This window comes from Sphingobium sp. BYY-5, from assembly GCF_022758885.1.
Classification (GTDB): Bacteria; Pseudomonadota; Alphaproteobacteria; order Sphingomonadales; family Sphingomonadaceae; genus Sphingobium.
On the sequence record NZ_JALEBH010000001.1, the window covers coordinates 2,445,172 to 2,499,831 of the forward strand.

The window sequence follows — 54,660 nt, forward strand, 5'->3', positions numbered from 1 at the left end:
CCCGCTCCCGCGCCGCCTGGCGCGCGATCGCCAGCAATTCGTGACGCACCATCAAGTCGCCCAGGCCCCTGCCCCCGCGGCTGGCACGCTCGGCCTCCAACAACCGTTGGATAACGCGCGCGATGCCGCCCGCCTCCCACAGCCGCACCTGGCGCGACACCAGTCCCTTTTCCTTCCAGAAGACCGCCTTGCCCGCCGATTCAACCGCCGCCTCCAGCCGACCGCTGGCGTCGAAGGCGTCTCGGATAGCAGCGATCAACATGGCGCGGGTCAACAATGGACGAATGACCGAAGCCATGGCCGCGCCGGTTTCGCTAAGGCTCATCAATTCGCGATGCATGGCTTTCAGATCGCCACCCAGCACAGCGTTGACGAGCGGGGCGACCTCCGTGTCGGGATGATCGGCGGACAGGGCGTCGAGCGCCTCTGCCGTCGCCTCGCGCGGCCGATCCGGCGCGGCGTCGAGATAGAGGATCAATTTCTCGATTTCTCCCGCCATCAGAGCGCGATCGCCATTGGCGAGATCGACGATCCGGCGCGCCAGTTCGGACGGCAAGCGCAGCCCGCCGTCACGCGCGATGCCGACCGCGATCTGTTCCGCCTCGCGCGCGTCAGGCTGATAGGAGATGAACGCCATCGCCGCCTTATGGTCGAGCGCCAGCTTAACCAGCTTCGATGTAGCTTTCAGCGCGCCTGCCACCGCAATCACCAGATTGCCCACCACCTCCGCTTCCAGCAACGCGGTGAGGGCAGGCGCGGATTCATCGCCCATGCCGGCAACGCGCACCCATCGCTTGTCGCCGAACATGGAGAAAGCAGCGGCCTCGTCGGCGAGCCGCGCTGGATCGTCGCGCAGGGTTGGGCCGTCCAGGTCGATTCGTTCGGCCTCCGGCCCCATCGCGCGTTCCAGCCGCTTGGCCAGTGCCTGGCTGCCTGCCTCGTCAGGGCCATACAGCAGAAAGAAGCGGATATCTGCCGGCGGCGAATCGAGCGCCTTTTCGATCTGGCCGCGGCTGGCCTTCAAGGATTGGCCGCCTTGCGCGAAAAGAGCGCCAGGCGAGTGACGATCTGGTCCGCCACGGTCTGCGACAGCCGCTCCAGCGCCGTGTCTTCGGCCGCGATGGTGGCATATTCGCTGGAGGTGACGTCGATGCCCGCGTCGGAACCGGCGGTATCGTCCAATATCTGCGCGCCGGTGGTTTCGTCGATCAGTTGGTAGCGCGCGCGCAGCGTCCGGCGCTCGCGAGTGATGGCGGCGTCGGCGCGCAGGCCGAAACCGCTGATATTATCGTCCAGCTTCACTACCAGCTTGTAGCGCGGACCACTGCCACTCTGCATCGCGGACAGGCGATCATTGAGCGCGTTGCGCATCAACCATCCGGCCTTACCCTCGATCGGTGCAACCTCGACATTGCCGAGCGCCTGCACCACCGCGCCATGCCCGCCTCCGCCATAGACCGGACGCAGCCCGCAGGCGGTGAGGAGCAAGGGAAGGGCGACAAGGAGGAGGATGCGCTTCATAATAATGAGCCTTACCCGCTCCGTCGTTCCCGCGAAAGCGGGAACCCATTTTTCGTCACGCGACTGGATTGCCGAAGGCGAGATGGGTTCCCGCCTTCGCGGGAACGACGAGATTATGCTTCAAACCACCAGGTTCACCAGACGGTCCGGCACCACGATGATCTTCTTGGGCGTCGCGCCGTCAAGGATGCGCGCCACATTGGGGGCGGCGAGCGCCAGTTTCTCCAGTTCGTCCCTGGGCGTCCCCTTCGCCACGGTGATGGTGTCGCGCAGCTTGCCCATCACCTGGCAGGCGATCGTCACCTCGTCATCGACCAGCAAGGCCGGGTCGACCGCCGGCCAGGCGGCGTCGGCGATCAGGCCCCAGTCTTCACTGGCGCCACCCATTTCCGCCCACCCCTCTTCTGCCAGATGCGGAGTCATCGGCGCTACCAGCAGGGCCAGCGTGCGGATCGCGGCGGTGCGCGAGGCGGACGGCTTGGCCTTCTCGATCGCGTTCACCAGTTCGTAGATCTTGGCAACGGCCTTGTTGAAGCCCAGCGCCTCGATATCCCTGGCGACGCCGTCGATGGTCTGGTGCAGCTTGCGGTCCAGTCCCTTGTCCTGGCCTTCCGCCGAAGCGTCCGCCTCACCAAACAGACGCCAGACGCGGTTGACGAAGCGCCACGATCCCTCGATCCCCGCCTCGGTCCAGGGCAGGTCGCGCTCCGGCGGGCTGTCGGACAGCATGAACCAGCGTACCGCATCCGCGCCATATTGGGCGATGATGTCGTCGGGATCGACGACATTCTTCTTGGACTTGGACATTTTCTCGACACGGCCGACCGCGACCGGCGCACCACCCTCGACCATCACCCAGCCGTCGCCCTGCTTCGCAACATCCTGCGGCGCAAGCCACGCGCCCTCGGGCGATTTGTACGTCTCATGCGTCACCATGCCCTGCGTGAACAGGCCGGTGAACGGCTCGGCAAAGCCCAGCTGCCCCATATGCTGGAGCGCGCGGGTCCAGAAGCGGGCGTAGAGAAGATGCAGGATCGCATGTTCGACGCCGCCAATATACTGGCCAACCGGCAGCCATTGCTCGACCGTGGCGCGATCGAACGGCTTGTCCTTGGGCTGGCTGGCGAAGCGGATGAAATACCAGCTCGAATCGGCGAAGGTGTCGAGCGTGTCGGTTTCGCGCACCGCCGGCTTGCCGCAGGACGGGCAATCGACATGCTTCCAGGTCGGATGACGGTCGAGCGGATTGCCGGGAATGTCGAAGCTGACATCTTCGGGCAGGACGACCGGCAGTTGATCCTTGGGGACGCCGACCGGACCGCAGTCTTCGCAATGGATGACCGGGATCGGCGTGCCCCAGTAACGCTGGCGCGACACGCCCCAGTCGCGCAGGCGGAACACGGTCTGCCCCTGCCCCCAGCCTTCGCTTTCGGCGCGCGAGATGACGGCGGCCTTGGCCTCTTCCACAGCCATGCCGTCGAGGAAACGGCTATTCACCAGCTTGCCGGGACCAGTATAGGCTTCGTCATGGATCGGCGCCTGCTCGTCGCCTTCCGCCGCGACCACGCGCTCCACCGGAAGCATATATTTGCGCGCAAAGTCGAGGTCGCGCTGGTCATGCGCGGGCACACCCATGACCGCGCCGGTGCCATAGTCCATCAGCACGAAATTGGCGATGAAGACGGGCAGGTGCCAGTCGGGATCGAATGGATGGGCGACCGTCAGGCCGGTGTCGAAGCCCAGCTTCTCCGCCGTTTCCAGCTCGGCGGCGGTAGTGCCGCCTTCCTTGCACTTCTCGATGAAGGCGACCGCGTCCGGGTTGTTCGCGGCAACGGCTTGCGCCACCGGATGGTCCGCCGCTACGGCCAAGAAGCTGGCGCCGAAAATAGTGTCGGGACGGGTCGAATAGACCTCGATCTCGCTGTCGAAGGGCGCGACCGGCTTGAAATGGAATTGCAGGCCAACCGACTTGCCGATCCAGTTTTCCTGCATCGTGCGCACCTTGTCGGGCCATTGGTCCAGCGTCCCCAGCCCTTCCAGCAGGTCGTCGGCGAACTGGGTGATCTTGAGGAACCATTGGCTCAGCTTACGCTTCTCGACCAGCGCGCCGGATCGCCAGCCACGCCCGTCGATCACCTGTTCGTTCGCCAGCACGGTCATGTCGACCGGGTCCCAGTTGACCGCGCTTTCCTTGCGATAGACAAGGCCCGCTTCCAGCATGTCCAGGAACAACGCCTGTTCATGGCCATAATAATCCGGCTCGCACGTGGCGAGTTCGCGGCTCCAATCGATCGCGAAGCCCAGTTTTTTGAGCTGCGCGCGCATGTTGGCGATATTGTCGCGGGTCCAGTTGCCGGGATGGACCTTCTTTTCCATCGCCGCATTTTCGGCCGGCATACCAAAGGCGTCCCAGCCCATCGGATGCAGCACCTCATGCCCCGTCATCCGGCGGAAACGCGCCAGCACGTCGCCCATCGAATAGTTGCGGACATGGCCGATATGGATGCGCCCCGACGGATAGGGAAACATCTCCAGAACGTAGCTGCGCGGCTTGGATGAAGCATCGTCGGCCTTGAAGCTCTGCTTCTCATCCCAGGTCGCCTGCCAGCGGGCGTCGGCCTCAAGCGGGTTGAAGCGCCTTTGCATGTCTTGTCCTTACAAATGCGAGCGGGCTGGGCCTTTGCGAAGCCCAGCCCCATGGGGTTTGGAAACGGGGCGCCAAAAAGCCCGTAAGCACGGCGCCCGGAGGGGTCAGGTCAGCCGATCGCCATGCGGCGCAGGTCGCGCGCCTTGGTGAGGATGATCTCCTCCAGCTTCTGGGTCGTTGCCGCTTTGACCGGGGCGTCGACCCACTGACCGTTCTGATTGACCTGACGGCTGGCCGCGACGCGCAGTGCGTCGGCCCGCAGATCCTGGTCCAAGATCGATACCGTCAGCTTCATCCGCTCATTGGGGCTGTTCGGATTGGCATACCAATCCGTGACGATCACACCGCCGTTCGAATCCGTCTGCACCATCGGCATAAAGGACAGCGTATCGAGGCTGGCGCGCCAGAGATAGGCGTTGACGCCGATCGTAGTCACCTTCGACGCGGCGATATCCGCCTTCGGGCGCGCCTTGGAGCCACCCCCGCAGGCGGCGAGCGGCAGGAGCGCGGCCAGCAGCAGGCCGGTGGAAAGGGAAGCAGGAAGGCGACGGGCCATCAGGCATGTCCTAGCTAGAAAGACGAAAATCAGCCCGCTTCTATAGTGTGCGGGCGGCAATGGGCAAGGGGGAGCAAGGACGCACGGCATCGTCCCGTCGCGATCCCCGCCCACCGTCCGCCGGAACCCGCCAACCCATCATGTGTATTCCGTGCAACAGCTCCGACAAAAAGGGAGTCCCCCTCTAGTCAGTGGCGGCTTTGCGGGTGTAGAGCGTTAACAAAGATGTACCGATGGGGATGAGATTCGGATCATGCGTATGAACAGGGGACATTTGGCGGTGGCAGGCGCGGCGGTGGCCGTGGCTGGCTTTCTGCTGTCTCCGGCGTTCGGCGCCGCGACCGACTTCGTCCGGCTGCGCGCGAATGCGCCCGTCTCGCTGGGCGCGCTGGGCAGCATCTCCTCCTTCACCCCGACCACCAAGGATCCGCAACTCGCGGCCGCCTATGCGAAGGTCGCCGCATCGGCCAGCCGTCAAGGCTTCCGTTTCACCCCGACCAGCGGTTCGTTGAGCGGTCAGCGCTCGATCACCATCATGGTCCGCGCCGCGGATCGGGTGACGAACCCGACGGCCGAACCCATCGATATCAAGCCGATGGCGTTCAGTCTGAACGGATCGCATAACTGGCGCAAATTTGCCCTGCCCGAAGCGGTAGGCCGCAAGGCGTTGGACCCGGTGCCGGTCGAAACGATGGTCGACGCCAAGAATTTCTCGCTGGATGAAGGCAAGAAGGAGCGCTTCAGCACCAAGGTGTTGATCGAAAGCCGCCGCGACCCCGCTGCGACCGTACGCAATCCATCGGCGGACAAGGATTATTCGCTGGATCTGGCCAGTTCCTATTCGCTGACCCGCAACCTCAATGTGACGGCCGGCTTGCGCTACAACAACAATGTCGCTGGCCGCCTGGCCCCGATGACCGACGACCGGCAGGACAGCCAGGCCGTCTACCTCGGCACCATCTTCAAATTCTGATCCGGTTGCACCGCCGGCAAGGCATTGTGCTGCGTCGGCGGGAACATTGCGCCTGACGGACTGACTTCCCGATCGAACGGCTGGCTTCGGCCAAAGGCGGACCTAACCTTCATCGTCACCCTGAACTTGTTTCAGGGTCCATTTCGCCGGATTGAGCGAAGGTTTGTTGGGCCTGATGGATGCTGAAACAAGTTCAGCATGACGAAAGGGAAATGGCAGGAAACCACCCCAACTTCGTCATCCCGCATAGGTGGGAATGACGGGGGTCCTCCTCCCACCCGCCACCGCTGCATCATTTCCCTGTCGGCGTGCGGTAGGGGATGAAATCACCCAGCGCGCAGGAGCCAGTGGTGATGCCGGTCTGCAGATTGGCGGTCGTGGTGAAATCACCACGGCATAGCTGCGACCCGAAACTGCGCACGATCATCGTATCGCCATAGGTCAGCCCGCTGCAACTGCCGATCAGCTCATTCTTGTAGACCAGCTTCCTGCTGACTCGGTACAGCAGCACATTGTTGCTGATGACCGTCAGGTTGGTCTGCGGCTCACGGTTGATGCAGCTCACTTTCTCGCCCGGCACCTTGCCGGCCAGCGCCTTGTCCAGTGCGACTGTCTGCTTTTCCGTCAGCGGTTTCGGTTCATAGCTGCCAGTGCAGCCCGCCAGCAGCAGCGGCGTCATCCATATCCACGCGCGCATCGCGACTCTCCATGTCTCAATCGACTATAGGACGCCAGTATAGGCCAAAATCCGTCAGGCCGCATCCTTTGCCGCGCGCCGTGCCGCCAGTTCCGCCACGTCCCGCGCACGCATGAAGATATTGGTTTCGCGCTCCTCACCGATACTTGTCGGCACCGTCGGCTCGCCCCGAGCGCGCGCAGCTTCGACCTTTGCGACGCGGCGGACCAGCGCGGCATTGCCTGGTTCCACCGTCAACGCGAACCGGCCGTTGGAGAGCGTATATTCATGCGCGCAATAAACGGTCGTGTCTTCGGGCAGAGCGGCCAGGCGCTGCATATTGTCGAACATCTGCGCCGCCGTCCCCTCAAACAGCCTGCCACAACCCATGGCGAAGAGCGTATCACCGACGAAGACAATATGATCGTCCGCCAGATGATAGGCGATATGCCCCGCCGTGTGCGCCGGCACCGCCATCACCGTTGCGACATGACCACCAATGCGAACCGTATCCCCCTCCCTCACCGTCCGGTCGAGCGTGCCGATCTTGTCGGCTTCCGCCGCCGGCCCGGTGATCGTGCAGCCTGTCGCCGCCTTGATCGCCGCATTGCCGCCGACATGATCGCCATGCCAGTGGGTGTTCCATATCTGATCGATGGTCCAGCCCCGCGCGGCGGCAGCCTCCAGCACCGATTCCGCCACGGCGGGATCAACCACCACCGTTTCGCCGCTGGCGCCGTCATGGAGCAGCCATACATAATTGTCGGTGAGGACCGGGATGCGGACGACCTCCAGCATAGCGCTACCAGACCCCGATATTGGGCATCGACGCCCAGGGTTCGGCTGGCTCCAACCGTCCATCCTGCAGCAGTTCGATCGAGATATTATCGGGGGTGCGGATGAACGCCATGTGCCCGTCGCGCGGCGGCCGGTTGATCGTCACGCCTGCGTCCATCAGCGCCTGGCAGGTCTCGTAGATATTCTCGACCCGATAGGCGATATGGCCGAAATTGCGCCCGCCATCATAAATCTCGGCCGGGCCGCCATCCTCGGCCGGCCAGTTGTAGGTCAGCTCGACCTGCGCATCCTCATCACCCGGCGCGGCCAGGTAGACCAGGGTGAAACGGCCCTGCTCGCTGTCGTAGCGCTTCACCTGTCGGAGGCCCAGCAGTTCGAAAAAAGCCTTGGTCTTGTCCAGATCGGTGACGCGGATCATGGTGTGCAGATATTTGGGCAAATTCTTCTCCGTTCGCCGCCATAAAGCAACGGTTCATCGGCGCAATGGCAGATAGACCCACAAGATAAGGGCGGGCATCATCGAACGGAAGAGGAAGGCGAAACATGGATATGCGGGACAGGATTCTTCTGGGCAGCGCGGCGCTGCTCGCCTTCGGCCTGATCGCCGGCGGCTATCTGCTGGGCGATGGGCTCAAGCGCGCCAAAGCGGCCGATCGATCCGTCACGGTGCGCGGCCTCGCCGAAAAGGATGTGACGGCCGACCTCGCCACCTGGTCGATCAGCTATTCGGCCACCGGCTTCGACCTGCCCACGGTCCGTACCGAAATCGACAATAATACCAAGGAATTGCAAGCCTATTTCAATAGCCTCGGTTTCAAGTCGGGGGATCTGACCCCGACCGGCGCGGGGGTGAATCAGTATCTCAACAATGGCGTCAACACCATCACCATCACCCAGCGGATGCTGCTGCGCACGACCGACATCGCCCGCGCGCAGAAAGCCGTAGCGCAACAGTTCGATCTGGTCCGCCGCGGCGTGACGCTGCAAGAAGGGTCGGGGATGCGCTACAGCTTCACCAGGTTGAACGACATCAAGCCGCAGATGGTGGCGGCCGCCACCAGGGATGCGCGCGCCGCCGCCGAACAGTTCGCCAAGGATTCAGGCGCGGGCGTGGGCGGGATCAAGAGCGCCACCCAAGGCTATTTCTCGATCGACGCGCGCGATGGCGAGAGTGGCGAGGGCGGAAGCGACACACCCTACAAGAAGGTGCGTGTTGTCACGACCGTCGACTTCTACCTGAGATGACCGGGGCCGCCGCCTCAGCATTGCTTGCGGCGGTGGCACTCCTGCTGTCCATTTCGCTGTCGCCTTTACTGCGCGAATGGGCCGCAGACTGTAAATACTCTGGGCCTACCCCACGGGCTTGTCTGCCGGCAGTCGCGTCAGATTGTCCGCCGCCGCCTTACCCGCAGGCGAGTCCGGCGAGAGCCTGACCGCCCGCTGCCAGGCGGATCGCGCCACATCCTCATGATTGGTGAGGATCGCCACATTGCCCTCCTCCAGCGCGACCGAGGCATCATCGGGCGACAATTGCACGGCGCGCGCAATATGTGCCTGCGCCAGGCTCATCTCGCCCGATCGCCGCGCCAGCGTCGCCGACAGCAGCCAGCCCAGCGGGTCCCTGGGCGCCTGGGTCAGTGCGACATCTAGTGAATCCCGCGCCGCCGCCATATCGCCCAGCGCCACCAATGCTCGCGCGCGGTCGAGATGCACCTCGCCCTTCTCGAATCCATCGGGCAGGCCGCGCGCCAGCGCCGCGTCGAAATCGGTACGCGCCTTGGCGGCATCCCCACCGGCCAACGCCGCATTGCCCGCCTGCGCCCAAAGCCGCGCGCCCTGCGCCATTTCACCGCCGCGTTCGGCCTCCTCCGCCGCCTGCTCGAACGCCACGATAGCGGGCGTCCAGCGCTCGGCGCGCGCATAGGCAAATCCCATACAATGTCGGGCGTAGAAGCTGCCACCTTCGATCCGCCATTTCTGCGCAAAGGCGACCCCGGCATCAGGCGATGCCATCGCCTGGTCGAGGCAGGCCTGGAAGGGCGCGGCAAATTTCTCGGGCACGGGAATCCTGCCGTCCTCCCGCGCCGGCACGCTTGCAGCAGCAGCAGGCGCCGTGGTGGCCGCCACTGCCGCCTGCGCCTCCTGCTTCTGCTTGCGGCTGCGGTTCATCACAGCCTCGATTTCGGGATCATAGGCCTGGAGCAGAAGCGGCAGCAGGAAGGGCATCAGAGGCTGTCCAACAGGGTAGCGACGGTACGGATCAACAGGGCTATGTCTCCGTCGCGGGAAAGGCGATGGTCGCCGTCCTTAACCAGCAGCGTCTGCACATCGGATGAACGCAACCGCCCGGCGGTTTGCAGCGCGATCTCCCACGGCACGTCGGGGTCCGCCTGACCATGGAGCAACCGCACCGGACAATCGATCGCGATCTCGCCATCCAGCAGCCGCAACGCCTGCCCCGACTCCCAAAAGGCCAGCGTCGTCACATAGGGCTGATCGCCATAGGGCGTCGGTTCCTCGATGCGGCCCTCCGTCCGCAGCAACGCCTTGTCCGCATCGGTGAAGCCCCATTCGGTGAAATCCGGCGCGGCGGCGATGCCGACAAGGCCCACCACCCGCTCCGGCCGCGCCAGCGCGACCAGCAGCGCCAGCCAGCCACCCATGGACGACCCGACCAGCAACACCGGCCCCCGCACCACTGCGTCGAGTAGCAGCAGCACGTCGTCGCGCCAGCTTTCCAGCGTGCCATCGGCGAAACGCCCGTCGCTCGCGCCATTGCCGGCATAGTCGAGCCGCAGCATCGCTCGCCCCTCACTCTCCGCCCAGCCATGCAGCGCCACCGCCTTCCCTCCCTCCATGTCGGACATATAGCCCGGCAGGAAGACCAGCGTCGGCCCCGTCCCTGCGCTATAGCGATAGGCCAGACGCAACCCGTCGGGGCGGGCGAAGAAGGCAGGCGGAACAGTATCGGCAGGCGTCATGGGCTTTTTCATATCCTGGAGGAGATATCGTGCTTCGCCCTTAAACCGGCTTTTCCGCGAAACCCAAAAAATAATGCGGACCATGCGTTGACAGCCCCCAAGGCACCAGTTAGAGGCGCGCTCCTACCCCGTGCCCAGATGGCGGAATTGGTAGACGCACCAGCTTCAGGTGCTGGCGATCGCAAGGTCGTGGAGGTTCGAGTCCTCTTCTGGGCACCAATACTGGCTCTGGATACGTCCAGGATCGTCCAGTAAGAGGCTGGTTTCACAGCATTTTTAGACAGAGAATCGCCAGACATCGTCCGGCGAAATCCGGCTAAGAGCACCAGCAGCGACCCCAAAATGTTGCTCTTTTTGGTGCCCTCGGATCGACCCGGCCTTGCTGGGAAAACGACCATGCTGACGTACATCCAGATCAATGCCGCCAAGCCAAGAACGAAGCCCTGGAGCCTTTCCGATTCCCAAGGCCTCTCCCTCGTCATTCAACCCAATGGCTCGAAGCTTTGGCGCTTCAAATACCGCTTTTTGGACAAGCAGAAGAATCTGCATCTCGGGGGGTGGCCAACGGTAAGCCTCGCGGACGCGCGTGTTCGGCGCGACGAAGCCAAGAAGAAGATTGCCGAGGGGATTGATCCGGCGCTGGAGAAAAAGCGCGCGCGGATCGCCGCCAAGTACGCTGCTGCCAACATCTTCGAGGCGGTTGCCGCGGAATGGCTCGTCAAATGCGAGCGGGACGGTCTGGTGCCGGTGACCGTCGACAAGATCCGCTGGCTTCTTGCCAAGGCCTATCCCTTGATCGGCACCATCCCGATCGCGCAGATCACGCCGCATGAGGTCCTCGCCGTCCTTCGCAAGATCGAGGCGACCGGCGCCTACGAGAGTGCGCGGCGCATGCGCAGCGTCCTCAGTCGCGTCTTCCGCTATGGAGTGGCGACGGTTCGCTGCGACAAGGATGTCGCCGCCGACCTTCGGGGCGCCATCGCCGTGCCCAAAGTGAAGCACTTCGCGGCCATCACGCGACCGTCCGAGGTCGGGGCGCTGCTGCGGGCGATCGACGGCTACAGCGGGCACAAGGTGACGGTGATGGCCATGCGCCTGTCGCCGCATGTGCTGCTGCGCCCCGGCGAGCTCAGGCAGGCGGAATGGACCGACATCGATTTCGACGAGGCCATCTGGTTCATTCCGGCCGAACGCATGAAGATGCGGCGTCCGCACCGCGTGCCCCTGTCACGGCAAGTGATCGCGATGCTCAAGGAACTGCACGAGCACACGCACCGGTGGAAATACCTGTTCCCGTGCCTCGGCAAGCCGCGCAAGGCGATGTCGGAGAACGCCGTCAACCAGGTCCGGCGTGCCTATGCGCGCGGCGAATATTGGGATGAACGGGTGCGCATGATGCAGCGCTGGTCGGATTATCTCGACCAATTGCGAGACGGCGGGAAGGTGCTGCGCCCCGACTTCAAAGCGGCACGCCCGACCGGTTGATATAGACGGCTCGTCGCAATGGCACCGGGATGTGGTAGAGGCTCGCTCTGTCACATCCTATCGCGGCCAGATCAACGTGCCAGCGCGCACCATTCCTGCTTGGACCTGCCACTGTTAAAGGCTATGGTCTTGGTATGTTCCTTTCGTCCGCTGGTCGTGCCCATACCTCCCTTGCCGTTTCCGCAGTAGATCCGGGGGCGGTCGATTTCGTGGCGGTGGATGTCGAGACCGCATGCGGCCGTGTGAGCAGCATCTGCCAGATCGGGATCGTCGGCTTTCGCGGCGGCGCGATCGCTTTCGAATATGAGACGCTGATCGACCCTAAGGATTATTTCAGCAGCTTCAACACACGCATCCATGGCATCACTGCCGATCATGTTGCGGGCAAGCCCTGCTTTGGTGCGCTTCATGAGATGATCGATAGCCATCTCTCCGGCCGGGTGACAGTCGCGCACAGCTATTTCGACAAGGGCGCGATCGGCGCCGCCTGCCGCATGCATGACCGCGCCACGATCGAAGCGACCTGGCTTGATAGCGTCCGCGTCGCCAAGCGCGTCTGGCCCGAGCTGCCCAGCCATCGCCTCAATGTCGTTTCGAAGCATCTCGGCATTCGTCTGAAGCATCATGACGCACGGAGTGACGCCCGGGCTGCCGGGCTCATTGTCGTAAAGGCAAGCGAGGCGACCGGCATTCCCCTTGAAGGCTGGCTCACATCCCCCAAACGTGCCTCGGCCCCGCCGGCGCCAAAGCCCGCGTCAGAGGGCGCGCTCATCGGCCAGCGCATCGCCATTCTCGGCGAGCCCCGGCATGGCGAACTCGCGCACCGTATCGCCGCGCAGGGCGGCCGCGTCGTGGCCGCGGTGGGCAAGACGACGACGATGCTCGCGGTCTGTGCCGAGGAGCCGTTCGGCTATATCCGCTATGATGCGCAGTTCCGCAGAGCGCGCGACCTGCAGGATCAGGGTAGCGGCCTAGAGATCTTGGGCGCCGCGGCGCTGGTCTCGCGCTGCGACGGCATCTGAGCCGTAAGCGACTTGGCTGTACGAACCCGGTGACCCTCACTCTCTCGCTAAAGCAGGCGCGGCGCATTGCGCTTGCGGCGCAAGGATTTGGCGGCGCGTTCGGCCAACGCCAGCTTCCACATGTCAGCGCCGCGCAGCTTCGGTGCACCCATGACCGGCTCGGCCTGTTCCAGATCGACAGCGTCAATGTCCTGACGCGCGCGCATTACGTGCCAGCCTTTTCGCGGCTCGGGCCTTACGATCCCGCTTTGCTCGAACGCGACGCCTGGGGACCTAAGCGCCAGCGCCACATGTTCGAATATTGGGCGCACGAGGCGTCGTTGCTGCCGCTCGACCTGCACCCGTACCTGCGCTGGCGGATGGCCAAGGCCGAACGCGGCGAAGCCGGCTATGTCGGCCTGCGCCGCTTCGCGACGGAGCGGCGCGCCGAAGCCGACGCCATTCTGGATCGCATCCGCATCGATGGACCGCTCACCGCCGCCGACTTCGAGGAAGGAAAGAGCAGGAGTGGTTGGTGGGAATGGAGCCATACCAAACATGCCCTCGAATGGCTGTTCTGGGCCGGGTTCATCACGACGGCGACGCGCCGCGGCAGCTTCGCGCGCGTCTATGATTTGCCCGAGCGGGTCATCCCGCAGATGATCCGAGAGCTTCCCACTCCGGATGCCGCGACCGCGCAGCGTCACCTGATCGAGCGCAGCGCCCGCGCGATGGGCGTCGCGACCGCTGCCGACCTGCGCGACTATTTTCGGCTGAAGCCCAACGAAGGCGATCACGCCATTGCCGCGCTCGCCGAACAAGGCATCCTCGTGCCCGTCAAAGTTCAAGGCTGGAGCCAGAAGGCTTGGATGCATCGCGACGCGAAGCTGCCGCGCCGCTGCCAGGGCGCTGCGCTGCTCGCGCCGTTCGATCCGCTGATCTGGGAACGCGGTCGCGCCGAACGGTTGTTCGCCTTCCACTACCGGATCGAAATCTACGTGCCGCAGGACAAGCGCACCCACGGCTACTATGTGCTGCCGTTTCTGCTCGACGAGGCCCTTGCCGGGCGCATTGACCTCAAAGCCGATCGCCAGGCGGGCGTGCTGCGCGCGCACCGCGTCACGCTCGAACCCCATGCACCGCCCGAAGCGATAGAGCGGCTGACGATCGAACTGGGCCGGATGGCCACCTGGCTCGGGTTGACTTCGGTCAGTCTCGGCGAGATCGCCGCGCCGATCTGACCCGCATGCCTCCCTGTCGCGACCCTCACTCGCGCTGCCGCACATGGAATTTGCGCCCGTGCCCGTATCGCAGAGACAGTTCCGCGGCGACAGACGAGACGACGCAAGGCCTACGCTAGCCTCGACAGATCATGAAAGAGTCGGAATGGGCAAGCGGTCGACGGCCGAAATCCCTGGCCATTGCAAACGAACCGTTGAAAATAAATCAATCGATTTGCCGCTTATTGTGAAACGGCATCCCGTCCATCTTCAGGGTGCGGCGCCAACATCGATCGCGTGACGGTCGACGAACATCGCCATGGCAGCGCGCACGTCGCGCAAACACTGAAGAAGGAATATTCGATGACCGAGTTGACTGGAAAACGCGCACTGGTGACCGGAGGGTCACGCGGGATTGGTGCGGCTATCGCAATTGCGCTGGCGGAGAAAGGCGCAGACGTTGCCATCACCTACGCGCATTCCGCCGATCGTGCGGCAAAGGTGGTGGAAACGATAAAGAACAAGAGCCGTGCCGCCGTTGCAATTCAGGCCGATAGCGCAGATCCGAGTGCAATTACGCGCTCGGTGGACGAGGCAGTGAAAGCTCTTGAGGGTCTTGATATCCTCGTCAACAACGCGGCGATCGCTACCTACAAGGAGGTTGCGGACTTCACTGTCGACGAGATCGACGCGCTCTTTGCCGTCAATGCGCGGTCCCCGATCCTGGCATCTCAGGCGGCTATGCCCCACCTCACTGCCGGGGGGCGCATTATCACGATCGGGTCCGCCGGCGCCGAGCGAATTGTCGGGCCATCGACGGTTTACTCCATGACGAAATCCGCCCTCCAATCATTTACGCGAGGTTTGGCGCGCGAACTGGGTCCTCGTGATATCACCGTCAATCTGGTGCAGCCTGGTTCAACGAATACGGAAATGAACCCGGCCGAAGGTGAGTTCGGTGACTTCCAGCGGGCGTTGATCCCATTGGGACGTTATGGCGAGCCGGAGGACGTGGCAGCTGCGGTCGCCTTCCTTGCGTCGAGTGCCGCCCGCCAGATCACGGGCACCATCATCACGGTTGATGGAGGTACGCTTACCTAACCTAGCCCATTTCAAGGAGGGGCTGCGATCGTTCTATCTATCGCGAACATTGCGTGAGATTTCCGACGCTCGCAGCCACCTTGGTCAAGATCTCCGGTGGTTCGCCCAAAGGCTGGTGCCAAGGTATGACCAAGGGCACCCAAGAGCTAGGAGCTTTCAGAACCCTCCGCGCGTATATCCCTGTCGGCCGCCTCGCTCCGCTCCAGCAGCGTCGGATCTTTTGGCGCCTCTTTAGATAGAGGCAATGGAAGTGCCCATCATTTTTTCCGAGCCAATCATCAGGGCAGGGGATTGCGTTGGCTTATTTGAGGCTTCCTGCGAACCGTGCGCTGATGCGCTCTCGGCGAAAGTGCTCCGTATAGAAGTCGATGAATGCTCTGGTTTTGCGCGGTTGTAAGGCGCGACCTGAGTAGTAGAGCGATATTGATCCCGCGTCTGCATACCATTTAGGCAGAATGCGTATCAGCGCGCCGCTCTCCAAATGCAGAAGCGCGTCCGGTATAGCAACCATTGCGATACCGAGCCCCGCAAGGGCCGCTTGGATCATCGGCGCGGAGTCGCTCATAACGACTGTCTCCTTCAACAGCGCGCGCGCCTCATCGCCCTGGGCATTCCGCATCACCCATTGTCGGATGCGACCCGATGTCGAGAAGCGCATGAGAATCCCATCATATTCAGCGAGATCGGCCGGGCTCGTCGGTTGAGCTCTTCCGCCGAAATAGCTTGGCGCACAGACGGCCACGACGTGAACGGGCGCTAGCGCCTTGGCAACAATTCCGGGATTTAGATCAAAGCCCCCGCCGATCGCGACGTCGAAGCCTTCCGCAACCAGGTCGACCTGGCGGCTATCGAAATGCCAATCGGGTCGGATGCCCGGATACCTGCCGAGAAACTCGGGCAGTGCGGGAAGGACGTAGCCCATGGCGAAAGAGAGGCTCATGCTCACTTTTAGGACGCCGACGGGCTCGCCCTTTATCTGAGAGGCGCCGTCGATAGCGCTCTGAAGATCGGCAAGGCTGTCGCCGATGCTTTGCAGGAAGGCTTCACCCTCCTCCGTCAGGGCCAACTTGCGTGTCGAGCGATGGAATAGCCGCACACCTAGATTTCGTTCGAGCATGCCGACGTTCCGGCTGACTGCCGCCGGCGTGAGGGAGAGGCGGCGAGCCGCGTCCGAGAAGCTGTTTGCCTCCGCGCTGCGGACAAAGGCTTCCAGGTTGGCAAGTGTCTCCACGCGAATCAACCTTCAAGCAGAAATTGAAACTTAAACAATCCATCTCAAACTATTGATACGACTATCCATGGTCCATTCTCTGGTCAACGGAAACACGTGGTTGAAGGACTGGCTCATGACGATCGGTATTATCGGCGCAGGCGCCATCGGTGGTGCGTTCGCGAGGGCGTTAGGCAAGGCAGGCATTGAGGCCGTCATCGCGAACAGCCGCGGACCTGACAGCATTGCGGAGCTCGCCTCCACGTTCGGAGGGTCTGTTCGGGCTGGAACGGTCAAGGAAGCCGCTGCACAGGACATCGTTCTTGTGGCTGTCCAGTGGTCGAAAATTCCCGGCGCGCTCGCGGGTCTGGATTTCGGCGGCAAGGTCGTGATCGATGCCAACAACCCCATTGAGGCGCCGCTCTATCGCCCGGTGGACTTGGGTGGCCGCACCTCGTCGGATGTATTCGCCGACCTCGTTCCCGGTGCGCGGGTCGTGAAGGCGTTCAATCATCTCACCCCGGCCCAATTGTCGGGCGATCCGCAAGCGGAAGGCGGCAAACGCGTCCTCTTTTACTCGGGTGACGATCAGCGGGCCAAGGCTGAGGTAGCCGCAATCATCGATCAGATTGGTTTTTTCGGCATCGATCTCGGCTCGATTTCAATTGGCGGTCAGCTCGTACAATTTCCCGGTGGGCCCCTGCCGGCGCTGAACCTCGTCAAGTTCGGCTGACGCGTCTTTTTACCAAAACCTTCATCGAGAATCCCCAGCAGCGTCTTACGAAGCACTTTCCATTCGAAGACTTTATCAATTGCTATGGTTGTTCAAATGCGGTCGACTGTCGATCCGCCGGTGCTTCCAGGTCGTCAATGTCTATCAGACTCAGCGCGTCTCAGCGCTCCTATGCCCGCGAGCGCTTCATCGCGATCGATTGGGGATTCGCGGATCACGCCGATCGTTCCGATCCTGCATCGCTGCGCAATCCTGAGTTATCAGCCCATGTATGCGGGTTGCGGGCAGCGCTGCCGGTACTTCCTCGCGTCCAACTACCACTGCGATCGCAATAAGAATGGGCACCGTTGGGCTTGCTTCGGTAACCCTCATGATTCGAATGACGACGCCTCCTGGCAACGGCTTCCGCAACTCCATCACACTAAGAGCGGGCGCTGTCACGCTGAGCGTCCGACCTCGAGCAGAAGTTCATCCGGTCGCGAGCGCGGACACGCGCCTCGACAGTGCGGCGATGCGTTCGACGCGTCGTCGGCGTCAGCCGGCATCGCCGGCGAGACCACGCAGCAGCCGCTCGAATTCCTCGGGGGGTTGCGCACCGGAAATCAAATGTCGGTCATTGACGATCACCGCCGGTACGCTCCTGATACCGCGACTACGCCAAAGATCCTCTTCGGCACGGACCTCTTCGACGTATCGATCGGATTCGAGGACCGCACGCGCCGCTGATCCGTCCAGACCTACCTCTTCGGCCGCCGCCACGAGAGCGTCATGGTTGCCGGGATCGACCTGATCGGTGAAATACAGCGCTAGCAGGCGGCGCTTCATCTCCAGCTGCCGTCCCTCATCCTTCGCCCAGGCAAGCAGCCGATGCGCGTCGAACGTGTTGTAGATCCGGCTCTCGTCGGAAGTGTTCATGGTGACGCCGACGCCGGCGGCACGTTCCCGGATCGTCTCGCGGCTGTAGCGAATCTGGTCGTGGGGCATGCCGAACTTCCTGCTGATGTGTTCCAAGGCGTCCTGCCCGCCCGCCGGCATGTCCGGACTCAGCTCATAGGGATGGAACGTGATATCGGCGTCGATCTGGTGCTCCAAGGCCGCGAGCGCCTGCTCCAAACCTCCTAGCCCGATCGCGCACCAGGGGCAGGCGATATCCGAAACGAAGTCGATCTTGAGCTTGGTGGTCACGGCGAAGTCTCCTGCTGGCTGCATGATAAGTCGATTTCGCCGTCGGCCCGAAAAGCCCGACGACACGACCCTTCCTTGGTTTTCAGCGATTCGAGTTTACTAGGTCGGGTTGGGCCAGATGCTGGCGATGACCCGTTTCAGCGGCCTGTGTGATCGCCTCGAGCACCCGGTGACGATCGAGTGCGACCGCGAAGTCCGGCGCATCTGCGGTTCCGTCGCGGAGGTCGGCGGCGAGCTCGGCGTAGAGGCGGGCGACACCCGCCGCGGGCGCATCGAGCTGCAGGTCGGGAGCCGCATATGCGGGTGGGATCTGTAGCTGCTGGACAGGCTCGCTGCCGCGGCGCAACGTGATGGTCATGTCGCCGAAGTGGATGTAGCCCGACGCCGTCTCGACCCGCAGACTGCCTTCGGTGCCTTGAATTTCCCACACCGAGCCGGCGGACTGCCCGGCACTGTAGTGAAGCGAAGTGACGATCCCGCCTTCGAGAACACCGGCAACGATGATTTCGTCCGGCGCGTCCTTCAAGAGGGACGTGCCATCCGAGAGGCGGACGCCGTCGCCGCGCTGATTGGCCACGATGGCGGACAGGCTCTCGAATGTGCCGAGGACGTGCGCGAGCGGTTGCAGCGCGTGGCCGAGCATAATGCTTTGAAGCGTGGCGCCATTCTCTGCGCGAGCCATATACTCAAACGGCGGATCATATCGGCCGACCCACATGTCGTCGTTCAAATGCGCTCGGATGCTCGTGCTGAGCGGCTTGCCGATCACGCCTTGCCGGACCAGGTCGTGAAGGTAGCGGATCGGCGGGTGCAGGCCGCCTTGCAAGCCGATGACCGTGCGCACCTGCCGTTCGCGGGCCAACCCCTCCAGCGCTTCGGCTTCCGACAGGTTTCGCGCGAGCGGCCATTCGCAATAGACCATCTTGCCCGCGGCGAGCGCGTCGGAAACGATCTGCTTGTGATCCGGCACCTTGACCGCAATCACCACCAAGTCGACCTCCGGCCGCAGGACCAGCGCCTGATGTGTGTCAAAGGCGAGATCGGCGCCCAGTCGACCGGCGGTCGCTTTCGCGCTCTCCATACGAGTCGTGCTGACGGCACGGATCTGGAACGCATCGAGCGCCTGCAGCGCCGGGACGTGAGCAATTCCGCCCCAGCCTCGATCGGCACTGGCGCCGACGATTCCAACGCCGATCCGGGTGTTTGCTGAATTGGTCATGTAGGTGTGCTCCTGTGTGGTGCAGCCCGGGCAATGCTCGCCGTGCTGCTTCACCATGGTTTCGTTCCCGGACGAATGCTTGGGCGGATAGCGAGTGACCAAGCCTTGCCGGTCGCGCTGCGGATGCGTGGGTTTGAGCCCGCGTGACGCAAGCGCAGGGAGTTAAACTTGAGCCCAATGGGCCTCGAGTTCGCGCGCGACATCGGCCGGACGCTCTATCATCGGCCAATGCGAGGCGCGCAGCTTCACGACGGCGCGTGCGTGGGTGGCATTGCCGAGCTCGTCGGCGAAGCGGTGCGGCAGAAACGGATCGTCCAGGCCCCAGATCACGAGCGCTGGCGCGGTGATGTTGCTCAACCCCGGCTTCCACTCCGCGCCGACCTCTATGGCGGAACGATAAAGGGCGAGGATGCTTGCCCGCATGGTGGCATCCATATGCCGAACCGCTTCATCCGCCGCATCTTTCGGCATCTGCGCCTCGACGAGGTTCGCCGCAAATTCCTCGAGGTCGAGGTCCTGCATCCATTGCTCGCCCTCGCCTGGCGTCTGCCAGATCTTGGCGAGATAGTGCCACGGATATTCCGGATCGATCGGCCCGCTGATGCCGGTCCAGGTCCGCACCAGATCCGGTCGGATCGACGTGAGGCGGCCTGTCAGTAGGCATCCCCAGTCATGACCGACCAAATCTACGGGTTCGCCGATCTCAGCGATCCGGTTGATCAGCCATTCGAGATACTCTTCCTTTGTTGACCTGAAGTCCGACGGCAACGGATTGCCAAAGCCGGGGAGATCGACCGTAATAATGTCCTTGCACTCAAGATGAGAGCGGACGGTGTCCCAGAGCCGGTGGGTGTCGGGTACGCCGTGGACGAGGACTGCAGGCATGTCGCGATCTCCTGATGATTGTTATCGAGGAGAATAGGGAGCTGGAGGCGTTGCGGAAGCTGGCGCACGAGAAACCCGGCGTTGCCATTCGCGGAACCCTCGCCGCCGTGTACTCTGTGCGAACGCTGGCAACATAGATTACATATCTTGCTCTGCTGCCCGGTTCAGCAGCCAGCCGGGATACTCTATTGGAAGACGACTGGGTGCGCCCAGGCGGCGCATGTCGTCCGAGTCGAGTTCGACTTCCGCTGCCTGTAGATTCTCGTTCAACTGCTCGACGCGCTTTGCGCCTATGATGACGGTGGACACCACGGGCTGCTCTAGCAGCCATGCTATAGCGATCTGCGCGGGCCGGCGCCCATGCTTGATCGCGACTTCCTTCAACACGCCGATCAGCGGTTCTCCACGGACGCGATCGATCGGTGGAAAGTCGAGCGTGGTCTGCCGCGCCGCGTCAAGATTGTCGCCATCGGCATATTTGCCGCTGAGATAGCCACCGGCAAGCGGGCTCCAGACCATCATGCCGACCTGTTCGGCTGTCAGCAGCGGAACGATCTCGCGCTCCACGTCCCGGCCCACGAGCGTGTAATAGGCCTGGAGCGAGGTGATCGGTGCCAGGTTACGCGCCCGCGCGATGCCGATCGCCTTCATAATCTGCCAGGCAGCCCAGTTCGAAAGCCCGATGTATCGAACGTCACCGGCACGCATGAGCGTGTCGAGCGCTTCCAGCGTCTCCTCGATCGGCGTCGCGGGATCGAAGGCATGAACTTGGTAGAGGTCGATATGGTCGAGCGCTAACCGGCGCAGGCTGGCGTGACATTCACTCAGAATGTGTCGGCGCGATGCGCCGCGCTGATTCGGCCCTTCGCCCATCGACGAGGCCACCTTGGTGGCCACGATCACGTGATCCCGGGCGACGCCGATGTTTTTCAGCGAACGGCCGAGAATCTCTTCGCTCCGGCCGTGCGCGTAGACATTCGCCGTGTCGAAGAGGTTCACGCCCGCGTCAAGCGCAGCGCCGACCAGCGCATCGGCATCCTCCTGTCCCAGTTTGCCGACCTGTCCCCACAGGCCATCCGTGCCGCCGAAGGTCATCGCCCCAAAGCAAAGTTCGGATACGAACAACCCACTGCCGCCAAGTTTGCGCAAGCGCATGACATGTATCCCTGATCAGATCGACTGCCGCTCGCCCGACTGCGCCGAACGCTCGACGGCAGCGACGAGGCGACTGTTATGGAGCGCGTGGTCGAAGCCGGGCGTGTGGTATGTGCCTGCCACCAGATCGCGCGCGAGCGAGGCATAGATCTCGCCGACATTGATCGCCGCGCCGGCCCAGAAGTCGGCTGCTGTAGGCCCGACGCCGGTCGCAATGGGCGTGTCGGGAACGGCAAAATCGACGGAGGCCGTTAGGCGGAGATCGCCGACCTGCACACCGGCGAGGTGATCGCCGGTCAGCGTGAGGCGTCCTTCCGTGCCGCGGATGTCCAGGCGGAACCGCGCTTCGTCGGCAGGCACGCCGGCCAGCACCTGGACTGATATCGGGGTGCCGGTCGCCGTCGCGGCGATCAGGTCCAGATGATCCGGGATCTCGCGTGTGGAGATTTCACCGGTGTCGACCACCTCGATCTGCGGCCAGTGCAACGCGGTGCGCGCATCCACCTGCGTGATGTCGCCGAGCACAGTTTCGATCACGTCGAGGACGTGCCCTACGGTGATCGTCATGAAGCTGGCGCCGGACGCGGCCTTGTTGGAATAGTCGTAGTTGCTCGTCACTTGCGGTCCATAGCCGAAGGTCGTCGCATCGACGCGCGCCGACAACAGGCGGCCGAGCTTGCCCGAAGCGACCATTTCGGCCGCGCGGCGGACGGCGGGATTGTGCCGGCCTTGCAACCCGATCGCGGTATGAAGAGATTTGCCCGCTGCCGCCATTGCTTCGGTTTCTGCGAGCGTCGCTCCCAGGGGAGACTCTGCGTAGACCGCCTTGCCCGCAACCAGCGCGGCCATCACCAGATCATGATGCGCCGGCACCTTCACGGCGACGGTGACCACATCGATCCCCTCATCCTCGATGAGCTTGAAAGGGTCGGCATACCAGCGCTCGGCGCCGAACACTTCGGCGGCCGCCTTGGCGCTTTCCTCGCGCCGTGTGGCAACGCCAGCAAGGACCAGCGAGGGTTGCGCTGCAAGGGCGGGAATATGGGACGCGCCCGCCCAGCTTGCCTGTGTATCCGCGCCGATAATGCCGACACGAAACTGACCGTTCGTCATGATGATGCTCCAGATGTTGGCGCACGATGTCGCGCCGTTGCCGGACATTTAGGTGATGGGAATGATCAATCTAAAATCGATATGCAGTATGCATCATCATCCACGGCATGGATGATAACGTCGCTGCCCCGGCCTAGTAATATTGCTGCCGGAGATCCGCACAGACCTGCTCCGACCTCTGCCAGACTTGTGGAAAAGCGCCGGACAGGCAGGTGCGAAACCAACGCTGGGCGGGGTGGTGATCGTTCCGGCGGTGCCAGTTGAGGACGAAGGGTACGGGGTTCAGGCGCAGCGGGAAGTCGCTGACCTTCAGCTGCTCCGCGCAGCCCGACCGTCGTACGACACTTTCAAGAACCGTGGCGACCATGTCGGAGGCGGCGACGAGTGCGGGCGCGCTCGCCATATGCTGTATGGTCAGCGCCACCCGACGCTTCAAACCCTTGCTGGCGAGCGCCGCGTCGGCCACATCCAGCCCTTCGTTCTCCGGCGAGACGAGGATGTGCGGGAGCGACAGGAAGCGTTCGAGATCCGGTGCCCGGTTTGCTGCGGGATGGTCCCTCCGCAGGATGCAGACGAACCGTTCCTGAAACAGGCGGGCGGACAAGATACGCCCCTCATCGACGGGCGGCAGGCCGACCGCCACGTCGACCTCGCCGGCATCGAGCATCCGCGTTGCCTCGTCTCGCGTAGCGTAGTCGCGGACGCGGAGGTCGATAAGCGGCGCGCGGGCCGCGAGGATTTGCAACAGCGGCGGCAACACGACGCTTTCGGCGTGGCCCGACAAACCGAGCGAGAAAGTCATCGACGCAGCGCTCGGCTCGAACGCCTGCGTGAAGACCAGCGTGTGCTGGATATCGCGTAATGCGCGCGAAATCGGTTCTGCCAGCTCGAGCGCGCGGGGCGTTGGATGCAGGCCTTTGGGTCCCCGGACGAATAGTTCGTCCCGGAGCAGATCGCGCAGCCGGTTCAATGAGGCGCTCATCGCCGGCTGCGTTCGGCCGACCCGCAGGCCGGCGCGAGTGACGTTTCGTTCGGCAATCAACGCGTCGAATGCCACCAGCAAGTTTAAGTCGATGCCGTACAGGTCCATCAAGCTAGCCTATCGATGCGAAGTCGCCTCGGTAAACAACCCTCACCACTACATTGACGGCGGGCGCATATCCTCAACGACTTAGAACATGCCACGGACGCTTCAAGGCCGCACCGCCTTTCCTCCGCGAGCGGCGACTTCCACAGGAAGAGAAGGCGGTGACGATAGATTGCGTATACCGGTATCCCAGCCTTAGCGTCGGCACTCCCGACGATCCGGGTTCCGGTCGCAACGTTGCCGGCGAGCACGCTCCGCCATGATCTGGCCCTCCTTGGCAATTTGAGAAGTGAGCGCCATCTTTTCTAGCGTGTCGCGTTCCTTAAAATCGCGCCGGCGTTGCTGGTCGAGCATGCACCTGCTGTAGGCAGGCGTGCCGTAGCGGTTGCCGAAGTTGGCGCAGGTGCGTGCGTCATCGCGTTGCTGTCGGCGGCTTTGCGCGTTTGTTTCAGTACTGGCGATGCCGGTCGTGACGACGGCGGCCGCACAGAGCGAAAGCAGCGCTTGGCGCATGCGGGCAGAGTTGTAGCGGTTCATATCGATTACTCCTTTCCCCCAACCAGGGGTTCACCGGCGGGCTGACAAATCGCCTAAGCCCACCCAGCGCCAAATCATTGCCGAAGATTGCGCGAACATGGCCATGGCAGCGAAAACCCACTCCATCTAAGCATTCAGCAGCCGCTCAATTCGACCCGGGCGATGGTGCCGCGGTGATCCCCGGCCAGGATGGTGGCGCGTCCCCCGTGCCGTTCCACGACCTGTTGAACCAGGTTGAGGCCCAGCCCGCTTCCCGTTGAGCGTGGACGCAGTCGGTGGAATGGCTCGAATACCCGCTCGCGTTCTTCCGGTGGGATGCCGGGGCCATCATCCTCCACTTCGAAAGCCGCACTTGAAACCCGCACGACAATGTGGCGCCCGCCGTGTTCGACCGCATTCTGGATGAGGTTCGTCAGCACCCGCTCGAGTGCGGCGGCATCGCCGCGGCAACACGCGCCTTGCTGCGCCTTCACTTCGATCGTTCGCCCGGCGGCGATCAGCAGCGGCACGAGTTCGGCGACGACCCGTCGCACCAGCGCGCCGAGATCCACTTTCTCATCGTGCCGGTCAGTGTCGAGCCGCTGGATGTCGAGCAGCTGCTCTGCCAGCGTTGCCAACCGCTGCACATCGCCGGCCAGGTTGCGTACCGCTGCGCTGGAGTCGACTTCGACCTTGGCTGCCAGGATGGCGATCGGCGTCCTCAATTCGTGCGCCGCAGACGCGATGAACCGGCGCTGCCGCTCATAGCCTTCGTCCAGGCGGCGCAGCGCATCGTTCACGGCGTTGACCAGCGGTACGATCTCCTTAGGAACGTGCGTCTCGTTCAGCCGCCGCCCGCGCCGGTGAGCGTCGATTTGCTCAGCTTCCTGGGCGATGTGGGAAACGCCGGCCAGCGACCGGCGGACGATCCACGGCGTCACGATCAGCGAGGTCAGTGCCAGCAGCAGGAAGGTGGGCGCTACCATGAGGTTGGACCCCATCAGGATGATGAAGCTCAGCTCCGTCAGCTTGCCGTGTGCCAGGATGGTGAGCGGTCCTGCCGGGCCGGTTTCGCGCCGGACGACGGCCGCAAGGACATAGGGCGCACGCCGGTCGCGAAGTTGCGCGTAGGACAGGTCCGCAAGCCGGCCCGCGAACGCGCGATAGGGTTCGGGCACTTGCCCGAAGGATACGCTGCGCCCCGCATCGTCCTCGACGACGAACCACAGATCGGCTGTCTCGGCGCGCAACGCCATCAGTTGCGGCGTTTGTCGGATCGTCAGGCTGTCATGGTCGTGGCGGGTGACGGCGGCTGCGATGATGCGCGTGATTTGCTCGTCCGCATACGGGCCGCCGCTGTCGACGCGCACCGCCACCGATATCAGCACGGTGAACGCCACGAGCAGCATCAATAGATTGAACAGCAACGGAAAGACGATCAGCGGCCGCTTGAGCGAGCGATATCGGCTCACGGAGCCTCGCGCAGCAGGTAACCGATTCCCCGAATCGAATGGATTTCAACGCCCGCATCCGCCTCGGCCAACTTCCGGCGCAGGCGGGATACATGCGAGTCTAGCGCGTTGGACTGCACCTCGTCGTCAAAGCCGTAGACCGCCTGTTCCAAAGTCTCCCGTAGCACCGTCCGCCCCCGCCGTCGTATCAGCGTCTCCAGCACGCGCAGTTCTCGGCGCGGCAGGTCGAGCTGCAGGTCACCGACCGATATGTTGTCGTTGGAGACGTCGTAGATCAGAGAGCCGGCGTGGATCTGCTCGTCCGCCAGCTCGAAGGGACGTCGGCGCACCGCACGGATACGCGCCAGCATCTCGTCGATCGAGAACGGCTTGATGAGGTAGTCGTCAGCGCCTTCGTCCAGTCCGGCGATCCGGTCGGCGATTTCGCCGCGCGCACTTAGCACGATGATCGAGAGGCCGGGCCGGACGGCGCGCAATTGCGGTACTATCGAGAGTCCGTCACCATCCGGCAATGTCCGGTCCAGAAGCACCAGGTCGAAAGCGTTCATACGCGCTCCCTCCACCGCATCTGCCAGCCGGTCGAGATGATCCACGACGAACCGCTCCCGCTCAAGCGCGGTGCGAAGAGCCCTGGCAAATTCCAGCTCGTCCTCAATAAGCAGTATTCTCATGATGGCTTGGGCCTTTGCATGCCGTTACGTGCGTCACCGAGGGTGAAGACAGACCCGTTCTGAAAACCGAGCACGATTATTCCTTTACGAAGTTGAGAGATGTCAGAGGGCGTTGTCCTTGTGGTGCTGGCGCGTCTCGATCGCCCGACCGTTTACGACCATGAAGGCGCTGCCGATGAGCGTAGCGGCGGCCGCCAACGCAATCGGACCCTCCGGCCCGACGGTATCGATCAAAATGCCGCCGACGAGCGCGCCGCCCGCGATCGCGATCTGAAAGGCGCTCGCGAGCAGGGCGCCGGCCGGCTCCGCGATGTCGGGTGCGATGCGGGCATTCCAGATCGACGCTGCGACGGGTACGCCACCAAAGGCGAAGCCCCACAACGCCGTTGCCGCGAAGGCGCCACCGGTGGATCGGTCGAACATGATCAGAATGGTCGCGGCAAGGGTGATGAAGAGGGCGGATGCCGCGAACGCTGATGCAGGACTGCGAGCGGCCAACGCCCCTGCGGCCATGTTACCGGCAATGCCTGCGATGCCAAAGGCGAAGAGTGCCATCGACAAGCTCCCAAACGACAGGCGAGGCACGGTTTCAAGAAAAGGCCGAATGAAGGTGAAGCCGGCGAAATGGCCGGAAACAATAATGACCGAGGCAACGATGCCAACGAGAAACCCGCGGCGTGACAGCGCCGCGCGGAAGGCCGCTACGTCGGTGCCGCCGCTCGCGGGAAGGCGGGGTAGCGCAACCAATTGAACTAGCAGGGCAACTGCGCCGATGCATGCGACGGACAGGAAGGTCGCGCGCCAACCCAGTATCTCTCCGATTGCGACGGCGAGGGGCGCGGCGAAGACAATCGCCAGCGAGACACCCATCGCTACCATCGAGATCGCTCGCGGAACCTCGGCCGAGGGCACGATGCGTAGCGCCACTGCCGTCGTCAGACCATAGAAGCCACCTAGGGCGACGCCGAGCATCGCACGCGCGAGCAACAGGACCGTGAAGCTGGTCGCGATTCCCGCGAGGATGCAAGAGCCGATCATCAGCAGCATCAATCCGATAATGATGGTTCGGCGGTCGATTGCGCCCATACCGGTCACAACGATCGGACCAGAGATGGCCGCGACGAGGCCCGTTGTCGTAACCGCCTGTCCGACCGCCCCTTTTGACGCGCCCAAATCATTTGCGATGGGCGTCAGGATACTCACAGGCAGCAGTTCCGCCGTCACTAGCCCGAAAATGCCGAAGGCCAGCGAAAAGATCGCCAGCCAAGCTGCGTTCGGCTCCGGCTGACGGATCGCCTGGTGAGCGCCCGTGTCACACGTGAGGGGAGGTTCTGCGGTCAAGTTGCGTACTCCCCTCCGAGGACTGTGTGCGTACGCCAGAGGGACGACAGTGTAGGGGCCTGGACTGATCGCAGCGCGGTCGTTCGCACGAGATGGTGCGAATAGGCGGGCGAGCAGTTGCTTTGATCAAGGCAGCGGATCGCAATGTCGACTACGGCTGCCGCATCCGCCGGTGCCATGCCGTCGTTCACGAGCGACGACAGACCGAGCCTGAGAGTGTCCGCCCAAAAGGCGAGTCCCGCGACATCTGTTAGCCCAGGCAATTCTTCCGGGAGCATTGCATCGCGCAAACGGGCCTCCAACCGCCTTCGAGCGGGAAGACCATCTGCGGAGGCTGGCCCGCTGTGGTCATCGGTAAGATCAAGGAGGCAGGTCCTGACATAATCCCGCACCTGCACCGGCGTCGCTGCCCGGCAACCGGGGGATGTCATTGGTCGCCTCCGGTCATGGCTGTTTGCCCAGGGCGCAGCGCAATATGCTTGTACTCGACGAAATCCTCGATCGCCGCGACGCCGTTCAGCCTGCCAAGACCTGACAGCTTAAACCCGCCTTCTTCCGTGCTGTCATAGACCTTGGCCCAGTCATTGACGAAAACGCTGCCCACATCGAGCGCCTGCGCGACGCGCAGCGAACGGTCGAGGTCGCGGGTCCAGACGCTGGCGGACAACCCGAATTCGCTGTCGTTGGCGAGTGCGACTGCCTGTGCTTCGTCGCTGAAGCGCTGGATGGTGATGACCGGTCCGAACGTTTCCTCCTGCACGATCGCGAGCCGGTTGTCGTCGACCTCCAGCATCGCGGGTCGGAAGAACGCCCCCGCGGCGAGCGGGCTGTCGGTTACGGGGCCGCCGCGCACGATCGCCCTGGCGCCGGCCGTGATCGCGTCTGTCACGACCTTGTCGACCCGTGCGACATTGGCCTTGTCGATCAGCGGTCCCATGTCGCTCGCAGGATCGGCTGCCGGACCGACCCTGACGTTGCGCAGCCGATCGGCGAGGCGGTCGCGCACGACCTCGTAAAGGTTGTCCTGCACCAGAAGGCGCGATCCGGTCATGCAGAACTGACCGGCGAACACCGTCAGCGCCTTTTCGAGGACTGGGATCATGGATACGACATCGGCGTCGTCGAACACGATCATCGGCGCCTTTCCGCCGAGTTCGAGGCCGAAGCGCTTCATTCGCCGCGCCCCGACCGCGCCGATCGCCGCGCCGGTCCTCGTGCTGCCGGTGAAGCTGATCGTTGGGACACCCTCGCTCTCGACGAGGTGCGCAGCGCCCTCCGAGCCGCTCTCTGCGAAGATGTTGACGACGCCGGCGGGCAGGTCAGGCGCTTCGGCAAGTATTTCGGACAGCACGGAGGCGACCTGTGCGGCCTGACCCGGCATCTTGACAACCACCGTGCAACCGGCGGCCAGCGCCGGTGCGAACGAGCGGACTGCGAGGATGACCGGGGAGTTCCAAGGTACGATGACTCCGGCCACCCCTATCGGTTGGCGGAGCACGATCGAGATGCTTCCCGGCCGTGGCTGCAGCGCGCGCCCAGCCTCGGTACGAGCCATTGCCGCCCAGTACCGCAGCTTGCTTGGCGAACCGCCGGCTTCGAGCGCTGCCTCGCTCCCGATCTTGCCGTTCTCGAGCGAGAGGACGGCTATCAGCCGTTCGCGATGGCGTTCCATCGCGGCTGCCATCTGATCGAGCACTCGGGCGCGCAACTCGGCATCATGCGCCCATAGCGTCCGGCGGAACGCCGTCGCAGCGGCGTCGAGCGCAACGCGCGCGGCGGTCGCCCCGTCGTCGGCATAGCTGCCGATCGTCTCGTAGGTCGCCGGGTTGATCGACGGGGAGAGCGCCGTCGGCGCGACGAAAGCGCCATTGATCCAGTTTCGGGCCGGAGAGTTGGTCATCGCGTCGTCCTTTGCGAAGGGGTGCGGGCGTGCCGATCCGTGGCACGCGCGTCATGGCCCGTGTCTGGAAGGAGACGGCCTGCGGAAGTTTCGGCTGCCGCGAGGCCGCGGGGGATCAGGTCAGGAAGGGCGGCGCGTTCTCACCGCGCAGGCGATAGTTCGGACGCGGGCGCTCGAGCCTGATCGACTCCAACACCGTGTAGGCGTGATACTTCGTCTGGGTGGTCACCCCGGCCAGCCGTTCCGACCACAGCTGCCCGTTGCTACTGCGCTTCTCGAGCACATACTTTGTGGCGTAGTTCGCCATCGAGTTGATCCAGTTCTCTGTTCCGACGAACACCTTGTCCCAGCCCGCACCGTCGAGGATGCCGATCAGCGCGTCGGAGCGCGAGAAGCGGTCGACTGCGGCCTGTGCGCCGTCGAGGACGTCGGCGAAGTATTCGATCGAGGCCTTCACCGTCTCTGGTGTGCCGTAAGACATGTGATGCCCGGCGACCAGGAAGTCGAAGTCGAATTCCGTCAACTGCTGTTGCGCCTGATACCAGCCCATGATGTTCTGCGACGCATCGCAATGCATGAAGGTGGCGCTGCCGGGGCTGATGATGTCGATGACGGTCAGCACTCTATGGGCCGGCGCATAGATGAAGATGTTACCGGGGCAGTGGTTCTCGCCCTTGTACGACAACTCCAGAGTCACGCCGCCGACGATCAGCGTATAGTCCTTGTCGAACGTCAGAGTCGGGATCGGGCGCTTCGGGTCGGGAAAGCGTTCGAGCAGTTCCTTCGTTATCTCGTGCGCGACGATCTCAACGCCCGAGCCGAACACCGATGCGGCCCCGATATGGTCGGTGTGCCAATGGCTATAGATGACGTGCGTAACGGGCTTGTCGGTGACCTCCTCGATCGCCGCCAGCATGTTCTCGCCGATCGTCGGGGGTGCGTCGATCGCGATCACGCCGTCGTTCGTCACGACGAAGGCGGCGTCGTACCCGCCGCTCGTGACCCAGTAGAAGCCGTCGCGAAGCTCCTCGACATGGTAGCCGAGCCTTTGAAAGCGTTCGCTGGAGAAATAGGGCGGATAATAGTTGGGTGGGTCGGCCGGATGCTCACCAGCTTCGGGGAAGCCGTAGTTGTCGATCGCGAAGAATGCCGGCGTATCGCTGGCGGTAATGTGCTTTTGATGATTGTTGCACATGGGTCTGTTTCCTTTTGGTAGTGAAGAGATCAGGCGTTCGCGGCGTCAAACCGCAGCACCGCCTTGATGACGCGGCCGGCGGCTACGTCGTCGAACGCCCGGTTGATGTCCGCGAAGTCGTAGAAGGTGATGAGGCGGTCGAACGGGAAGCGACCAGTGCGGTAGAGGCCGATCAGCTCCGGGATCATCAGCGCGGAAATTGCGTCGCCCTGGATGATGCCCTGCAGCATCTGCCCGATGGTGAGGCGCGATGCGTCGACGAACGCGCCCGAATGCGCGTTGAAGGCGACGAAGCCGAAATGCCCCATCGGCGCCAGCGCGCCGATACCGGCATCGAGATTGGCGGCACGCCCGCTGGTATCGAGGACGAATTCGACCCCGCGTGGCGTGATCGCGCGGATCGCGGCCGTAACGTCCGGCCCATCGGCGGCGTTCACGACGTGCGTCGCTCCGAGTTCGCTTGCGAGCGCGAGCCGTTCGGCATTCACATCGATCGCGATGATGGTTGTGGCGTCCGCGACCTTCGCCGCCATGATGGCGGCGAGGCCGACCGCGCCGACGCCGAAGACCGCGACGCTCGCGCCAACCGGCACCTTCAACGCCTTGAGGATCGCGCCCGCGCCCGTCTGAAAGCCGCAGCCTAGCGGCCCCAAAATCTCCAGCGGAACATCATCCGGCACTTTGACGGTGTTGCGCTGGTGGGCCAGCGCATAGGTCGCGAAGGACGATTGGCCGAAGAAATGCGCGTGGAGGTCGTTGGCGCCGTGTCGCTCGACGCCGATGGTGCCGTCCAGCCGTGCCCCCGCGAAATTCGCCTCCCAGACCTTCTCGCAATAGGCGGCGTGAGAGGACAGGCACGGCTTGCATTGTCCGCAGGAATGATAGGACAGCACGACATGGTCGCCCGGCTTTAGATGGGTGACCGATACGCCGGTCCGTACGACGACGCCGGCGCCTTCGTGACCGAGAATAGCGGGCAACGGCGACGGCATCAGTTGTTGGCGGACATGCGAGTCGGTGGCGCAGATGCCAGTCGCGACCATGCGAATTAGAACTTCGTCGGCTCGCGGCGCTTCGAGAGCGATGTCCTGCATGATGAAGGGTCCATCCTTTTGCTCGACCACGGCCGCGCGGGCATGGGTGATCGTGGCGTGTTGCCGTGCGGAACTTGCGAGTGCTGGCTGATTCATCGGGGCCTCCATGAGGTCGTAAGCGGTCTTCCGCTGCATCGCCGTCTGGTTTACCTCTCGTGTACTGTTGCAATAGCCGCCAAGGCAGGAACTTGGAGTTGCGTATGCCGGAACCCGCGCCCGTGGATCTGCTCGATGTCATCGCTTTCGTCCGCGTGGTTGAGACGGGAAGCATTGCGAATGCAGCGGCGCGCCTCGGCATCGCCAAATCGATCGTCAGCCGCCGTGTGAGCCGCCTGGAGGGAGTGCTCGGTGCCCAGCTGCTGACGCGCACCCCGCGCGGCACGACGCTGACCGATATCGGCCGCGAGTATCACGAGCGGGCCGCCGCCGGCCTGTTGGAGCTGGAGTCAGCGCGCGAGGTCGTCACCAAGTCGACCAGCGAGATCTTCGGGCAGCTTCGCATCCAGGTGCCGGCCGCCTTCGGCGAGTTCCTGCTGGCACCGCTCCTTGCCGAGTTCGCGGCGCGCTATCCGCGCATCGAGTTCGACGTCCGGTTCACCGATCGCCAGGTGGACATGATCGCGGAGGCCTATGATCTGGCGATCTGGCCCGGTGCCGTGCCGGACTCGATCCTCATCACGCGCAAACTGGCCAAGGTGCGATGGGCGATGGTGGCGAGCCCGGCCTATCTTGATGCGCGGGGGCGTCCCGCCCGGCCGGCGGACCTGGCCGACCACGATACCATCCTTTATGCGCTCGATCCCGGCCGCTGGCGACTACAGGGACCAGATGGCTTGGAGCCCGTGCGGATAAACTCGCGCTTCTGCACCGACAACGGGCGGATGCTGCTGGCCGCGGCGCGCGCGGGTCTCGGCATCGTGCTCGTCCCCATGTTCATGGTTGAAGAGCCGCTGGCACGCGGCGAGTTCGAGGCGGTGCTGCCGGACTTCCCGCACGAGGGCGGCGACCTGCAGATTTTCATGCCGCCAGCACGCGCCGGTATTGCACGGGTGCGGGCACTCGTCGCCTTTCTTTACGAAAAGTTCGACCGCGAAGTCTGAGGTGTGCGTCAGACCCGTCCGAATGCGGCCAAAATCAACATGACGCCGCAGATCGCCAGCGCCGCCATGATCGCTCCGATCGCCGGAAGGACACGTGGCTGTGTCCATCCCGAACCGGCGGTAGACGCTTCCTCCTTACTTGCCGCGCCGGCGCTCACTTCGGCCCGCAGCTCGGCAAGGCGCCGACGTACGCGCAATAAGAGGAGTCCCGCCAGGTACAGGGTCGTGGCAAGACCAAGCACCGCTGCGAGCCGGATCGTGTCGGCTCGAGCCGCCTGCTCGGCCGCGCCCGCCGCGAGCCGCCAATCCATGTAACTGCCGAGCAGCGCCGGGCCGGCGACCGCGCCCAACGCATTGACGACCCCAAACAGGACGATGAAGCTGATGAGTGCGCCACTGCCATGCCGCAAGGCGCTCGTGATGCCGAGCAGCAGCGCCGGCCCAAGGAAGAAGGTGCCGGCGACCGCGATCGCGGCCTGAGACACGTAGAGGCGCGCCAGATGACGCGGTTCCGTCGCGGCACTGTCGACCAACGCTGCGATCGCGACGATGCCGATGGCCAGCATCATCGGTCGTGCGATTTTCTCGAGGTTTACGCACATCGTGCTGGCGAGAACGCCCGTGACCGCGCTTGCGAGCATCACCGCTGCCAGCGATTCAAATTCGTTCGGACGTGCGCCGAGCCAGCGCACTGCGTCCAGCGCCATCTCCTGTTCGGCCAGCACCAGCCGGATGAGGAATACCGCTGCAGCGAAGCGCCAGACGTCTCCGTGGGTCAGCCAGCGCAGGTCGATCAGCGGTGTCGCGCGGCGCAACTCGATGACGCCGGCCGCCAGCAGCGCTGGCGGAGAGGCAAGCAGCGTCACGACGATCCATTGGGTGTGCAGCCACCCTTCAAAACGCCCCAGGCCCAACGCAGCGGTGATCGCGGCCAGTGCGCCGCCTAGGAGGACGAACGTAAAGAGATCCAGCGGCTCGAGCACGCGCGCTCGCTCGGCGGGTGGAAGGCGCAGCACGCCGACTGCTGCGAGAGACAGCAGCGCAAGGCCGGCTTCGAGCAGGAACAGCGAACGCCACCCGTCGACGCCAAGCAGCGAGGGAGACAGGAGCCGCGCCAATGGCACGGCGCATTGCGTTATGCCAATCCCCAGGACCAGCCCGCGAAGGCGCCACTTTGTCGGAAACGCCTGCATCGTGTGGAACAGGCACAGCGGGATCAACGTCACGGAGACGAAGCCGCCAATCGCACGCAGGAGCACCATCGCCGCGATGTCTGTCACCAAAGCCTGCGCGAGCGCCGCGGCGACGTAGAGGCCGAGGGCCACCAGCGCGAAGCGCCGCAGGCCATATTGCTGCCGGACCTTGATCAGCAGCAGGTTCGCCGGGACGGCAGCGGCGACATAGCTGGTCGACAGCCATGCCGCCTGGGTCGGACTCAAGCCCAGCACCTGTCGCACCTGCACCAGATTGGCGCTCACCAGCGCCCCGCCGAGACCTACCGTCGTTCCGACCAGTACGCCCACCACCATATGGGCCAATCGGGTCCCCGCCTTGTGCGATGGGGACGCGGGCGAACCGACGGCCGCTGGCCGCTCGTGCGCTGGAAAGTCATGGGCTTCGTCATCGAAGAACGCACGCAGCGACCTCATGGCTTTGCTCCTGCTGCGCCACCCAAGTGTTTCGGTATCGCTCCTGAGTAGAGGATCGATCGCGAAACTTCTTCCCTGTTCGGGTTGCGCGTCCAGCAACGCTGAGTTCTTCGATCCCCGTCTTGATTGTGGCGAGGGTATTTCGAAATGATGAGGCACAAATCGACACAATGACTGGGTCGGCAATAGTCGGGCCTCACCCGAAGGGATGGAACATGCTTCACAGATCGATCGATCGTGTCACCGTCATACCGCCGCTCGGACCTGGCTTCGATGGCGAGCGTCACAAGGCGGCGCTGGTGGTGGCACCGGGAAATTTCCACGCCACCGACCCGTTTTTCCTGATGGCGGACGACCACATCACGCTGGAAGGGCGCTTCGGCGAGGCGCATCCCCATGCCGGGCTGGAAACTGTAACTTTCATGCTGAACGGCACGATGGAGGACACCGGCGGCCGGCTGGCGGAAGGCGACGTCGAATGGATGACGGCGGGCAGCGGCATCGTCCATTCAGAAGATGCGATGGTATCGACCGGTATGCGATTGTTCCAGTTGTGGCTGGTCCTGCCTGAGGAACAGCGCAACATGCCGCCGAGAGTGCAGATCCTGCAGCGCGCGGCGATGCCGGTCCATCTCGAACCGGGGGTCGAGGCGACGGTCTACAGCGGCCGGTTGGGTGAGGCGGCGGCGGCGACGAAGAATGCGGTGCCCGTCACGCTGGCGGACATCCGGCTGGAGCCGGGTGCTAGCTTCGCGCCGGAACTGCCCGCCGCCTATAACGCCTTCACGGTGGTAATCGATGGTGAGGCGACGGCCGGTGCCGGTGGCGAACCGCTGTCGGAGAACATGGTCGGCTGGACCGGTCCCGCCGGCGGCGGTTCCAGCACGCTCGCGTTACGAGCGGGCGCGAAAGGCGCCCGGATATTGCTGTACGCCGGACAGCCCCAGAACGTTGAGGTCGTGGCGCAGGGACCGTTCATTGCCGGCTCCCGCGACGAGCTGGCGGAATACTACGCCGCTTATCGCCATGGCAGGTTCCCGCACGCCGGCACGATGCGGCCGGTCGCCCTCGCATGACGCGGTCAAATCCGGAGGTGTCGAGCATGGCTAGGAAAATCGAGATACGGGAGACCGGCACGCCTGCCGTCCTGAGAGTGGTGGAGGCAGAGGTCGGATTGCCTGGCGCCGGGCAGGTACGACTGGTGCAAACAGCGATCGGCATCAACTATGTCGATGTCATGGTCCGCAAGGGTCTTTACCCGATGCGGCTTCCCGCCACGCTGGGCTTCGAAGCGGCGGGTGTGGTCGAGGCCGTCGGCTCAGGGGTGGCGGGCTTCGCACCGGGAGACCGCGTCGCCTATTTCTTCTTCGAGGGAGCATACGCCACCGCCTCGCTTGTCCCTGCCGAGGCGCTCGTTCGCCTGCCGGACGACATCTGCGACGAGGTGGCGGCGACCTTCCTTGCGAAGGGACTGACGGCCTGGATGGGATTGTACGCCCTGCATTCGTTGAAGGCAGGTGAGGTCGCCCTCGTGCTCGGGGCATCGGGTAGCGTCGGGTCGATCCTGTCGCGCTGGGCGCGGTCGCTTGGGGCAACGGTGATCGGTGTGGCAGGATCGGCCGGCAAACTGGCGTCGGTCGCGGCCGGCGCCGACCATGCATTCGTCGCCGACGATCTGACGCTTTCCGACAAAGTCCGCGCGATCGTTCCCGCCGGCGTGGATGTGGTCTACGACTTCGTCGGACGTGCAACCTTTCCGTTGGCGGTCGCGTGCGTGCGGGATGGCGGCGTGATCGCCACGATCGGCGCCGCGTCGGGACAGGCGTCTCCCGCGGCCGATCAGCTCCGCTCCTGCGCCGTCCAACTCCGGGGCGGCGGCACGCCGCAATATGTTCGGGGCGAAACGGTTGCGGTTGCCACGGCGCAGCTCTGGGGCACGATCCGCGACGGCCTTTTTAGTGATCTCCAGGTGGCCCGATATACGTTCGACAGGATCGCCGCCGCACACGAGGACATGGAAGCACGGCGGCTTACCGGCCTTCCTGTTGCGATAGTGTGACATCCATGCAGGTGTGCGCTTCTTTTGCTCCCCGAATTCACTTCATGGGAGATATCCAATGATTGAAACCATGAAGGCGGTTGTTCTTAGCCGCTTCGGCGGGGCCGACGCATTCGAACTGCTCGACGTTCCCGTGCCGCCAGTCGGCGCCCGGCAGCTGCGCGTCCGGGTTCATGCCACGGCGATCAACCCGCTCGACTACCAGATCCGTCGCGGTGATTATGCCGATCTGGTGCCCTTGCCTGCTATCATCGGACACGACGTCTCTGGCGTCGTCGAGGAAGCGGGGACCGACGTGACGGACTTCGCGGCAGGCGATGAGGTCTACTATACGCCCCGGATCTTCGGTGACGCAGGCTCCTATGCCGAACGGCACGTCGTCGACGTCGACCTGGTGGCCCGCAAGCCGTCGAACCTCACTCATGTCGAGGCGGCCAGCCTGACGCTGGTCGGGGGTACCGTCGTGGAAGCGTTCGTGACGCGTGCGCGCCTTGCTGTCGGGGAAACCGTTCTTATCCACGGCGGCGCCGGGGGCGTGGGAACGATCGCGATCCAGGTTGCCAAGGCGATCGGCGCCCGCGTGCTGACCACCGCGCGTGCCGGAGACCATGCGTTTGTGCAGTCGCTCGGCGCCGACGAGGCGATCGATCATAGCATGGAGGATTATGTCGATGCCGTGACGCGGCTGACGGGCGGCCGCGGCGTCGATGTCGTGTTCGACACGATCGGCGGCGATACGCTGACGCGTAGTCCGTTGGCGCTCGCGGACATGGGACGTGTCGTCAGCATTGTTGACATTCCACAGCCGCAGAACCTCATCGAGGCATGGGGCAGAAACGCTGCATATCACTTCGTTTTCACACGCCAGAATCGAGGCAAGCTTGATCTGCTTACCGATCTCGCGGAACGCGGCCTCGTCCGGCCCGTCGTAGGTGCGGTTCTGCCGCTGGCCCGCGTCGGAGAGGCGCACGAACTTTTAGAGGGCAGAAGCGCCTATGCCCTTCGTGGGAAGGTGGCGATTGACGTAGTGGGAGACACCGTCTCTCTCCCGCCCCGCCGCTAGCCGCCGACGATTCAGCAGCCCTCTCCTAAGTGGTGATCGCAAGGTTCGCGCAACCTTCATGGTGCTCTCGCGTGCGGCCATGTCGCCGATGTCTCAGCGGAAACGCTGCCACGTCGGCGCGCAGGCGTCATCAGGCATCCTGTTCGGCGAAATCGGTCAGCCGCTACTCGAATGGCTACTCGGGACCCGTGTCGACTACAGCGGTTACGGCGCGCTCGTCGGTAACGAGAGAGCGGCACTGCAACTGCTCGCTTACGCCCTGACCAGCGCGGCGATCGGCGAAGAGGTGCTGTTCCGCGGCTTCTTCCTGCATCAGATGACCGCTATCTTCGGCGAAGGTGCCGCTGCGCGGCGCGCCGCGATCCTAGCGAGCGGGGCGCTCTTTGGTATCGCGCACTTCATTCAGGGATGGCTCGGTATCCTCTTCATCGGTATCATGGGCCTTGTCTTCGCAGCGGGCGGAACCTTTGGGCGTTGATCATGGCGCACGCGCTGATCGATACCTACGGCATCGCGATGATGTACCTGGGCCGCTATAGCTGAGGTGGCCAGCCTATTCCGGTGTAGGACCAAGACTAACGGTCCTTGGTACGGCATCTCGCCCCCCAATTTGGTCGATCAGTTCACGAAGACCGCGAAAGACGCTAATCTCAATCGGCCCCGGGCTGCAAAACCTCCATCTTTCGTCGAGCTGAAGCATCGTAGTCACCGTGCCGCAGAACGCAGCCGCCGTCCCGTGGCCGGTGTTTTAGAGCTTGAGGCCGGCGCCGGGTGATATCCAGTTCCGCGGCTGGACGGTCGCATCCGTACAGTTTCGATGTCAAGTTGCGGGACCGCTGGGTGACGAGGTCCCGGGCACCCTCAGTCAGGCCCCCCAGCCGAAGAACCGATATTGTCCGTTAGCAGCTTCAGGCTTCGATACTGCACCAGCGTCGCCCTCCCGACTTTGGTCACTTCAAGCTCGCCAGTCTGGATGAGCTCGTAGATTCGCGAACGGCTCAGCCCGGTAATCCGCACCGCCGTCGAGATCCGCACCGTCAGCGGTTCGATCTTCTTCTCCCAGGCGCGCTCGATCATCTCGCACTCCGTGCCCACGCCACGCGCGACCGCGCGAAGCCGCGATCGCTCTCAAGAAAGGCGGAAAGCATAACAGGGATCAATTCCGCGACAGGTTCCTCCATCCCATAGGTGTCGGCATAGATCGCGGCGTAGGCCTGCAAGGCTGCCTGCAGATCCGGGGTGATCGTGATGGTCAGCTTCACTGCAGTTCGATCCGGCAACTTCCTAAGTTTCAGGTTGGTCATGTCATTCTGCCTTTCCACGCTACGGCGCGAGGTCGATGTCGCGAGTTACCAGCACGCGCACAGGCGCACCCGGGCGGATGGTGATCGTCGGCTCGATGTCGAGATTGCGTCGCGTGATCCGGTCGCCGCCGCGGATCGTATTTGATTGCGCGGATTCGCGAAGCGCCTGCACGAGATCGCTCTCGCCCGAGATCGACAGTTCCGACCCAACCCCCAGCATTTGTTAGAAATCCGCGTCATGTATCTGACAAACTGATTGCGGTTTGTCAGAATTGCGTATACACGCTTCTGACAAAGGAATTGCCATGCGCGGGCCGGGTCTCGATCTCAAAAGTGCCATATCAAGCCGGATGGTCTCCGGAGGCGTGCCTTCAGTCTGGACGCCGCAGGACTTTCTCGATCTCGGCTCTCGCGACGCCGTCGATCAGGCGCTCCATCGACTGACCCGCAATGGCGACATTCGCAGGATTGCCCGTGGCCTCTATGACAAGCCCAAACTCAACCCCCTCACGGGCAAGTCCACGCACCCCGATCCGCGCGCCGTCGTCGATGCGCTGGCTCGCCGGGACCAAGCCCGTATCCTCGTCGATGGCGTAACCGCGGCCAACGATCTAGGACTCTCCGATGCCGTCCCGGCTCGCATCGTCGTCCATACCGATGCAAGATTGAAGCCCATTACGCTCGGCAACCTCAAGATCGATTTCAAAACCACTGCGCCAAGTCGGCTTCACTGGGCTGGGCGGCCAGCGATGCGTGTCGTTCAGGCCCTGCATTGGTTGCACGACGCCGGGGGCGACACCGATCCGGCTGTTGCCAAGCGCCTGCGCACCATCTTCGCCCACCCTGATCACGGCGCCGACATCGTCAACGACCTCCAGGCCGATATGCTGACGCTCCCGCTCTGGATGCAGAATATCCTGCGCGATACGATACCGGTTACCTCGTCAGCTGACCGCCTGAAGACCAAGCGAGCATGACAATGAACCCCGCTTACGCCCAGTTTCTGGCGGCCGATCCCACGGATCGACGGGATGTATTCATCGGCGCCGGGCAGCGGCTCGGCACAGCGCCCCAGAATATCGAGAAGGATTTCTGGGTCTGCTGGACCCTCGACGCGCTGTTCAACGGTCCGGCATCCCATGGTCCGCGCTTCCTGTTCAAAGGGGGTACGTCGCTGTCGAAGGGCTTCGGCTTGATTCAGCGTTTCTCCGAGGACATCGACATCACGGTATTTCGCGAAGACATCGGCCAAGATGCAAGTGTCGAGGCGCTGGAGGAGATGTCCGGTAAGAAGCGGCAGGCCAAGCTCGATGCCATCAAGGCGGCATGCCAAGCCTTCATAGGCGGAGACCTGCTCGCCCAGCTTTCGGAGACCCTAGCCGGTGCAGTTGGCGAGGGCATGGCAGGCGCAAAGGTCGAACTCGATCGGGACGATGAAAGCGCCCAGAGCATTCTCCTTTGGTATCCAAGCGTGACCGCCGAGTCCGATGGCTACATCCGCAAAGCCGTCAAAATAGAATCCGGGGCCAAATCCGCTCTCGACCCTCATGCCCGCCATAGCGTCGTTCCCTATCTCGCCGATGATCTGCCCGGCCTCGATCTAACGGTCGCCAACGTGACCATCGTCGACGCGGAACGGACCTTCTGGGACAAGGTCGTCATTCTCCATGGTCTCCGCCGCTGGTTCGACGCCCGTCAAGTTCTGCGTGCGGGTGGCCAGCGCGTCTCACGCCATTATTACGACGTGCATCAACTGATGATTGCCGGAACGGGCGCTTCCGCGATGGCTAATGAAGAACTTGGCAGGGATTGTGTCGCGCACGCTCGAATGTTCTTTAATAGCCGCGACCTTGATCTTGCCCATGCTGAGCCCGGCAGCTTCTCCCTAATGCCGACCGATGCGATGATCGCTGACCTTCGCCGCGACTATGGTGCCATGGCCGGCATGATCTTCGGCGATGTGCCCGACTTCGATGCCGTCCTCGCAACCGTCGAAACGCTCCAGCGCTCGTTGAACGAACCGGCTGCATAATTACCACCGGCGGCATCGCTCATTGTCCGAAATTTGTAGGTGTATTTCGGACATGAGCAGCCGGATGCCAAAAGGACTCGAACCATCCCGTCATTCAGGTGCAAGCTCGTTTACCGGCGTCCAGATACCCAATGATTTGAATGGCATGGCACGGTCCAACGATGACCTTCTGAGGGCATCTCCTTCAATACAACAGTCGCCGTGCGCCATCAGCGGTTCGCGGTCGCTTCCGACCCAATGCACGAACGAACGAACATGACGTAATCGCGGGAGCGCCGGCCACGGGCTAGAGGCACGAGATTACTGGAAGGTTGGTTGCCCCCCGATAAGATGAAGAACGCGCTCACGATTTTGGACCGGGCCCAGCATCAAACGGAGGACAACCGTGGATCAGCATATAGGACTCGATGTCTCCCTAAAAGACACTTCGATATCGGTTCGTCAGGATGGCAAGCGCGTTTGGCGCGGCAAGTGTGCATCCGATCCGAAGCTGCTTGCCGAAGTGATCCGCAAACGCGCGCCGAATGCAAAACGCGTGGTATTTGAGACCGGACCGTTGTCGGTTTGGTTTTACCATGCGCTCACTGCGGAGGGTTTAGGCACGATAGATTGCCCTCTTTTTAAGGGGGGCGACAAAGTCCGGCCGCGCACAGGAGGCGCTGGCGGTTGTCCGATCAGCTTGTTTTTGCTAGTCAAACTTGCTGACCTCTGAGGTGGCGCCTGACTCTGCGGCCTCGGCGCGAGTCGAAACTTCCATGCGGATTGGCTCATGGCGCTCGCAGCGCGGTGACGGCCGTGCGCGCCACACCCCGTGATCAAACGGACGAAGTTCAATTCGATGAGCGGGAAGAAAGATGCGTAACGTTGATGAAATCGATCTCGGTCCCGTCCGAGCGGCGTCGGCGACCAATCCTTCGCATGCTCGGCCCCCTGGAATGCACGACGCCGCGGAGCATCTCGCCGCGATCGTCGAATCCTCGGATGACGCCATACTGACGAAGGATCTAAACGGGATCGTTACCAGCTGGAATAACGGAGCGGAACAACTGTTCGGCTATTCCGCGGCAGACATCATCGGAAAGTCGATTACGCTTCTTCTGCCCGACGATCGGCAGGACGAGGAAGCGCCGATCCTTGCCCGCTTGCGCCGTGGCGAGCGCGTGCGCCATTATGAAACCGTGAGGCGACGCAAGGATGGAGGGCTGGTGGATATCTCGCTCAGCGTTTCGCCGCTGCGCGACGCCACCGGCACGATCATCGGCGCATCCTCGATCGCCCGGGATATCACGGAACGCAAACGTGCCGAGGAGCAGCAACAGTTGCTGCTGCGCGAGATGGATCATCGCATTAGGAATCTGTTCACGCTGTCCGCCAGTCTAAGGATTGTGGGGATTTAGGATTCCCATTTAGCGGCAACTGTGCTTCCTGGTGCGGATGGATCGTTTTGTACTGACGGACGCCCAGTGGGCGAAGATGGAACCGCATTGTCTTGGCAAGATCACCGATCCCGGACGCAGCGGCAGGAACAATCGACTATTCATGGAGGCGGTGCTGTGGATTGTGCGAACGGGCAGTCCTTGGCGCGACCTGCCCGCCCAGTTCGGCAACTGGAGTACGGCGTTTCGGCGGTTCCGTGATTGGCGCGAAGCGGATGTTTTCAAGCGGATTTTCGATGCTTTGACGGAGGAGCCAGACATGGAATACGCCATGATCGATGCGACCATCGTGAAAGTTCACCGGCACGGTCAAGGTGCAAAAGGGGGACTTCGAGCCAGGCCATTGGCCGCTCCAAAGGCGGCATGACGACCAAGATATTGGCGCTAACCGATGCCTTGGGCAACCTTGTGCGCTTTCGCCTGATGCCGGGCAATCGTTTCGATAGCGTCGGTGTTGCCCCGCTGATCGAAGGCGTCGAGTTTGGGGCGTTGCTTGCCGACAAAGCTTTCGACAGCAACGACATCATTGCCGATCTCAACGAACGCGGTGCCAGGATCGTCATCTCTCAGCATCCACGCCGCGCCATACCTATTCGGCTCGACACTGAAATGTATAAATGGCGACACCTGATCGAAAACTTCTTCTGCAAACTCAAAGAGTTCAAACGTATCGCCATGCGTGCCTGCAAAACAGACCAAAGCTTCTCAGCAATGATCTATCTCGCTGCCGCCGTCATCAATTCACGATGAATCCCCACAACCCTTAGTGGGCATGAGCGCAGGCGAGACCGGGAGTGTCGAGGAATTGGCGACTATCGTGCAAGATCGACTGGGGGCGTTGGCACGAGCGCATGCCTTTACGATATCAAAAACTCCCCTCTCGGGAGCCGGCGAAACCGTTGGGCTGCATGCCCTGCTCGAGACGATCGTCGCTCCTTATCAAATCCGGGCCGATCACCCTCGCATACGGATCATCGGTGATGACCTCGACCTCGCCGGCGGAGCCGTTACGGCGCTCGCGCTGATCTTCTATGAGCTTGCCACGAATGCCGCCAAATACGGCGCTTTGACGTCGCCATCGGGTGTCGTCACGATCGAAGCCATCGCGGAAGATGATACCGTTTCGCTGATTTGGAACGAATGTGGAGCGTTGCTTGATGCAGGGCCGAAGAGGGAGGGCTTCGGAAGCCAGCTCGAACGGCTGGCCACGGTACAACTGGGTGGCCGCATCGAGCGCGAATGGCGGCCGGACGGCGTGCGGATCGTCCTGACAATGGCACGCGAGCGCCTTGGCGGACCAAATCTCCTCTGAGTTTCGCCGGCCGTGGCTCAACGCATGGCGGCACGCCCAATTCAATGCCGAACTCACCGTCCCCGGGCGCCAGAATCGCTCTATTCCCGCCAATGACCTTGCCGCGCCTATAGAGCGAAGGGCCGATATCAAGCGGTTTGAGCGGCTGGCCGGATCGTCTTACCGCAGACGGCACGGGGGCGTCGGCCAATCGAAAAATCTCTCTTGAAACCGGTTCACTGCTGCCTAAATTTTCCTCGCCGGACGCCGAAAACGGGTCTGGTGGACATTGAGAGCGCCGGCTCTCTCCGGCGTGTCTCATGCCCGAATTGCTCAATCAGGAGGATTTGGAAATGAGAACTGCATTTGACTTTACACCGTATCGGCGTTCGACGGTTGGTTTTGATCGTCTGTTCAACCTGCTCGAAGCCGGCACGCGCGAAGACGACGGCTATCCGCCATTCGACATTCTGAGAGAAGGCGACGACAGCTATCGCATCACGCTGGCGGTCGCCGGCTTCCGCCTCGAGGACATCGAGGTGGTGGCCCAGCAGAACCAGCTCACCGTCACCGGCAAGCTTGCCGAGAACAACGGTCAGGACGAATATCTGCATCGCGGCATTGCCGCGCGCGCGTTCGAGCGGCGCTTCCAGCTTGCCGATTTCGTGGAAGCTGGCGATGCCCGCTTCGAGAACGGCCTGCTGAGCATCGCGCTCAAGCGCGTTGTGCCCGAGGCAATGAAGCCGCGCCGGATCGAGATCAGCGGCGGCAAGGCTGCCCAGGATCAGATCGAAGCGCCCAGGGATGAGGCCCGCGAAGCGGCCTGATCCTCTGATGCAAAGGTTTGCCGGCGCCGCCCCCAGCGGGCCGGCAGGCCTTGCCCCTTCCAGTCAGAAAAGGAGATGACCATCATGGCTTTTCGTGATCTCATTCCCTGGAGTCGGCAGGAAAACCGGCTCTCCGTCCCGGTCAGCGCCGAGCGCGGCCGCGACAGTGATACCCACCCGTTGCTGTCGCTCCACCGCGAGATGAACCGGCTGTTCGACGATGCCTTCCGCGGCTTCGGCGTGCCCGCATTAGCCGGGTTCGACCGCGCTGCCGGCTGGCCGCATGTCGAGCTCGGCGAGACCGACAAGGAAATCCGCGTCACGGCCGAACTGCCGGGTCTCGACGAGAAGGACGTCGAAATCACCGTCGAAGACGGGGCGCTGACGCTTCGTGGCGAGAAGCGCTCCGAGGTCGAAGACAAGGATCGTGGCTATACCGAGCGCAGCTACGGCCGCTTTGAACGCCGTATCGGACTGCCCCAGGGCATCGACCGTGACCACGCCGCCGCAACCTTCAGGAACGGCGTGCTGACGGTCACCCTGCCGAAGACGGAGGCGGCGAACGAAAATGTCCGCCGCATCCCGGTCAATGGCAAGGCGGCCTGACGATCTGGCCCGGGACTTCGGTTCCGGGCCATCCGCCAACGATAACCTCACCGGACCAAGCGCGGCGAGCGCGCTACCGCCAGATGCGCGAGCCGTGATCGAGCCGGTGCCGCGCGCGACCAACCAGGGCGGGCTCGGCGGGCGTGGACAATGGTGGGTGCGCTTCGCGCCGCGCTGGCGGCCCGTGGCCGATCCCCTGACTGGATGGACCGGCGGCGGCGATCTACTCGAGACGATCGAGCTGCGCTTTTTAGACGCAGAGACCGCAGCGAGCTACTGCCAGCGCCAGGGATTGGACTTCTCGCTCCATGGCGCGCCGGGTCGCCAGCATCCGCTTCCCAGTCGCCTGCCAGCGGAACCGACGCCGGTGCTGTGCTGCTGGCCAACAGGTCCGCACGCACGATGCTACGGCCGCTATCCGGCCGCGCTTGAAAGCGCGCTGGGCTCGGGAAGCGCGGTTGACGTCGGGGGGATGGCATTTTCACATTCACCATGATCAGAGGAGACGATTGATGCGAAAAATTCGTACAGCCGTCCTGGCCGGCGTGGCGGCGGTCGCCGCCATCGGTACCGCGCTGGCGGCGAGCCATGGCAGCCATGTTATGAAGGTCGGCCTGCCGGACGGTACGGTCGCTCGCATAGAATATGAGGGAGATGTCGCGCCCAAGGTCACGGTCACGCCTGCCTCCAGCGTTGCACCGATCACCTGGCTCGATCCATTCGAGCCGGCCGCATTCGCGCCGTTCGATCGGATCGTGGCGGACATGGACCCGCAGAGCGACCTGATGATGCGTCAGGTTCGCGCCTTGCCGCTCCCGGCAATGGCCGATGGCGGGAAGATCGACCTGACGGCGTTGCGCAGCCTGCCTCCGGGGACCGTCAGCTACAGCTTCGTCTCGACGACCAATGGGGGAAGCACCTGCAGCCGCAGCGTTCAGGTCACCTCGCTTGGCTCGTGGCAGCCACCGAAGGTCGTGTCGCACAACTCCGGTGACTGCCGCGAAGCGCCGCCGGCGGCTGCCGCGCACCCGAACCGAACGGACGGAATGCGCCGCACATGACGCAGCCTGCTGTCGGCCATCCCGGCAGCTCATTCAAAGCCACCTGAGTCATAAGGGAGCGGCGTGTGCGCCGCTCCCTTTGCTAGTTTTCCGTTACTTGACCCATGCACATATCACCCAGCATCCTTTCCACCTTTATCACCCTGCTCGTCACCATCGGTCCGATCGAGACGGCGGTGGTCTTCGCCGGCCTGACGGCCGGAATTCACCGCAGCGAGCGGATCAGTCTCGCCTCGCGCTCGGTCACGATCGCCGCTGGCGTGCTGCTGCTGTTCGCTGTTGCGGGCGGCGTCGTTCTTTCGCTCCTGCATATCTCGCTGCCCGCATTCCGGGTGGCAGGCGGCGTGCTCCTGTTCCTTCAGGCTTTGACGCTCACCTTCTCCAGTCCTGGACTCTCATCCATCAGCGAGGGCGAGCGCCGGGAAGCCGAAGGGTCCGGCGATATCGCGGTCTTCCCGCTGGCGTTTCCCTTGATCGCGGGCCCCGGAAGCCTTTCGGCCGCCGTGCTCGTCATGGGCCGCACCGAGAACTGGATCGAGGGCGGCAGCGTGCTCGCGATGATCATGGTTTGTATGCTGTCGACCTGGCTCGCGATGCTCGCGGCCGACCGCCTTGTCCTGCTGCTCGGCAGCACCGGTGCCGACGTCGTCGGCCGCATCTCCGGCGTGCTTCTCGCCGGCCTCGCCGTCCAGTTCGTCTTCGACGGTCTCGCGGCCGCGCCATTCCTGGCCGGCTGAATCAGCCGCTATGCGGCCTCGTTGAGCACCCGAAGCACCCGGTCCAGCATGGCGGCGTTGGAAGCGGCCTTGGGCAGTTCGCGGCGGGCGAAGCGCTGAAGCGGTGTGAGGTACCGTCGCGGCAGCCGCAGCGTGATCAGGCTTTGCCCCAACGCATCCCGGGGCACGCGCTGGGCTGCCTTGCCGGAGCGCAGGAAATGATCGTGGAGCCGCTTGCGGTCGGCAAAGGTCCAGCCCAGCGTCTCAAGCTCATCGGGCGGCACTGACAGCAGCGCGAGCGCGAATTCCATGATGTCGTCGAAGACAAGTACGAGGCGGACTGTCCGTCCGCCTCGTCGACGCCAGCGCTCGCCAAGACCGCCTGTCATGGGAGCGGGATGATGCCATCGACCGTACGCCATTCGGTGGGTCCGATCAGCCGGCCATGGGCGATCCGGACCGAATGGAGTGCGGCCTCGATCTCGCGCCGCCAATGGTCGAGGAAATCGAACAGCGTTGGGAAGTCGGGCGCAAGATCATATTCCTGCCATATGAACAGCTGGAGGAGCGACGGCGCATCGGGCCGGTAATAATGGATCTCGGCTGTGGTGAGACCGTAGCCCTCCAGCTGTGCGATGAAGCCGCGATCACTCATTGCAGCGGCCGGCCGTCAGTCCGCGGTTCATCGAGCGATCGGATGGCGGCGAAGACCTCGTCGATCGGCACGGCGCGCCTGGCGCCGGGCGGCTTTCGCATCGCCGGCTGGTCCTTTACCGCAGAGCGGTCGGACGCCCAGGAGGCGAGGATTGCGCGTTTGACTTCGGGCTCCAGGCTTGGATGGTGCGCAACGTCGAAGGGGTGCAAGAAACGGGAAAATGGCTGCGACATGGCCGTGGCTCCTTTCCTTGTGTCGCTCCTTTCTCATGCGTGCGGTGCCGCACGCGGCTCAAGATTTTGGTGCTGATCCGAGTCGCGTCAAGAGGGATGATGTCCGCCAAGTCGCTTAAAAGGGCTGGATTGGCACTCTGCGCGGGCGAGGGCAAAAAATTTTCATTCGCCCTCTTGAACCCGAAAATCTCTTTTCCTAGTTCACGCGAACCTGTCGTTCAGATGAACGGCAGGAACATCACAACCTGTTTTGCATCTGGAGGTTTTGCCATGCATTTCCGCCCCTTGCACGACCGTGTGGTCGTCCGCCGCATCGAAGCCGAGGAGAAGACCTCGGGCGGCATCATCATCCCCGACACCGCCAAGGAAAAGCCGCAGGAGGGCGAGATCGTCGCCGTCGGCCCGGGTGTCCGCGACGATAGCGGCCAGCTCGTCGAGCTGTCCGTCAAGTCCGGCGACCGCATCTTGTTCGGCAAATGGTCGGGCACCGAGGTCAAGATCGACGGCGAGGATCTGCTCATCATGAAGGAGAGCGATATCCTCGGCGTGATCGACAATGTCGTGCCTCTCAAGCAGGCGGCCTGATCGACCGCCCTTATCCCTCGAACATTCAGGAAGGATATAGAAAGGAGTAGCAGCGATGGCTGCCAAGGAAGTGAAATTCGCGTCGGACGCGCGCGACCGCATGCTGCGCGGCGTCGATACGCTTGCCAACGCCGTGAAGGTAACGCTGGGACCCAAAGGTCGCAATGTCGTCATCGAGAAGTCGTTCGGAGCGCCCCGCATCACCAAGGACGGCGTCACCGTCGCCAAGGAGATCGAACTCGCCGACAAGTTCGAGAATATGGGCGCACAGATGCTGCGCGAGGTCGCCAACAAGCAGAACGACAAGGCTGGCGACGGCACCACCACCGCCACCGTGCTGGCTCAGGCGATCGTGCGCGAGGGCTCGAAGGCTGTCGCCGCCGGCATGAACCCGATGGACGTCAAGCGTGGCATCGATCTCGCGGTCAACGCGGTCGTCAAGGATCTTGAGAGCCACGCCAAGAAGGTCGGCGCCAACAGCGAGATCGCGCAGGTTGCCACCATCTCCGCAAATGGCGATGAGGAAGTCGGTCGCATCCTCGCCGAGGCGATGGAGAAGGTGGGCAACGAAGGCGTGATCACCGTCGAGGAGGCCAAGAGCCTCGAGACCGAGCTCGAGACGGTCGAGGGCATGCAGTTCGACCGCGGCTATCTCTCGCCCTATTTCATCACCAATGCTGAGAAGCTCAAGGTCGAGCTCGACGATCCCTACATCCTGATCCACGAGAAGAAGCTCTCGAACCTTCAGGCGCTTGTGCCGCTGCTGGAGAAGGTCGTCCAGTCGGGGCGGCCGCTGCTGATCATCGCCGAGGACGTTGAGGGCGAGGCGCTCGCGACGCTCGTCGTCAACAAGCTGCGCGGCGGGCTCAAGATCGCCGCGGTCAAGGCACCGGGCTTCGGCGATCGCCGCAAGGCGATGCTGGAGGATATCGCGATCCTGACCGGCGGCAATGTGGTCTCCGAGGATCTCGGCACCAAGCTCGAGAATGTGACGATCAACATGCTCGGCCGCGCCAAGAAGGTGACGATCGACAAGGATAATACGACGATCATCGACGGGGTGGGCCAGAAGGACGATATTGATGGCCGCGTCGCGCAGCTGCGCCAGCAGATCGAGACCACCACGTCCGACTATGACCGCGAGAAGCTGCAGGAGCGCGTGGCCAAGCTCGCCGGCGGTGTCGCGGTGATCCGCGTCGGCGGCGCAACCGAGGTAGAGGTCAAGGAGAAGAAGGACCGCGTCGACGACGCGCTTCATGCGACGCGGGCCGCGGTCGAAGAAGGCATCCTGCCAGGCGGCGGCATTGCGCTGCTCCGTGCGATCAAGGCGCTCGATGGTCTGAAGGCTGTCAATGACGACCAGCAGTCCGGCATCGACATCATCCGCCGGGCGCTGCGCGCACCGGCGCGGCAGATCGCCGAGAATGCCGGCGAGGACGGCGCCTATATCGTCGGCAAGCTGCTCGAAAGCTCCGACTATAACTGGGGCTTCAATGCAGCCACCGCTGAGTATCAAGACCTCGTCCAGGCGGGCGTGATCGATCCGGCCAAGGTCGTGCGCACGGCGCTGCAGGACGCCGCGTCGGTGGCCTCGCTGCTCATCACTACCGAGGCGCTCGTCGCCGAGGTGCCGAAGGAGGAGAAGGCCGCGCCGATGCCGGCGATGGACTATTGATTGGGTGGGAGGCCGGGCGCACCGGCCTCCCGTCTTTTCCGACATGCGCCTGTTCTCGATGTTTCGATAGCGCAGTTGCCGCGCAACTTCGACGCAGGTCGGATTGCCTGTTTGTGCTTTAAGGAAGCGGCCCAATTGGACGTTAGAGGTGAACTGGGCAGCCGCGTGGCGCCTTCAAGCGCCCGATGGAGACGGTGACCTGGCAGGGCGCGCTGTACAGCCTGCAGGCTCAGTTGCGACTACCCGTCCATGTCGGAGCGCTGATCGCACTCGAGATGTCGGGGAACAGCCATTATGTCCGGTTCGCCAAAACCAAGGCGTATTTGTTCTCGCCGCTCAACGTCGCGCTGCCGCTCTGGTTCAGAACCCATTGGGGAGATGACGTGCGGCATGTCCGAACCAAGCTATTGCCTCCGGAACTCGGACTGACAGAGCAGCAGGCACCCGAGGGCTTTGCGTTGAAGACATCTGGCGTCGAACGCGCTGCCTCGGAATTGCTACATCTCGCACCGAAGGAATTCGACCTGTTCGAGGCCGGGATGATCATCGAGAGCATGACCTCCATACGGCCAAAGCTCATGCAAAGCCTGCTGGAGCAATGCACCTCGATCAAGGTGCGAAGGCTGTTCCTCCACCTTGCGGAGCGCGCCAACCTGCCGGTGGCGCGGCATCTTGATCTTGACCGGATCGATCTGGGGACGGGGGATCGCAGCCTCGTGCCGAACGGGCGCTATGTCGCAAAATATCAGCTTCTGCTTCCCAAGGAACTGGTCGATCGTGGCTGAGCCTTATGGCGACCAAGTTCGGCTGCTCCTCGATATTCTGGTGATGGCGGAACCGGCCTTCGCGCTTAAGGGCGGGACCGCCATCAACCTCTTCGAATGGAACCTGCCGCGCCTGTCGGCGGATATCGACCTTACCTATCTGCCAAACCACGACCGCAAGGAGTCGCTCGGTGCGATTGGCAAGGCGTTGGCGCGAATACCTGCCGGCTGTCCGAAAATTGTACGTAAATTTCGGACACAAACTCCAGCCGTTCGCTGCCTGGAAGAACTCGGACCGCGCCGTCCATTCACATCCAGTCTTTTCCATGAATCCAGATCGTGCTAATGATGCCCTTGGCAAATTCGTAAGTCTATGATTTAGCTGCGAAATCAACCGCTTAGCTGTCCAGCAATCAAGCTCTTCTGGCACCATTTTACCCTTCCGATCATATTCGGTGATGGCCGATTTTCCAGTGCGAAAATCGCGGAAGGGAAACCGGTCCCTTCCCCATATATCGCCGATGCATCAGCGACGGATCGTCACGCCGATCGAAACCGAGTTTCGCGTTGCGCCATCGACATAGCGTCCACCGATAAGGTCGAGATCGACCGCCCCGCCCGCGACGGTCCAACGTAGACCCGTCTGGCCGCCCACCTTGCCTTCGTCGCGCGTGAACGTCTCCACCATCAGGTTGAGGTCGCTCCTGATCGCAACCTCCGCCTGGGCGCCCAGGAACAGATCGTGGCGATCACCCGCGCGAGTCCATTGCCAGCCCGCGTTGAGATTGAACCGCAACCTGCCGCCCGCCGGAATCGTCACCGGCACGATGACGGATGCGGTCTCGAACCGGCTGCGATCGATGCCGTAGCCGACGCTGGCCGCTATGCCGATCCCGACACCGCGATCCTCCGAACGAAGCATCAGTTTCGGCGACAGGCCGATCAGCGTATCATCGGTTCGATCGGCCCAACTATGCGCAACGAACCCGCCCAGTTCCAGATTGGGCCAGGCCTTGCGCGTGCAGGCTGGAGCGCTGTTGATGAGACCGGCGTCACCACTCGATACTGTCACCCAGTTTTCGAGGTGGCAGGCGCCGGGCGTCTCGACCGCCGCATCATCGACGACATGTTCGCCACCGGCCGCGAAGGCTGGCCCCGCCACCAGCAACGCCAGCAGCAGGGCCGTCGCCCCGTTCACCAACCGCATCAGCTTGGATCGTCCAGGCTGAACTGGTCGGCATCCTCATGATAGGCAAAGATTTCGGCGTACCGGCCCCAATGCGTCACCGCATTCAGCGTCGCGGCGGCATAATCCGGCGACATATGATCCTCCAGCTCGTCACGAAAGCGCCGGGCGGGCGCCACATGGCTCGGACGTTCGTCGAGAATGCGGCGGATATGTTGCGTCAGCGGGACATGCGCCAGCAGCGCCTGCGCGAACAGCGCCTTGCGCGCGTCGACGTCCGCCTGCGCAAAGTGCCGCGCGGCGGGGGTCAGGCTGATATCGGCGCCGGTTAACTCGGCAAAGCGCATCAGTTGCAGGGTCTCTGCCATCGGGAAAAGTTCGTCGATCTCAAGCTGGAGCTGGTCGGCCAGGTCGGCCATGCTGGCGCGGCCGTCGAAGGGCGCGCCGTCCACTTCCTCGATCAGCCCGGCGAGCGCATTGGTCGACACGACGGGAAGCACCATCGCAATGCCGGTGCCGGGAAACAGGCCTTCATTGACCGACGTCATGGGCGCGCGCGCCGTCATCCGCGCGTAAATATCGTCCACCAGCGCACGGAAAGCCGGGTCGAGCCGATCGCGCGGCTGCGGTAGATCAACCGTGATTTCCGCCGCCACCCGGCCCGGATTGGACGAGAAGACAAGGATGCGGTCGCACATCAGCACCGCTTCCTCGATATTGTGGGTGACGATCAGGATCGACTTGATCGGCATCCGCCCCTCGCACCACAGGTCCAGCAGGTCGGTCCTGAGCGTCTCGGCCGTGAGCACGTCGAGCGCGGAAAAAGGCTCGTCCATCAGCAGCAGCGCAGGATCGACGACGATCGCGCGGGCCAGGCCGACGCGCTGGCGCATCCCCCCCGACAATTCCTTGGGATAGGCATTTTCGAACCCGTCGAGGCCGATCAGGTCGATCGCCGCAAGCGCGCGGGTGCGGCGTATTTCGGCCGGGACGCGCTGCGCCTCCAGCCCCAGTTCCACATTCTGGAGGACCGTGAGCCAGGGGAAGAGCGCGAAGGTCTGGAAGACCATGCTGACGCTTGGCTGCCGGCCCGCTTCATCGGGGATGAAGCGGATCTCGCCCTCGTCCGGGCGAAGCAGCCCGGCAATCGAACGCAGCAGGGTCGACTTGCCCGACCCGGAGCGGCCGAGCAGACCGACAATCTCATTCTCATTGAGCGTCAGGTCGACATTGTCGAGGACGAGCATCTGGCCCTGGCCCTTGCCATAATGATGGCGGACGTTGGACAGTTCGACGATCGGGCGGATTTCTGCGAGGGTGGCCATGATCGAGGCTCCTTTCGATTCCAATGATGTCAGGCGAGGCGCAGGCGGCGCTCGGCGAAGGTATAGAGCGGCCGCCACAGCAACCGGTTGAAGGCGATCACGAAAAGCGACATGACCGCGATGCCCAGTGCGACGCGGGGATAATCGCCCGCGGCGGTGGCCTTCGCGATGAAGGCGCCCAGGCCCGATGCCTCCAGCCGCGCATTGCCCCAGGACACGGCTTCCGCGACGATGCTGGCGTTCCACGAACCGCCCGACGCCGTCAGCGCGCCGGTGACATAATAGGGGAACACCCCCGGCAGGGCGACCTGCCGCCACCATTGCCAGCCCTTGACCCCGAACATGTCGGCGGCCTCGCGCAGGTCGGTGGGAATGGCGCTGGCGCCCGCGATGACGTTGAACAGGATATACCATTGGGTGCCCAGGATCATCAGCGGCGACAACCAGACGTCGGGGCTGAGCTTCCAATGGACGATGGCGATCACCGCGAAGGGAAACAGCACGTTGGCGGGGAAGGCGGCGAGGAACTGCGCGACCGGCTGCAACCGTTCGGCCCATTTCGGTCGCAGTCCGATCCACACGCCGATCGGCACCCAGATCAGGCTGGCGAGAGCGATCAGCACCAGAACCCGCAGCATCGTCACACAAGCGAGGCCGAGGACGCTGAGCGCATCACCCCAGCTCAATGTCCGCGCCACATAGGCGATGATGGTCCAGCCGGCGAACAGCACGGCCACCCCGATGAGCGCCGTCCAGATCGCATTTCCGATCCGCCCGGCTTGCCAATCGCGCTTCGGCGCAGCCCGCTCCCTAGGGCCGCGATCAAGCGTCAGCAGCAACCGGCCAAGACCAGCGACAGGCGCGAACAGCAGGGGCAGCAGACGGGTGCGACGGAACAGATCAAACGCCCAGGAGCGTGGCCGCTCGCTGCTCGCCGTCTGTTCGAAGCGGAAACGGTCGGCCCAGGCCACCACCGGCCGGAAGACGAGCTGGTCGTAGAGCAGGATCACCACCGCCATCGCGCCCACCGCCCAGCCGATCGCCGCGAAATCCTCCCGCGCGATGGCCAGCGCAAGCCAGGAGCCGATGCCCGGCAGCGTGACCGTGGTGTTGCCGACCGTGATCGCCTCCGACGCAACGACAAAGAACCAGCCGCCCGACATCGACATCATCATGTTCCAGACGAGCGCGGGGGTCGCGAACGGCAGGTCGAGCCGCAGGAAACGGCGTACCGGCGACAGTCCGAAGCCGCGCGACACCTCGTCCAGGTCGGACGGGATCGAACGCAGCGACTGGTAGAAGCTGAACGCCATATTCCATGCCTGGCTGGTGAAGATCGCGAACACCGCCGCCAATTC

General features: G+C 63.3%; 58 protein-coding genes, 1 tRNA gene and 4 pseudogenes (2 of these 63 cut by a window edge). 29 read left to right on the plus strand and 34 right to left on the minus strand.

What is annotated here, in order from left to right; genetic code table 11:
• The 4 genes from holA to MOK15_RS11725 form a co-directional block, all read right to left on the minus strand.
• Window positions 1-1,024 carry the 5' portion of a DNA polymerase III subunit delta gene (holA, locus tag MOK15_RS11710; protein WP_242931769.1) on the minus strand. The gene continues 5 nt to the left of window position 1, outside the view, so the window shows 1,024 of its 1,029 coding nt (coding positions 1-1,024); its start codon is at window positions 1,022-1,024; its stop codon lies off the left edge, out of view.
• The gene (gene lptE, locus MOK15_RS11715; RefSeq protein WP_242931770.1) at window positions 1,021-1,521 is read right to left on the minus strand and encodes an LPS assembly lipoprotein LptE; all 501 of its coding nucleotides are present in this window, start codon (window positions 1,519-1,521) and stop codon (window positions 1,021-1,023) included. The genes holA and lptE overlap by 4 nt, the downstream gene beginning before the upstream one ends.
• Window positions 1,522-1,641: 120 nt before the next feature.
• Window positions 1,642-4,167: a leucine--tRNA ligase gene (gene leuS, locus MOK15_RS11720; RefSeq protein WP_242931771.1), complete on the minus strand. Its 2,526-nt coding sequence runs from the start codon at window positions 4,165-4,167 to the stop codon at window positions 1,642-1,644.
• 110 nt (window positions 4,168-4,277) lie between these two features.
• Window positions 4,278-4,724 carry a DUF3576 domain-containing protein gene (locus MOK15_RS11725; protein WP_242931772.1) on the minus strand — a complete coding sequence of 149 codons (447 nt, stop codon included), beginning with the start codon at window positions 4,722-4,724 and terminating at the stop codon, window positions 4,278-4,280.
• Window positions 4,725-4,977: 253 nt separating this feature from the next.
• Here MOK15_RS11725 and MOK15_RS11730 point away from each other — a divergent pair, with 253 nt between their 5' ends.
• Entirely contained in the window at window positions 4,978-5,697 is a 720-nt protein-coding gene (locus MOK15_RS11730; RefSeq protein ID WP_242931773.1) for a hypothetical protein, read from the plus strand.
• Between the two features lie 292 nt (window positions 5,698-5,989).
• Here the strand turns inward: MOK15_RS11730 and MOK15_RS11735 are convergent, their stop codons facing one another.
• The 3 genes from MOK15_RS11735 to MOK15_RS11745 are packed head-to-tail and all read right to left on the minus strand — an operon-like array spanning window position 5,990 to window position 7,610.
• Entirely contained in the window at window positions 5,990-6,394 is a 405-nt protein-coding gene (locus MOK15_RS11735) for a hypothetical protein (protein ID WP_242931774.1), read from the minus strand.
• Window positions 6,395-6,448: 54 nt separating this feature from the next.
• Window positions 6,449-7,171, minus strand: a complete 723-nt coding sequence (gene gloB, locus MOK15_RS11740) for a hydroxyacylglutathione hydrolase (RefSeq protein WP_242931775.1) — start codon at window positions 7,169-7,171, stop codon at window positions 6,449-6,451.
• 4 nt (window positions 7,172-7,175) lie between these two features.
• Entirely contained in the window at window positions 7,176-7,610 is a 435-nt protein-coding gene (locus tag MOK15_RS11745; protein ID WP_242931776.1) for a VOC family protein, read from the minus strand.
• Window positions 7,611-7,714: 104 nt separating this feature from the next.
• Between MOK15_RS11745 and MOK15_RS11750 the strand changes: the two genes are divergently transcribed.
• Complete coding sequence (locus MOK15_RS11750; RefSeq protein WP_242931777.1) at window positions 7,715-8,416, plus strand: SIMPL domain-containing protein; 702 nt, start codon at window positions 7,715-7,717, stop codon at window positions 8,414-8,416.
• A gap of 105 nt (window positions 8,417-8,521) precedes the next feature.
• On the opposite strand, the gene MOK15_RS11755 is transcribed toward MOK15_RS11750, so the two are convergent.
• Both MOK15_RS11755 and MOK15_RS11760 read right to left on the minus strand, forming a co-directional pair.
• Window positions 8,522-9,397 (minus strand): tetratricopeptide repeat protein, encoded by an 876-nt coding sequence (locus tag MOK15_RS11755; protein ID WP_242931778.1) that lies wholly within the window; start codon window positions 9,395-9,397, stop codon window positions 8,522-8,524.
• A complete protein-coding gene (locus MOK15_RS11760; RefSeq protein WP_242931779.1) occupies window positions 9,397-10,152 on the minus strand; it encodes an alpha/beta hydrolase in 756 nt (251 codons plus the stop codon). Before MOK15_RS11760 ends, MOK15_RS11755 begins: the two co-directional genes overlap by 1 nt.
• Before the next feature lie 132 nt (window positions 10,153-10,284).
• Here MOK15_RS11760 and MOK15_RS11765 point away from each other — a divergent pair.
• The 3 genes from MOK15_RS11765 (at window position 10,285) to MOK15_RS11775 (ending at window position 12,659) form a co-directional block, all read left to right on the plus strand.
• Window positions 10,285-10,371, plus strand: a tRNA-Leu gene (locus MOK15_RS11765).
• 177 nt (window positions 10,372-10,548) lie between these two features.
• Window positions 10,549-11,637, plus strand: coding sequence for an integrase arm-type DNA-binding domain-containing protein (locus MOK15_RS11770; protein WP_242931780.1), 1,089 nt, complete (start codon window positions 10,549-10,551; stop codon window positions 11,635-11,637).
• Between the two features lie 134 nt (window positions 11,638-11,771).
• Window positions 11,772-12,659 carry a 3'-5' exonuclease gene (locus tag MOK15_RS11775; RefSeq protein ID WP_242931781.1) on the plus strand — a complete coding sequence of 296 codons (888 nt, stop codon included), beginning with the start codon at window positions 11,772-11,774 and terminating at the stop codon, window positions 12,657-12,659.
• A 47-nt stretch (window positions 12,660-12,706) separates the two neighbouring features.
• On the opposite strand, the gene MOK15_RS11780 is transcribed toward MOK15_RS11775, so the two are convergent.
• Window positions 12,707-12,865 carry a hypothetical protein gene (locus tag MOK15_RS11780; protein ID WP_242931782.1) on the minus strand — a complete coding sequence of 53 codons (159 nt, stop codon included), beginning with the start codon at window positions 12,863-12,865 and terminating at the stop codon, window positions 12,707-12,709.
• A 3-nt stretch (window positions 12,866-12,868) separates the two neighbouring features.
• On the opposite strand from MOK15_RS11780, the gene MOK15_RS11785 reads away from it, so the two are divergent.
• Together MOK15_RS11785 and MOK15_RS11790 are read left to right on the plus strand one after the other, a co-directional pair.
• The gene (locus tag MOK15_RS11785; RefSeq protein WP_242931783.1) at window positions 12,869-13,879 is read left to right on the plus strand and encodes a crosslink repair DNA glycosylase YcaQ family protein; all 1,011 of its coding nucleotides are present in this window, start codon (window positions 12,869-12,871) and stop codon (window positions 13,877-13,879) included.
• A gap of 276 nt (window positions 13,880-14,155) precedes the next feature.
• On the plus strand, window positions 14,156-14,959 hold the full coding sequence (locus tag MOK15_RS11790) for an SDR family oxidoreductase (protein WP_242931784.1): 804 nt from the start codon (window positions 14,156-14,158) through the stop codon (window positions 14,957-14,959).
• Between the two features lie 301 nt (window positions 14,960-15,260).
• On the opposite strand, the gene MOK15_RS11795 is transcribed toward MOK15_RS11790, so the two are convergent.
• The gene (locus MOK15_RS11795) at window positions 15,261-16,190 is read right to left on the minus strand and encodes a LysR family transcriptional regulator (protein ID WP_242931785.1); all 930 of its coding nucleotides are present in this window, start codon (window positions 16,188-16,190) and stop codon (window positions 15,261-15,263) included.
• A gap of 67 nt (window positions 16,191-16,257) precedes the next feature.
• Here MOK15_RS11795 and MOK15_RS11800 point away from each other — a divergent pair, with 67 nt between their 5' ends.
• Entirely contained in the window at window positions 16,258-16,902 is a 645-nt protein-coding gene (locus tag MOK15_RS11800; RefSeq protein ID WP_242931786.1) for an NADPH-dependent F420 reductase, read from the plus strand.
• A gap of 534 nt (window positions 16,903-17,436) precedes the next feature.
• Here MOK15_RS11800 and MOK15_RS11805 read toward each other — a convergent pair.
• The 13 genes from MOK15_RS11805 to MOK15_RS11865 all read right to left on the minus strand — a co-directional run bounded on the left by MOK15_RS11805 (window position 17,437) and on the right by MOK15_RS11865 (window position 31,831).
• The gene (locus MOK15_RS11805; RefSeq protein ID WP_242931787.1) at window positions 17,437-18,087 is read right to left on the minus strand and encodes a DsbA family oxidoreductase; all 651 of its coding nucleotides are present in this window, start codon (window positions 18,085-18,087) and stop codon (window positions 17,437-17,439) included.
• A gap of 82 nt (window positions 18,088-18,169) precedes the next feature.
• The gene (locus MOK15_RS11810; protein WP_242931788.1) at window positions 18,170-19,363 is read right to left on the minus strand and encodes a Gfo/Idh/MocA family oxidoreductase; all 1,194 of its coding nucleotides are present in this window, start codon (window positions 19,361-19,363) and stop codon (window positions 18,170-18,172) included.
• Between the two features lie 105 nt (window positions 19,364-19,468).
• Window positions 19,469-20,191, minus strand: coding sequence for an alpha/beta hydrolase (locus MOK15_RS11815; RefSeq protein WP_242931789.1), 723 nt, complete (start codon window positions 20,189-20,191; stop codon window positions 19,469-19,471).
• A gap of 138 nt (window positions 20,192-20,329) precedes the next feature.
• Complete coding sequence (locus MOK15_RS11820; RefSeq protein WP_242931790.1) at window positions 20,330-21,346, minus strand: aldo/keto reductase; 1,017 nt, start codon at window positions 21,344-21,346, stop codon at window positions 20,330-20,332.
• 15 nt (window positions 21,347-21,361) lie between these two features.
• The gene (locus MOK15_RS11825) at window positions 21,362-22,507 is read right to left on the minus strand and encodes a Gfo/Idh/MocA family oxidoreductase (RefSeq protein ID WP_242931791.1); all 1,146 of its coding nucleotides are present in this window, start codon (window positions 22,505-22,507) and stop codon (window positions 21,362-21,364) included.
• An 85-nt stretch (window positions 22,508-22,592) separates the two neighbouring features.
• Window positions 22,593-23,549: a LysR family transcriptional regulator gene (locus MOK15_RS11830; RefSeq protein ID WP_242932732.1), complete on the minus strand. Its 957-nt coding sequence runs from the start codon at window positions 23,547-23,549 to the stop codon at window positions 22,593-22,595.
• Between the two features lie 192 nt (window positions 23,550-23,741).
• Window positions 23,742-24,083 carry a hypothetical protein gene (locus MOK15_RS11835; protein WP_242931792.1) on the minus strand — a complete coding sequence of 114 codons (342 nt, stop codon included), beginning with the start codon at window positions 24,081-24,083 and terminating at the stop codon, window positions 23,742-23,744.
• Window positions 24,084-24,217: 134 nt separating this feature from the next.
• Window positions 24,218-25,534: a HAMP domain-containing sensor histidine kinase gene (locus MOK15_RS22010; RefSeq protein ID WP_242931793.1), complete on the minus strand. Its 1,317-nt coding sequence runs from the start codon at window positions 25,532-25,534 to the stop codon at window positions 24,218-24,220.
• A complete protein-coding gene (locus tag MOK15_RS11845) occupies window positions 25,531-26,205 on the minus strand; it encodes a response regulator transcription factor (RefSeq protein WP_242931794.1) in 675 nt (224 codons plus the stop codon). The genes MOK15_RS22010 and MOK15_RS11845 overlap by 4 nt, the downstream gene beginning before the upstream one ends.
• Before the next feature lie 102 nt (window positions 26,206-26,307).
• On the minus strand, window positions 26,308-27,546 hold the full coding sequence (locus MOK15_RS11850) for an MFS transporter (protein ID WP_242931795.1): 1,239 nt from the start codon (window positions 27,544-27,546) through the stop codon (window positions 26,308-26,310).
• Window positions 27,547-27,973: 427 nt separating this feature from the next.
• A complete protein-coding gene (locus tag MOK15_RS11855; RefSeq protein ID WP_242931796.1) occupies window positions 27,974-29,446 on the minus strand; it encodes an aldehyde dehydrogenase family protein in 1,473 nt (490 codons plus the stop codon).
• A gap of 115 nt (window positions 29,447-29,561) precedes the next feature.
• Entirely contained in the window at window positions 29,562-30,641 is a 1,080-nt protein-coding gene (locus MOK15_RS11860) for an MBL fold metallo-hydrolase (protein ID WP_242931797.1), read from the minus strand.
• A gap of 29 nt (window positions 30,642-30,670) precedes the next feature.
• On the minus strand, window positions 30,671-31,831 hold the full coding sequence (locus MOK15_RS11865; RefSeq protein WP_242931798.1) for an NAD(P)-dependent alcohol dehydrogenase: 1,161 nt from the start codon (window positions 31,829-31,831) through the stop codon (window positions 30,671-30,673).
• A gap of 122 nt (window positions 31,832-31,953) precedes the next feature.
• Between MOK15_RS11865 and MOK15_RS11870 the strand changes: the two genes are divergently transcribed.
• On the plus strand, window positions 31,954-32,835 hold the full coding sequence (locus MOK15_RS11870; RefSeq protein WP_242931799.1) for a LysR family transcriptional regulator: 882 nt from the start codon (window positions 31,954-31,956) through the stop codon (window positions 32,833-32,835).
• An 8-nt stretch (window positions 32,836-32,843) separates the two neighbouring features.
• Here the strand turns inward: MOK15_RS11870 and MOK15_RS11875 are convergent, their stop codons facing one another.
• Window positions 32,844-34,484, minus strand: a complete 1,641-nt coding sequence (locus MOK15_RS11875) for an MFS transporter (protein WP_242931800.1) — start codon at window positions 34,482-34,484, stop codon at window positions 32,844-32,846.
• A gap of 215 nt (window positions 34,485-34,699) precedes the next feature.
• On the opposite strand from MOK15_RS11875, the gene MOK15_RS11880 reads away from it, so the two are divergent.
• Genes MOK15_RS11880 through MOK15_RS11895 form a run of 4 tightly spaced genes read left to right on the plus strand, consistent with a single transcriptional unit; the run spans window position 34,700 to window position 38,084 of the window.
• Complete coding sequence (locus tag MOK15_RS11880) at window positions 34,700-35,560, plus strand: pirin family protein (protein ID WP_242931801.1); 861 nt, start codon at window positions 34,700-34,702, stop codon at window positions 35,558-35,560.
• A gap of 26 nt (window positions 35,561-35,586) precedes the next feature.
• On the plus strand, window positions 35,587-36,543 hold the full coding sequence (locus MOK15_RS11885) for a zinc-binding dehydrogenase (RefSeq protein ID WP_242931802.1): 957 nt from the start codon (window positions 35,587-35,589) through the stop codon (window positions 36,541-36,543).
• Window positions 36,544-36,601: 58 nt separating this feature from the next.
• Complete coding sequence (locus MOK15_RS11890) at window positions 36,602-37,606, plus strand: zinc-dependent alcohol dehydrogenase family protein (protein ID WP_242931803.1); 1,005 nt, start codon at window positions 36,602-36,604, stop codon at window positions 37,604-37,606.
• A 58-nt stretch (window positions 37,607-37,664) separates the two neighbouring features.
• A complete protein-coding gene (locus MOK15_RS11895; protein WP_242931804.1) occupies window positions 37,665-38,084 on the plus strand; it encodes a CPBP family intramembrane glutamic endopeptidase in 420 nt (139 codons plus the stop codon).
• Between the two features lie 383 nt (window positions 38,085-38,467).
• Here the strand turns inward: MOK15_RS11895 and MOK15_RS11900 are convergent, their stop codons facing one another.
• The 3 genes from MOK15_RS11900 to MOK15_RS11910 are packed head-to-tail and all read right to left on the minus strand — an operon-like array spanning window position 38,468 to window position 39,130.
• On the minus strand, window positions 38,468-38,683 hold the full coding sequence (locus MOK15_RS11900; RefSeq protein ID WP_242931805.1) for a helix-turn-helix domain-containing protein: 216 nt from the start codon (window positions 38,681-38,683) through the stop codon (window positions 38,468-38,470).
• Entirely contained in the window at window positions 38,680-38,910 is a 231-nt protein-coding gene (locus tag MOK15_RS11905; RefSeq protein ID WP_242931806.1) for a DUF2274 domain-containing protein, read from the minus strand. Before MOK15_RS11905 ends, MOK15_RS11900 begins: the two co-directional genes overlap by 4 nt.
• A gap of 19 nt (window positions 38,911-38,929) precedes the next feature.
• A complete protein-coding gene (locus tag MOK15_RS11910) occupies window positions 38,930-39,130 on the minus strand; it encodes a TrbI/VirB10 family protein (protein ID WP_347567193.1) in 201 nt (66 codons plus the stop codon).
• An 85-nt stretch (window positions 39,131-39,215) separates the two neighbouring features.
• On the opposite strand from MOK15_RS11910, the gene MOK15_RS11915 reads away from it, so the two are divergent.
• From MOK15_RS11915 to MOK15_RS11965, 11 genes and pseudogenes are all read left to right on the plus strand, one after another.
• On the plus strand, window positions 39,216-39,887 hold the full coding sequence (locus MOK15_RS11915) for a DUF6088 family protein (RefSeq protein WP_242931807.1): 672 nt from the start codon (window positions 39,216-39,218) through the stop codon (window positions 39,885-39,887).
• Window positions 39,884-40,942, plus strand: a complete 1,059-nt coding sequence (locus MOK15_RS11920) for a nucleotidyl transferase AbiEii/AbiGii toxin family protein (RefSeq protein WP_242931808.1) — start codon at window positions 39,884-39,886, stop codon at window positions 40,940-40,942. The genes MOK15_RS11915 and MOK15_RS11920 overlap by 4 nt, the downstream gene beginning before the upstream one ends.
• A gap of 385 nt (window positions 40,943-41,327) precedes the next feature.
• Window positions 41,328-41,540 (plus strand): annotated as a pseudogene (locus tag MOK15_RS11925) (IS110 family transposase); the annotation flags it as partial.
• Window positions 41,541-41,877: 337 nt separating this feature from the next.
• Window positions 41,878-42,339, plus strand: a complete 462-nt coding sequence (locus MOK15_RS11930; protein ID WP_242931809.1) for a PAS domain S-box protein — start codon at window positions 41,878-41,880, stop codon at window positions 42,337-42,339.
• A gap of 76 nt (window positions 42,340-42,415) precedes the next feature.
• Window positions 42,416-43,128 (plus strand): annotated as a pseudogene (locus MOK15_RS11935) (IS5 family transposase).
• Window positions 43,129-43,150: 22 nt separating this feature from the next.
• Window positions 43,151-43,690, plus strand: coding sequence for a hypothetical protein (locus tag MOK15_RS11940; RefSeq protein WP_242931810.1), 540 nt, complete (start codon window positions 43,151-43,153; stop codon window positions 43,688-43,690).
• Window positions 43,691-44,022: 332 nt separating this feature from the next.
• Window positions 44,023-44,496: an Hsp20 family protein gene (locus MOK15_RS11945; RefSeq protein WP_242932733.1), complete on the plus strand. Its 474-nt coding sequence runs from the start codon at window positions 44,023-44,025 to the stop codon at window positions 44,494-44,496.
• 84 nt (window positions 44,497-44,580) lie between these two features.
• Window positions 44,581-45,102, plus strand: coding sequence for an Hsp20/alpha crystallin family protein (locus MOK15_RS11950; RefSeq protein WP_242931811.1), 522 nt, complete (start codon window positions 44,581-44,583; stop codon window positions 45,100-45,102).
• The gene (locus MOK15_RS11955) at window positions 45,086-45,598 is read left to right on the plus strand and encodes an NADH dehydrogenase ubiquinone Fe-S protein 4 (protein ID WP_242931812.1); all 513 of its coding nucleotides are present in this window, start codon (window positions 45,086-45,088) and stop codon (window positions 45,596-45,598) included. Before MOK15_RS11950 ends, MOK15_RS11955 begins: the two co-directional genes overlap by 17 nt.
• A gap of 16 nt (window positions 45,599-45,614) precedes the next feature.
• Entirely contained in the window at window positions 45,615-46,163 is a 549-nt protein-coding gene (locus tag MOK15_RS11960) for a hypothetical protein (RefSeq protein ID WP_242931813.1), read from the plus strand.
• A 104-nt stretch (window positions 46,164-46,267) separates the two neighbouring features.
• Window positions 46,268-46,900, plus strand: coding sequence for a MarC family protein (locus tag MOK15_RS11965; protein ID WP_242931814.1), 633 nt, complete (start codon window positions 46,268-46,270; stop codon window positions 46,898-46,900).
• An 8-nt stretch (window positions 46,901-46,908) separates the two neighbouring features.
• Here the strand turns inward: MOK15_RS11965 and MOK15_RS11970 are convergent, their stop codons facing one another.
• Genes MOK15_RS11970 through MOK15_RS11980 form a run of 3 tightly spaced genes read right to left on the minus strand, consistent with a single transcriptional unit; the run spans window position 46,909 to window position 47,767 of the window.
• Window positions 46,909-47,268, minus strand: a complete 360-nt coding sequence (locus MOK15_RS11970) for a hypothetical protein (RefSeq protein WP_242931815.1) — start codon at window positions 47,266-47,268, stop codon at window positions 46,909-46,911.
• The gene (locus tag MOK15_RS11975) at window positions 47,265-47,534 is read right to left on the minus strand and encodes an usg protein (protein WP_242931816.1); all 270 of its coding nucleotides are present in this window, start codon (window positions 47,532-47,534) and stop codon (window positions 47,265-47,267) included. Before MOK15_RS11975 ends, MOK15_RS11970 begins: the two co-directional genes overlap by 4 nt.
• A complete protein-coding gene (locus tag MOK15_RS11980) occupies window positions 47,531-47,767 on the minus strand; it encodes a hypothetical protein (protein ID WP_242931817.1) in 237 nt (78 codons plus the stop codon). The genes MOK15_RS11975 and MOK15_RS11980 overlap by 4 nt, the downstream gene beginning before the upstream one ends.
• Before the next feature lie 270 nt (window positions 47,768-48,037).
• On the opposite strand from MOK15_RS11980, the gene groES reads away from it, so the two are divergent.
• The 5 genes and pseudogenes from groES to MOK15_RS22015 form a co-directional block, all read left to right on the plus strand.
• Window positions 48,038-48,352: a co-chaperone GroES gene (gene groES, locus MOK15_RS11985; protein ID WP_242932734.1), complete on the plus strand. Its 315-nt coding sequence runs from the start codon at window positions 48,038-48,040 to the stop codon at window positions 48,350-48,352.
• Between the two features lie 55 nt (window positions 48,353-48,407).
• On the plus strand, window positions 48,408-50,027 hold the full coding sequence (gene groL, locus MOK15_RS11990) for a chaperonin GroEL (protein WP_242931818.1): 1,620 nt from the start codon (window positions 48,408-48,410) through the stop codon (window positions 50,025-50,027).
• A 176-nt stretch (window positions 50,028-50,203) separates the two neighbouring features.
• A pseudogene (locus MOK15_RS21890) lies at window positions 50,204-50,320 on the plus strand (AbiEi antitoxin N-terminal domain-containing protein); the annotation flags it as partial.
• Window positions 50,303-50,812: a type IV toxin-antitoxin system AbiEi family antitoxin domain-containing protein gene (locus MOK15_RS11995; RefSeq protein WP_278254270.1), complete on the plus strand. Its 510-nt coding sequence runs from the start codon at window positions 50,303-50,305 to the stop codon at window positions 50,810-50,812. The pseudogene MOK15_RS21890 and the gene MOK15_RS11995, both read left to right, overlap by 18 nt.
• Window positions 50,760-51,011: pseudogene (locus MOK15_RS22015) on the plus strand (nucleotidyl transferase AbiEii/AbiGii toxin family protein); the annotation flags it as partial. The gene MOK15_RS11995 and the pseudogene MOK15_RS22015, both read left to right, overlap by 53 nt.
• Before the next feature lie 306 nt (window positions 51,012-51,317).
• Here MOK15_RS22015 and MOK15_RS12005 read toward each other — a convergent pair.
• The 3 genes in view from MOK15_RS12005 to MOK15_RS12015 are tightly spaced (at most 29 nt apart) and all read right to left on the minus strand, a layout consistent with a single transcriptional unit that may run on beyond the window.
• Window positions 51,318-51,998 carry a hypothetical protein gene (locus MOK15_RS12005; protein ID WP_242931821.1) on the minus strand — a complete coding sequence of 227 codons (681 nt, stop codon included), beginning with the start codon at window positions 51,996-51,998 and terminating at the stop codon, window positions 51,318-51,320.
• Window positions 51,998-53,302 carry a nitrate/sulfonate/bicarbonate ABC transporter ATP-binding protein gene (locus MOK15_RS12010; RefSeq protein ID WP_242931822.1) on the minus strand — a complete coding sequence of 435 codons (1,305 nt, stop codon included), beginning with the start codon at window positions 53,300-53,302 and terminating at the stop codon, window positions 51,998-52,000. The genes MOK15_RS12005 and MOK15_RS12010 overlap by 1 nt, the downstream gene beginning before the upstream one ends.
• Before the next feature lie 29 nt (window positions 53,303-53,331).
• Window positions 53,332-54,660, minus strand: partial view of an ABC transporter permease subunit gene (locus MOK15_RS12015; RefSeq protein ID WP_242931823.1) — the 3' portion only. 420 nt of this gene lie beyond the right edge of the window; the window shows 1,329 of its 1,749 coding nt (coding positions 421-1,749); its start codon lies off the right edge, out of view — the gene reads right to left on this strand; its stop codon occupies window positions 53,332-53,334.

Bases quoted from the DNA above. Each gene is read 5' to 3' on its own strand.
- lptE (WP_242931770.1), bottom strand. From the start codon at position 1,521: ATGAAGCGCATCCTCCTCCTTGTCGCCCTTCCCTTGCTCCTCACCGCC.
- leuS (WP_242931771.1), bottom strand. From the start codon at position 4,167: ATGCAAAGGCGCTTCAACCCGCTTGAGGCCGACGCCCGCTGGCAGGCG.
- MOK15_RS11725 (WP_242931772.1), bottom strand. From the start codon at position 4,724: ATGGCCCGTCGCCTTCCTGCTTCCCTTTCCACCGGCCTGCTGCTGGCC.
- MOK15_RS11730 (WP_242931773.1), top strand. From the start codon at position 4,978: ATGCGTATGAACAGGGGACATTTGGCGGTGGCAGGCGCGGCGGTGGCC.
- MOK15_RS11735 (WP_242931774.1), bottom strand. From the start codon at position 6,394: ATGCGCGCGTGGATATGGATGACGCCGCTGCTGCTGGCGGGCTGCACT.
- gloB (WP_242931775.1), bottom strand. From the start codon at position 7,171: ATGCTGGAGGTCGTCCGCATCCCGGTCCTCACCGACAATTATGTATGG.
- MOK15_RS11750 (WP_242931777.1), top strand. From the start codon at position 7,715: ATGGATATGCGGGACAGGATTCTTCTGGGCAGCGCGGCGCTGCTCGCC.
- MOK15_RS11755 (WP_242931778.1), bottom strand. From the start codon at position 9,397: ATGCCCTTCCTGCTGCCGCTTCTGCTCCAGGCCTATGATCCCGAAATC.
- MOK15_RS11760 (WP_242931779.1), bottom strand. From the start codon at position 10,152: ATGACGCCTGCCGATACTGTTCCGCCTGCCTTCTTCGCCCGCCCCGAC.
- MOK15_RS11770 (WP_242931780.1), top strand. From the start codon at position 10,549: ATGCTGACGTACATCCAGATCAATGCCGCCAAGCCAAGAACGAAGCCC.
- MOK15_RS11775 (WP_242931781.1), top strand. From the start codon at position 11,772: ATGTTCCTTTCGTCCGCTGGTCGTGCCCATACCTCCCTTGCCGTTTCC.
- MOK15_RS11780 (WP_242931782.1), bottom strand. From the start codon at position 12,865: ATGCGCGCGCGTCAGGACATTGACGCTGTCGATCTGGAACAGGCCGAG.
- MOK15_RS11800 (WP_242931786.1), top strand. From the start codon at position 16,258: ATGGTCCATTCTCTGGTCAACGGAAACACGTGGTTGAAGGACTGGCTC.
- MOK15_RS11810 (WP_242931788.1), bottom strand. From the start codon at position 19,363: ATGGTGAAGCAGCACGGCGAGCATTGCCCGGGCTGCACCACACAGGAG.
- MOK15_RS11815 (WP_242931789.1), bottom strand. From the start codon at position 20,191: ATGCCTGCAGTCCTCGTCCACGGCGTACCCGACACCCACCGGCTCTGG.
- MOK15_RS11820 (WP_242931790.1), bottom strand. From the start codon at position 21,346: ATGCGCTTGCGCAAACTTGGCGGCAGTGGGTTGTTCGTATCCGAACTT.
- MOK15_RS11825 (WP_242931791.1), bottom strand. From the start codon at position 22,507: ATGTCCGGCAACGGCGCGACATCGTGCGCCAACATCTGGAGCATCATC.
- MOK15_RS11830 (WP_242932732.1), bottom strand. From the start codon at position 23,549: ATGGACCTGTACGGCATCGACTTAAACTTGCTGGTGGCATTCGACGCG.
- MOK15_RS11835 (WP_242931792.1), bottom strand. From the start codon at position 24,083: ATGAACCGCTACAACTCTGCCCGCATGCGCCAAGCGCTGCTTTCGCTC.
- MOK15_RS11845 (WP_242931794.1), bottom strand. From the start codon at position 26,205: ATGAGAATACTGCTTATTGAGGACGAGCTGGAATTTGCCAGGGCTCTT.
- MOK15_RS11855 (WP_242931796.1), bottom strand. From the start codon at position 29,446: ATGACCAACTCTCCGGCCCGAAACTGGATCAATGGCGCTTTCGTCGCG.
- MOK15_RS11860 (WP_242931797.1), bottom strand. From the start codon at position 30,641: ATGTGCAACAATCATCAAAAGCACATTACCGCCAGCGATACGCCGGCA.
- MOK15_RS11865 (WP_242931798.1), bottom strand. From the start codon at position 31,831: ATGAATCAGCCAGCACTCGCAAGTTCCGCACGGCAACACGCCACGATC.
- MOK15_RS11875 (WP_242931800.1), bottom strand. From the start codon at position 34,484: ATGAGGTCGCTGCGTGCGTTCTTCGATGACGAAGCCCATGACTTTCCA.
- MOK15_RS11880 (WP_242931801.1), top strand. From the start codon at position 34,700: ATGCTTCACAGATCGATCGATCGTGTCACCGTCATACCGCCGCTCGGA.
- MOK15_RS11885 (WP_242931802.1), top strand. From the start codon at position 35,587: ATGGCTAGGAAAATCGAGATACGGGAGACCGGCACGCCTGCCGTCCTG.
- MOK15_RS11890 (WP_242931803.1), top strand. From the start codon at position 36,602: ATGATTGAAACCATGAAGGCGGTTGTTCTTAGCCGCTTCGGCGGGGCC.
- MOK15_RS11895 (WP_242931804.1), top strand. From the start codon at position 37,665: ATGGTGCTCTCGCGTGCGGCCATGTCGCCGATGTCTCAGCGGAAACGC.
- MOK15_RS11900 (WP_242931805.1), bottom strand. From the start codon at position 38,683: ATGATCGAGCGCGCCTGGGAGAAGAAGATCGAACCGCTGACGGTGCGG.
- MOK15_RS11905 (WP_242931806.1), bottom strand. From the start codon at position 38,910: ATGACCAACCTGAAACTTAGGAAGTTGCCGGATCGAACTGCAGTGAAG.
- MOK15_RS11910 (WP_347567193.1), bottom strand. From the start codon at position 39,130: ATGCTGGGGGTTGGGTCGGAACTGTCGATCTCGGGCGAGAGCGATCTC.
- MOK15_RS11915 (WP_242931807.1), top strand. From the start codon at position 39,216: ATGCGCGGGCCGGGTCTCGATCTCAAAAGTGCCATATCAAGCCGGATG.
- MOK15_RS11920 (WP_242931808.1), top strand. From the start codon at position 39,884: ATGACAATGAACCCCGCTTACGCCCAGTTTCTGGCGGCCGATCCCACG.
- MOK15_RS11930 (WP_242931809.1), top strand. From the start codon at position 41,878: ATGCACGACGCCGCGGAGCATCTCGCCGCGATCGTCGAATCCTCGGAT.
- MOK15_RS11940 (WP_242931810.1), top strand. From the start codon at position 43,151: ATGAGCGCAGGCGAGACCGGGAGTGTCGAGGAATTGGCGACTATCGTG.
- MOK15_RS11945 (WP_242932733.1), top strand. From the start codon at position 44,023: ATGAGAACTGCATTTGACTTTACACCGTATCGGCGTTCGACGGTTGGT.
- MOK15_RS11950 (WP_242931811.1), top strand. From the start codon at position 44,581: ATGGCTTTTCGTGATCTCATTCCCTGGAGTCGGCAGGAAAACCGGCTC.
- MOK15_RS11955 (WP_242931812.1), top strand. From the start codon at position 45,086: ATGGCAAGGCGGCCTGACGATCTGGCCCGGGACTTCGGTTCCGGGCCA.
- MOK15_RS11960 (WP_242931813.1), top strand. From the start codon at position 45,615: ATGCGAAAAATTCGTACAGCCGTCCTGGCCGGCGTGGCGGCGGTCGCC.
- MOK15_RS11965 (WP_242931814.1), top strand. From the start codon at position 46,268: ATGCACATATCACCCAGCATCCTTTCCACCTTTATCACCCTGCTCGTC.
- MOK15_RS11970 (WP_242931815.1), bottom strand. From the start codon at position 47,268: ATGACAGGCGGTCTTGGCGAGCGCTGGCGTCGACGAGGCGGACGGACA.
- MOK15_RS11975 (WP_242931816.1), bottom strand. From the start codon at position 47,534: ATGAGTGATCGCGGCTTCATCGCACAGCTGGAGGGCTACGGTCTCACC.
- MOK15_RS11980 (WP_242931817.1), bottom strand. From the start codon at position 47,767: ATGTCGCAGCCATTTTCCCGTTTCTTGCACCCCTTCGACGTTGCGCAC.
- groES (WP_242932734.1), top strand. From the start codon at position 48,038: ATGCATTTCCGCCCCTTGCACGACCGTGTGGTCGTCCGCCGCATCGAA.
- groL (WP_242931818.1), top strand. From the start codon at position 48,408: ATGGCTGCCAAGGAAGTGAAATTCGCGTCGGACGCGCGCGACCGCATG.
- MOK15_RS11995 (WP_278254270.1), top strand. From the start codon at position 50,303: ATGTCGGGGAACAGCCATTATGTCCGGTTCGCCAAAACCAAGGCGTAT.
- MOK15_RS12005 (WP_242931821.1), bottom strand. From the start codon at position 51,998: ATGCGGTTGGTGAACGGGGCGACGGCCCTGCTGCTGGCGTTGCTGGTG.
- MOK15_RS12010 (WP_242931822.1), bottom strand. From the start codon at position 53,302: ATGGCCACCCTCGCAGAAATCCGCCCGATCGTCGAACTGTCCAACGTC.